Origin of the sequence: Massilia agri (genome assembly GCF_024753255.1) — a bacterium.
Taxonomy (GTDB): Bacteria; Pseudomonadota; Gammaproteobacteria; order Burkholderiales; family Burkholderiaceae_D; genus Telluria; species Telluria agri.
Window position 1 is genome coordinate 1 of record NZ_JANUHA010000007.1, and the last position, 56,335, is coordinate 56,335.

The 56,335-nt window shown below is 65.3% G+C and carries 57 protein-coding genes (1 of these 57 cut by a window edge); 33 read left to right on the forward strand and 24 right to left on the reverse strand.

Annotation, left to right across the window (positions count from 1 at the left end; all coding sequences use genetic code 11):
* Nucleotides 1-12: 12 nt before the first annotated feature.
* Nucleotides 13-972, reverse strand: coding sequence for an alginate lyase family protein (locus NX780_RS11680; protein WP_258828037.1), 960 nt, complete (start codon nt 970-972; stop codon nt 13-15).
* Between the two features lie 292 nt (nt 973-1,264).
* On the opposite strand from NX780_RS11680, the gene NX780_RS11685 reads away from it, so the two are divergent.
* Nucleotides 1,265-2,722, forward strand: coding sequence for a sensor domain-containing diguanylate cyclase (locus NX780_RS11685; protein ID WP_258828038.1), 1,458 nt, complete (start codon nt 1,265-1,267; stop codon nt 2,720-2,722).
* A 47-nt stretch (nt 2,723-2,769) separates the two neighbouring features.
* Here NX780_RS11685 and NX780_RS11690 read toward each other — a convergent pair whose 3' ends face one another.
* From NX780_RS11690 to NX780_RS11710, 6 genes are all read right to left on the reverse strand, one after another.
* Nucleotides 2,770-3,171 carry a YXWGXW repeat-containing protein gene (locus NX780_RS11690; RefSeq protein ID WP_258828039.1) on the reverse strand — a complete coding sequence of 134 codons (402 nt, stop codon included), beginning with the start codon at nt 3,169-3,171 and terminating at the stop codon, nt 2,770-2,772.
* Between the two features lie 174 nt (nt 3,172-3,345).
* Nucleotides 3,346-3,690, reverse strand: a complete 345-nt coding sequence (locus NX780_RS11695; protein ID WP_258828040.1) for an energy transducer TonB — start codon at nt 3,688-3,690, stop codon at nt 3,346-3,348.
* 74 nt (nt 3,691-3,764) lie between these two features.
* Entirely contained in the window at nt 3,765-5,552 is a 1,788-nt protein-coding gene (locus NX780_RS11700) for a methyl-accepting chemotaxis protein (protein WP_258828041.1), read from the reverse strand.
* Nucleotides 5,553-5,896: 344 nt separating this feature from the next.
* Nucleotides 5,897-6,889: a tRNA dihydrouridine(20/20a) synthase DusA gene (dusA, locus tag NX780_RS11705; protein WP_258828042.1), complete on the reverse strand. Its 993-nt coding sequence runs from the start codon at nt 6,887-6,889 to the stop codon at nt 5,897-5,899.
* A gap of 82 nt (nt 6,890-6,971) precedes the next feature.
* Nucleotides 6,972-7,217 carry a response regulator gene (locus tag NX780_RS25320; RefSeq protein ID WP_370663602.1) on the reverse strand — a complete coding sequence of 82 codons (246 nt, stop codon included), beginning with the start codon at nt 7,215-7,217 and terminating at the stop codon, nt 6,972-6,974.
* Nucleotides 7,218-7,422: 205 nt separating this feature from the next.
* Nucleotides 7,423-9,570 (reverse strand): hybrid sensor histidine kinase/response regulator, encoded by a 2,148-nt coding sequence (locus tag NX780_RS11710; RefSeq protein WP_258828043.1) that lies wholly within the window; start codon nt 9,568-9,570, stop codon nt 7,423-7,425.
* Between the two features lie 375 nt (nt 9,571-9,945).
* On the opposite strand from NX780_RS11710, the gene NX780_RS11715 reads away from it, so the two are divergent.
* On the forward strand, nt 9,946-10,743 hold the full coding sequence (locus NX780_RS11715) for an FkbM family methyltransferase (RefSeq protein WP_258828044.1): 798 nt from the start codon (nt 9,946-9,948) through the stop codon (nt 10,741-10,743).
* A 66-nt stretch (nt 10,744-10,809) separates the two neighbouring features.
* On the opposite strand, the gene NX780_RS11720 is transcribed toward NX780_RS11715, so the two are convergent.
* A complete protein-coding gene (locus tag NX780_RS11720; RefSeq protein WP_258828045.1) occupies nt 10,810-13,023 on the reverse strand; it encodes a tetratricopeptide repeat protein in 2,214 nt (737 codons plus the stop codon).
* Nucleotides 13,024-13,316: 293 nt separating this feature from the next.
* Here NX780_RS11720 and NX780_RS11725 point away from each other — a divergent pair, with 293 nt between their 5' ends.
* Both NX780_RS11725 and NX780_RS11730 read left to right on the forward strand, forming a co-directional pair.
* A complete protein-coding gene (locus tag NX780_RS11725; RefSeq protein ID WP_258828046.1) occupies nt 13,317-14,189 on the forward strand; it encodes a flagellin N-terminal helical domain-containing protein in 873 nt (290 codons plus the stop codon).
* A gap of 82 nt (nt 14,190-14,271) precedes the next feature.
* A complete protein-coding gene (locus NX780_RS11730) occupies nt 14,272-15,126 on the forward strand; it encodes a hypothetical protein (protein WP_258828047.1) in 855 nt (284 codons plus the stop codon).
* A 64-nt stretch (nt 15,127-15,190) separates the two neighbouring features.
* Here the strand turns inward: NX780_RS11730 and NX780_RS11735 are convergent, their stop codons facing one another.
* The 7 genes from NX780_RS11735 to NX780_RS11765 are packed head-to-tail and all read right to left on the reverse strand — an operon-like array spanning nt 15,191 to nt 21,509.
* Nucleotides 15,191-17,293: a flagellar biosynthesis protein FlhA gene (locus NX780_RS11735; RefSeq protein WP_258828048.1), complete on the reverse strand. Its 2,103-nt coding sequence runs from the start codon at nt 17,291-17,293 to the stop codon at nt 15,191-15,193.
* Nucleotides 17,290-18,429 carry a flagellar type III secretion system protein FlhB gene (flhB, locus tag NX780_RS11740; protein WP_258828049.1) on the reverse strand — a complete coding sequence of 380 codons (1,140 nt, stop codon included), beginning with the start codon at nt 18,427-18,429 and terminating at the stop codon, nt 17,290-17,292. Before flhB ends, NX780_RS11735 begins: the two co-directional genes overlap by 4 nt.
* Nucleotides 18,419-19,204 (reverse strand): flagellar biosynthetic protein FliR, encoded by a 786-nt coding sequence (gene fliR, locus NX780_RS11745; RefSeq protein WP_258828050.1) that lies wholly within the window; start codon nt 19,202-19,204, stop codon nt 18,419-18,421. The genes flhB and fliR overlap by 11 nt, the downstream gene beginning before the upstream one ends.
* Before the next feature lie 16 nt (nt 19,205-19,220).
* Nucleotides 19,221-19,490 (reverse strand): flagellar biosynthesis protein FliQ, encoded by a 270-nt coding sequence (fliQ, locus tag NX780_RS11750; protein WP_258828051.1) that lies wholly within the window; start codon nt 19,488-19,490, stop codon nt 19,221-19,223.
* Nucleotides 19,491-19,512: 22 nt separating this feature from the next.
* Nucleotides 19,513-20,289 carry a flagellar type III secretion system pore protein FliP gene (fliP, locus tag NX780_RS11755; protein WP_370663603.1) on the reverse strand — a complete coding sequence of 259 codons (777 nt, stop codon included), beginning with the start codon at nt 20,287-20,289 and terminating at the stop codon, nt 19,513-19,515.
* Complete coding sequence (locus NX780_RS11760) at nt 20,286-20,639, reverse strand: FliM/FliN family flagellar motor switch protein (protein WP_258828052.1); 354 nt, start codon at nt 20,637-20,639, stop codon at nt 20,286-20,288. The genes fliP and NX780_RS11760 overlap by 4 nt, the downstream gene beginning before the upstream one ends.
* Complete coding sequence (locus tag NX780_RS11765) at nt 20,640-21,509, reverse strand: FliM/FliN family flagellar motor switch protein (RefSeq protein ID WP_258828053.1); 870 nt, start codon at nt 21,507-21,509, stop codon at nt 20,640-20,642.
* A 338-nt stretch (nt 21,510-21,847) separates the two neighbouring features.
* On the opposite strand from NX780_RS11765, the gene fliE reads away from it, so the two are divergent.
* The 17 genes from fliE to NX780_RS11850 all read left to right on the forward strand — a co-directional run bounded on the left by fliE (nt 21,848) and on the right by NX780_RS11850 (nt 35,305).
* Complete coding sequence (fliE, locus tag NX780_RS11770) at nt 21,848-22,195, forward strand: flagellar hook-basal body complex protein FliE (RefSeq protein ID WP_258828054.1); 348 nt, start codon at nt 21,848-21,850, stop codon at nt 22,193-22,195.
* Between the two features lie 69 nt (nt 22,196-22,264).
* Entirely contained in the window at nt 22,265-23,998 is a 1,734-nt protein-coding gene (gene fliF, locus NX780_RS11775) for a flagellar basal-body MS-ring/collar protein FliF (RefSeq protein ID WP_258828055.1), read from the forward strand.
* The gene (locus tag NX780_RS11780; RefSeq protein ID WP_258828056.1) at nt 23,982-25,004 is read left to right on the forward strand and encodes a FliG C-terminal domain-containing protein; all 1,023 of its coding nucleotides are present in this window, start codon (nt 23,982-23,984) and stop codon (nt 25,002-25,004) included. The genes fliF and NX780_RS11780 overlap by 17 nt, the downstream gene beginning before the upstream one ends.
* Nucleotides 25,001-25,687, forward strand: coding sequence for a flagellar assembly protein FliH (gene fliH / locus NX780_RS11785; RefSeq protein WP_258828057.1), 687 nt, complete (start codon nt 25,001-25,003; stop codon nt 25,685-25,687). The genes NX780_RS11780 and fliH overlap by 4 nt, the downstream gene beginning before the upstream one ends.
* A complete protein-coding gene (fliI, locus tag NX780_RS11790) occupies nt 25,684-27,000 on the forward strand; it encodes a flagellar protein export ATPase FliI (RefSeq protein ID WP_370663604.1) in 1,317 nt (438 codons plus the stop codon). Before fliH ends, fliI begins: the two co-directional genes overlap by 4 nt.
* Nucleotides 26,997-27,440 carry a flagellar FliJ family protein gene (locus NX780_RS11795; protein ID WP_307732793.1) on the forward strand — a complete coding sequence of 148 codons (444 nt, stop codon included), beginning with the start codon at nt 26,997-26,999 and terminating at the stop codon, nt 27,438-27,440. The genes fliI and NX780_RS11795 overlap by 4 nt, the downstream gene beginning before the upstream one ends.
* A 26-nt stretch (nt 27,441-27,466) precedes the next feature.
* The gene (gene fliD, locus NX780_RS11800) at nt 27,467-28,831 is read left to right on the forward strand and encodes a flagellar filament capping protein FliD (RefSeq protein WP_258828058.1); all 1,365 of its coding nucleotides are present in this window, start codon (nt 27,467-27,469) and stop codon (nt 28,829-28,831) included.
* A 17-nt stretch (nt 28,832-28,848) separates the two neighbouring features.
* Nucleotides 28,849-29,238: a flagellar export chaperone FliS gene (gene fliS / locus NX780_RS11805; RefSeq protein ID WP_258828059.1), complete on the forward strand. Its 390-nt coding sequence runs from the start codon at nt 28,849-28,851 to the stop codon at nt 29,236-29,238.
* Nucleotides 29,231-29,545, forward strand: a complete 315-nt coding sequence (locus NX780_RS11810; RefSeq protein WP_258828060.1) for a hypothetical protein — start codon at nt 29,231-29,233, stop codon at nt 29,543-29,545. Before fliS ends, NX780_RS11810 begins: the two co-directional genes overlap by 8 nt.
* Before the next feature lie 8 nt (nt 29,546-29,553).
* On the forward strand, nt 29,554-30,702 hold the full coding sequence (locus NX780_RS11815; protein ID WP_258828061.1) for a flagellar hook-length control protein FliK: 1,149 nt from the start codon (nt 29,554-29,556) through the stop codon (nt 30,700-30,702).
* Between the two features lie 10 nt (nt 30,703-30,712).
* A complete protein-coding gene (locus NX780_RS11820) occupies nt 30,713-31,186 on the forward strand; it encodes a flagellar basal body-associated FliL family protein (RefSeq protein WP_258828062.1) in 474 nt (157 codons plus the stop codon).
* A gap of 22 nt (nt 31,187-31,208) precedes the next feature.
* Nucleotides 31,209-31,949 carry a FliA/WhiG family RNA polymerase sigma factor gene (locus NX780_RS11825; RefSeq protein ID WP_258828063.1) on the forward strand — a complete coding sequence of 247 codons (741 nt, stop codon included), beginning with the start codon at nt 31,209-31,211 and terminating at the stop codon, nt 31,947-31,949.
* A 22-nt stretch (nt 31,950-31,971) separates the two neighbouring features.
* Complete coding sequence (gene motA / locus NX780_RS11830) at nt 31,972-32,883, forward strand: flagellar motor stator protein MotA (protein ID WP_258828064.1); 912 nt, start codon at nt 31,972-31,974, stop codon at nt 32,881-32,883.
* Nucleotides 32,884-32,885: 2 nt separating this feature from the next.
* Nucleotides 32,886-33,827 (forward strand): flagellar motor protein MotB, encoded by a 942-nt coding sequence (locus NX780_RS11835; protein ID WP_258828065.1) that lies wholly within the window; start codon nt 32,886-32,888, stop codon nt 33,825-33,827.
* 2 nt (nt 33,828-33,829) lie between these two features.
* Nucleotides 33,830-34,132 (forward strand): flagellar biosynthesis anti-sigma factor FlgM, encoded by a 303-nt coding sequence (flgM, locus tag NX780_RS11840; RefSeq protein WP_258828066.1) that lies wholly within the window; start codon nt 33,830-33,832, stop codon nt 34,130-34,132.
* Between the two features lie 5 nt (nt 34,133-34,137).
* Nucleotides 34,138-34,557 carry a flagellar export chaperone FlgN gene (gene flgN, locus NX780_RS11845; RefSeq protein WP_258828067.1) on the forward strand — a complete coding sequence of 140 codons (420 nt, stop codon included), beginning with the start codon at nt 34,138-34,140 and terminating at the stop codon, nt 34,555-34,557.
* Complete coding sequence (locus NX780_RS11850; RefSeq protein ID WP_258828068.1) at nt 34,544-35,305, forward strand: glycoside hydrolase family 73 protein; 762 nt, start codon at nt 34,544-34,546, stop codon at nt 35,303-35,305. The genes flgN and NX780_RS11850 overlap by 14 nt, the downstream gene beginning before the upstream one ends.
* On the opposite strand, the gene flgA is transcribed toward NX780_RS11850, so the two are convergent.
* The gene (gene flgA, locus NX780_RS11855; protein WP_258828069.1) at nt 35,306-35,890 is read right to left on the reverse strand and encodes a flagellar basal body P-ring formation chaperone FlgA; all 585 of its coding nucleotides are present in this window, start codon (nt 35,888-35,890) and stop codon (nt 35,306-35,308) included.
* A 207-nt stretch (nt 35,891-36,097) separates the two neighbouring features.
* On the opposite strand from flgA, the gene flgB reads away from it, so the two are divergent.
* The 12 genes from flgB to NX780_RS11915 all read left to right on the forward strand — a co-directional run bounded on the left by flgB (nt 36,098) and on the right by NX780_RS11915 (nt 45,872).
* Nucleotides 36,098-36,457, forward strand: coding sequence for a flagellar basal body rod protein FlgB (gene flgB / locus NX780_RS11860; protein WP_258828070.1), 360 nt, complete (start codon nt 36,098-36,100; stop codon nt 36,455-36,457).
* Between the two features lie 15 nt (nt 36,458-36,472).
* The gene (gene flgC / locus NX780_RS11865) at nt 36,473-36,877 is read left to right on the forward strand and encodes a flagellar basal body rod protein FlgC (RefSeq protein WP_258828071.1); all 405 of its coding nucleotides are present in this window, start codon (nt 36,473-36,475) and stop codon (nt 36,875-36,877) included.
* Between the two features lie 4 nt (nt 36,878-36,881).
* Nucleotides 36,882-37,574 carry a flagellar hook capping FlgD N-terminal domain-containing protein gene (locus tag NX780_RS11870; protein ID WP_258828072.1) on the forward strand — a complete coding sequence of 231 codons (693 nt, stop codon included), beginning with the start codon at nt 36,882-36,884 and terminating at the stop codon, nt 37,572-37,574.
* Between the two features lie 11 nt (nt 37,575-37,585).
* A complete protein-coding gene (locus tag NX780_RS11875) occupies nt 37,586-38,779 on the forward strand; it encodes a flagellar hook-basal body complex protein (protein ID WP_258828073.1) in 1,194 nt (397 codons plus the stop codon).
* 16 nt (nt 38,780-38,795) lie between these two features.
* Complete coding sequence (locus NX780_RS11880; protein ID WP_258828074.1) at nt 38,796-39,524, forward strand: flagellar basal body rod protein FlgF; 729 nt, start codon at nt 38,796-38,798, stop codon at nt 39,522-39,524.
* A gap of 22 nt (nt 39,525-39,546) precedes the next feature.
* The gene (gene flgG, locus NX780_RS11885; RefSeq protein ID WP_258828075.1) at nt 39,547-40,332 is read left to right on the forward strand and encodes a flagellar basal-body rod protein FlgG; all 786 of its coding nucleotides are present in this window, start codon (nt 39,547-39,549) and stop codon (nt 40,330-40,332) included.
* Between the two features lie 4 nt (nt 40,333-40,336).
* Nucleotides 40,337-40,987, forward strand: coding sequence for a flagellar basal body L-ring protein FlgH (gene flgH, locus NX780_RS11890; RefSeq protein WP_258828076.1), 651 nt, complete (start codon nt 40,337-40,339; stop codon nt 40,985-40,987).
* A 64-nt stretch (nt 40,988-41,051) separates the two neighbouring features.
* Nucleotides 41,052-42,125, forward strand: a complete 1,074-nt coding sequence (locus NX780_RS11895) for a flagellar basal body P-ring protein FlgI (protein ID WP_258828222.1) — start codon at nt 41,052-41,054, stop codon at nt 42,123-42,125.
* The gene (locus NX780_RS11900; RefSeq protein ID WP_258828077.1) at nt 42,125-42,460 is read left to right on the forward strand and encodes a rod-binding protein; all 336 of its coding nucleotides are present in this window, start codon (nt 42,125-42,127) and stop codon (nt 42,458-42,460) included. The genes NX780_RS11895 and NX780_RS11900 overlap by 1 nt, the downstream gene beginning before the upstream one ends.
* Nucleotides 42,461-42,555: 95 nt before the next feature.
* Nucleotides 42,556-43,923, forward strand: coding sequence for a flagellar hook-associated protein FlgK (flgK, locus tag NX780_RS11905; RefSeq protein ID WP_307732796.1), 1,368 nt, complete (start codon nt 42,556-42,558; stop codon nt 43,921-43,923).
* A gap of 11 nt (nt 43,924-43,934) precedes the next feature.
* On the forward strand, nt 43,935-44,846 hold the full coding sequence (gene flgL, locus NX780_RS11910; protein ID WP_258828079.1) for a flagellar hook-associated protein FlgL: 912 nt from the start codon (nt 43,935-43,937) through the stop codon (nt 44,844-44,846).
* A 9-nt stretch (nt 44,847-44,855) separates the two neighbouring features.
* Nucleotides 44,856-45,872: a hypothetical protein gene (locus NX780_RS11915; RefSeq protein WP_258828080.1), complete on the forward strand. Its 1,017-nt coding sequence runs from the start codon at nt 44,856-44,858 to the stop codon at nt 45,870-45,872.
* 67 nt (nt 45,873-45,939) lie between these two features.
* On the opposite strand, the gene NX780_RS11920 is transcribed toward NX780_RS11915, so the two are convergent.
* The 8 genes from NX780_RS11920 to rimP form a co-directional block, all read right to left on the reverse strand.
* On the reverse strand, nt 45,940-46,458 hold the full coding sequence (locus NX780_RS11920) for a porin family protein (RefSeq protein WP_258828081.1): 519 nt from the start codon (nt 46,456-46,458) through the stop codon (nt 45,940-45,942).
* 256 nt (nt 46,459-46,714) lie between these two features.
* On the reverse strand, nt 46,715-48,553 hold the full coding sequence (gene typA, locus NX780_RS11925) for a translational GTPase TypA (RefSeq protein ID WP_258828082.1): 1,839 nt from the start codon (nt 48,551-48,553) through the stop codon (nt 46,715-46,717).
* 304 nt (nt 48,554-48,857) lie between these two features.
* The gene (locus tag NX780_RS11930) at nt 48,858-49,883 is read right to left on the reverse strand and encodes a S41 family peptidase (RefSeq protein ID WP_258828083.1); all 1,026 of its coding nucleotides are present in this window, start codon (nt 49,881-49,883) and stop codon (nt 48,858-48,860) included.
* A 143-nt stretch (nt 49,884-50,026) separates the two neighbouring features.
* Entirely contained in the window at nt 50,027-50,944 is a 918-nt protein-coding gene (gene truB / locus NX780_RS11935) for a tRNA pseudouridine(55) synthase TruB (RefSeq protein ID WP_258828084.1), read from the reverse strand.
* Entirely contained in the window at nt 50,941-51,348 is a 408-nt protein-coding gene (gene rbfA, locus NX780_RS11940) for a 30S ribosome-binding factor RbfA (RefSeq protein WP_258828085.1), read from the reverse strand. Before rbfA ends, truB begins: the two co-directional genes overlap by 4 nt.
* 109 nt (nt 51,349-51,457) lie before the next feature.
* The gene (gene infB, locus NX780_RS11945; RefSeq protein ID WP_258828086.1) at nt 51,458-54,316 is read right to left on the reverse strand and encodes a translation initiation factor IF-2; all 2,859 of its coding nucleotides are present in this window, start codon (nt 54,314-54,316) and stop codon (nt 51,458-51,460) included.
* A gap of 46 nt (nt 54,317-54,362) precedes the next feature.
* A complete protein-coding gene (nusA, locus tag NX780_RS11950; protein ID WP_258828087.1) occupies nt 54,363-55,928 on the reverse strand; it encodes a transcription termination factor NusA in 1,566 nt (521 codons plus the stop codon).
* Nucleotides 55,925-56,335: the 3' portion of a ribosome maturation factor RimP gene (rimP, locus tag NX780_RS11955; RefSeq protein WP_258828088.1), read on the reverse strand. Its footprint extends 78 nt past the window's final position; the window shows 411 of its 489 coding nt (coding positions 79-489); the start codon falls outside the window, past its right edge — the gene reads right to left on this strand; it ends in the stop codon at nt 55,925-55,927. The genes nusA and rimP overlap by 4 nt, the downstream gene beginning before the upstream one ends.

The following is a 56,335-nucleotide window of genomic DNA, read 5'->3' on the forward strand; positions in this document are numbered from 1 at the left end:
AAGCCGTGCACCCTACGAACCGCGGACGTGTTCGACCGGGTTAGGCAAGCTGCGATCCCCACCCATGCGCGCATCCCAGTTGTTGGCGGGCGGCGGCTCCGTCGACAGCGGCTGGGTGGCATGGCGGTCGTAGATCGCGATCCACCCCGGCATGCGCGAAGGCTTCTCCTGGCTGACGCCGGTCATCTGCTGAAGCGTCGACGGATCGGCCACGTTGGCGCTTGAAAAACGCACCAGCCGATCGAGCTTCGGATGCTGCAGGTCGAGGATCGAGGCCACCATCACGAGCGGCGCGGCGGCATACAGGTGGTAGCTGAGCGCCTTGCCCGCGCGCGCCACCTCGAGCGGCAAGGAGCCGTCCGCCTGGATCTGGCCCATCGCGTGATCGAACATCGTGCGTCCCCAGGCCAGGTAGCGCGCCTCGCCCGTCACGGCGCCGGTGGCGGTGATGGCCAGGCCTTCCCAGTAATAGTGGTTGTTGCGCACGCCCTTGTGCGCGTCCGAATGGGCGATGGTGAGATCGGCGAGCCGGCGCAGCCAGGCCTCGATCGCCTGGCGCTGGGCCGGTGTCGCCGCGGCCTGCACGCGCGCATAGCTCAGGGCGAGGCCGGACAAGGTCCATTTGCGCGTGTACCACGACTGGTTCGTCGTCATGGTGCCGAGCATGCCGCCGCCATCGGCCCAGGCCTGGAGCCAGCCGAGGGCGCACTGCGCATCCGCCGGCTTGCGCTCGCGCTGCCAGGCATTGGCGGCGCGCGCGACGCCGTCCAGGTACTCGTTGACGGGTTTGACCGCGGCCTCGTTGCGGGCCTTGAGCACCGGGTCGACGATGGAATTGTGCTTGTCGCTGTAGTAGCGGTTGGCGTCGATGTCGCGCACCACGGGCGGCGGCGCCTCGCAGGCGGACGCCGTGCCGTGGACCAGCGTGGATAGGATCAAGGCGGCCAGCGCCGGGCAGATGGTGTCTTGCATCGGGTCTCCTCGCACTTTTGGAAAACGTTTAACCTATTGTAAGCAAGGTCGTGTCGCAAGTAAACAAGGACCATTCGGGAGTGAGCTGCTCGACTTTTTCATGTGGCATGGATATGCTCGAAGCTCACGCAAACGCGGCGCCCCGGCGGCCTTACTGATGCCCGACAAGCAAAATGTCCCTACTCCGATCAACCGCCTGACGGCGGCAAAACGCCCTGCGGTTCGCTTAGCGATCAGGGTCTTGGTCCTCTTCTGCGCACTGTTGATCGGTGCCCAGGCCTGGAGTATCTGGATGGCACGCGAGACTCGTCTTGCAGAGAATGCCGCATCGACATCGAACATGGCCGGCGCCCTTGCCGCACAGGCGGAAAGTACCGTCAGGATCGTCGATACGGTGCTGGCCGGCGTGGTTGAACGGGTCGAGCACGACGGGCTTGCCTCCTCTTCTTCCGACCGCCTGCGCCTGCACCTGCGCAATATGGTGAGCGAAGTCAGCGAACTCCACGGGCTCTTCGTCTATGGGCCGGACGGAACCTGGCTGGTCAGCTCTCTCGATCGGCCGATCGCCGGCAACAACGCCGATCGCGAGTACTTCCAGTATCACCTCAAGCACAAGGACCGCCGTGTACATGTCGGCAAACCGATCCGCAGCCGTTCGACCGGCGTGTGGATCCTGCCGATCTCGCGCCGCATCGACAATCCCGACGGCAGCTTTGCCGGGGTGGCCCTCGGCACAATCAAGATCACCTTTTTCGCCGACCTCTACGACAGCTTCGACGTCGGCCGGGACGGCGTCGTGCTGCTCATGCTCGACGATGCGACCCTGGTCTACCGCCGTCCCTTTACTGAAAAGCTGATCGGCACCAGTCTCGCAGGCGGACCGATCTTCCAGATGTACAGGGACCAGAGGCCGGTGGGCACGGCGATCCTGCGCTCGAAAGTGGACGGCGTGGTACGCATGTACAGCTACCGCCACCTGGACCGGCTGCCGCTGATCGTGGCGACGGCCCGTTCCAAGCACGAGATCCTCGACGAATGGCAGCAGTCGACGATGCTGCTGGCGGGCGGCACCTTGCTCGTCGTGGTGATCCTGGGAGGCATCGGCTCGCGCCTGGTGCGCCAGATCATGATCCGCGACCAGCTGGAAGCCGAACTGCGCATCGCCGAAGAACACCTGCAGGAGCGTAACCAGGAGCTGACCGTGCTGGCGACCAACGATGGTCTGACCGGCATCGCCAACCGCCGCCATTTCGACGATACGCTGGCGCGCGAGATGAACCGCGCGGCGCGCACCAGCGTGCCTGTATCGCTGATCTTGCTGGATGTGGATTTCTTCAAGAAGTACAACGACCGCTACGGCCACGTGGCCGGCGACGACTGCTTGCGCCAGGTGGCCCACACGCTGCGCAAGAATCTCGGCCGCCCGAGCGACCTGGCAGCGCGCTACGGCGGCGAGGAGTTCGCCGTGATCCTGCCCGGGACCGGCGAAGTGGGGGCGCGCTACGTGGCCGAGCGGTTGCGCCTCGCGATACTCGACCTGAACCTGCCCCATGCCGACAACCAGGGCGGGTTGGTCACGATCAGCGCCGGGGTGCGCACCTACCATCCCGACGCCGGCGACGTCCAGGAGCCGGGCGACCTGCTCACCCAGGCCGATGCCCTGCTCTATCAGGCGAAGGCGAGCGGGCGCAACCGCGTGTGCGGCGACCTCGACGGCACGGATCCGACACAAGCCGCCTTCGCGGGATAAAAAAACCGCCTGCGATGCAGGCGGTTCCTCTTGTGCCTCAAACCATCTTAGTAACGGTTTGGGTTGTTCGGACGGGCGTCATGGCGGTTCGGGACGCCGTCGCCGTCACGGTCGCGGCGCGCCATGCGGTGGTCTGCGCGGACCCAGCCGCCGCGCTCCAGGTACCAGCCGTTGCGGTCCTGGCGCCATTCCGGACGGTGGTAGACGTAGCCCGCACGCACTTTCTCGTAGTGACCGCGCTCCCACACATAGCGGCGGCCGTTCCAGCTCCAGTAACCCGGCACCCATTCGTAGCCGCGGCGGGCGGCGGGGATCGATTCATGACGCAGCGGCGGCGGCGCCTTGTGCACCACGATCACTTCGGTGCGGCCCTGGGCCTGCGCCTGGACCGGCGCGAAAGCGGCAGTGCTGATCAGGACAGCTGCGGTGGCGGCAAGAATGCTTTTCATGGTGTTTCTCCTTTCGGTTGGTGTTGGACACACTATAGCCAGCCACAACCGCACATGGGAGAAATGAAAAACCTGCTTACAAGGGATACATTCCGCACTGGAAATGTAACTGCCGTATTCCAGAAAGCAAAACAGCCGGCGCAGGGCCGGCTGTTTCGAAGGGAAGGAAACCTATTAGTCCAGTTTCCAGGCGTAGTCGACCTTGGCCCAGGTCTGGGCCGGTGCGCCGTCCTTGGTGCCCGGCTTGAACTTGCATGCGGTCAGGCCTTTCAGCGCTGCGCGGTCCAGGTTCTTGAAACCGCTCGACTTTTCCAGCTTCGACTCGGTCACGGTGCCATCGGCGCTCACCAGGAACGATGCCGAGGTGGTGCCCTGCTCTTCGTTCATCAGCGACGCTTTCGGGTACTCGACCGCGCACTTCTTCGGATCGAAAGTGGCCGGCACTTCGGCGGCGAAGGTAGCGCCGGCGGCGGTGGCGAGGGTCATTGCTGCGATCAGTTTCACGGTCAGGTTTTTCATAATTTCCCCAATAAGGTTTTGATAAAGGTTGGCAGTCTCACTGCATGCCGGCCTTGATGCCGGCTATTTCTCTCTTAGAATTCTTCCCACTCGTCGCTGGCGACGGTGGCGGCCTTCTTCGGCTTGGCCGCGGGTGCTGCGTCTTCCTGCGCCGGAGCTGCCGGTGCTGCTGCGGCTGGCTTCTTCGCGGCCGGCTTTTTCAGGGCCGGGGCCGGACGCTTGGCGGCTGCGGGACGCACCACCACGGCGGTGCTGGTCGCTGCAGGCGCCGAGGTGTCGGCCTGGTACTGCTCGCCCTCGGTCAGCTTGAAGATGCTGACGACACGGGCCAGTTCGCTCGCCTGGTCTTGCAGGCTCTGCGCTGCCGCAGCGGCCTCTTCCACCAGGGCGGCATTTTGCTGGGTCATGCTGTCCATCTCGATGATCGACATGTTGACCTGTTCGATACCTGCGCTCTGCTCGGCGCTGGCGTTGGCGATCTCGCTCATGATGTCGGTCACGCGGCGCACGCTGGCCACCACTTCGTCCATCGTCACGCCGGCCTGGCCGACCAGCTTGCTGCCACGCTCGACCTTCTCGACGGAGTCGCCGATCAGGGTCTTGATTTCTTTCGCTGCCGCAGCCGAACGCTGGGCCAGGTTACGCACTTCCGATGCCACCACCGCGAAGCCACGGCCCTGTTCACCGGCACGCGCCGCTTCCACCGCGGCGTTCAGCGCCAGGATGTTGGTCTGGAAGGCGATGCCGTCGATGACGCCGATGATGTCCGAGATCTTGCTGGCCGAGGTGTTGATCTCGCCCATGGTGCCGACTACTTGCGACACCACTTCGCCACCCTTGCGGGCCACGTCCGATGCGGTCGCCGCCAGGGCGTTCGCTTCACGGGCGTTGTCGGCGTTCTGCTTCACGGTCGAGGTCAGTTCTTCCATCGCCGAGGCGGTCTTTTCCAGCGAGCTGGCCTGCAGTTCGGTACGCGAGGACAGGTCGATGTTACCGGCGGCGATTTCACGCGAGGCAGTGCCGATGGTTTCGGTGCCGCGGCGCACTTGCTCAACGATACCGACCAGGCTGTTGCGCATTTCTTTCATCTCGACCAGCAGGCTGCCACGGTCCGACGATTCGGTTTCGATGGCGATCGACAGGTCGCCGTGGGCGATGCTGCCGGCGATCTGGGCGGTGTAAGCCGGTTCGCCACCAAGCTGCTTGCGCAGGCTGCGGGCGATCAGCCAGGCCATCACGACACCGATGGCGACGGCGACCAGCAGCAGGACGATCATGAAGTTACGGGCGTTCTGGAAGGCGGTCTCGGCGTCGGCCTTGCTCTGGGCGTTCTGTTTTTCCTCAAGGATGGCCAGCTGGTCCAGCGCGTCCATCCACTTCTTCTGCACCGGACGCACTTCGCGGATCATCACGCGGGTAGCGTCCATGGCGTTATTCGCCAGGTACAGCTCCGAGGCCTTGGCGATTGCCGGCATGGCGGCAGCTTCGGATTCCTTGATCTGGGTCAGCAGCGCTTTTTCCTTGTCGCTGGCGTGGGCCGCGAAGATCGACGACAGCTTCTTCTGCGCATCGTCGTACTTCTTGGTCTGTTCCTTGAACTTGACCATTTCCGGCTCCATGTCGGCCGGGTCGGTCATCAGGGTCAGGACGCGCAGCGAAGCGACGCGCTCGCTGACGTTGTTGCGCATATCGATCACGAGGCCGGTCGAGACATTGCTGACGCTGACCACACGGTCAAGGCGGTCCTGGATCTGCGACATGCGCACGATGCCCAACACCGTGACTGCAACCAGCAGCGCCAGCACCAGCGCAAAGCCGAGTGCGAGGCGGGTACCGACCTTCAAGTTATTCAAAAAAGCCATGCTCGTGTTCTTCCCTGTATCTATTGATCGAAATTCGCCCGGATTCTGGCGCCGTGCGACGCGTATGCCGTAATTGTTTGTGATTTACGACTATTTCCGACAGGATAAATCAAAAATTCTGACCGGAAAGTCGGAAATCGACTGCAGCATCCGAACTGTTTCAGCTCAACAACAGTGTTGATGTTCAACAAGGCAGATTATGCTTGTAGTCTTTCCATAGAGCAAGCTTGATACACGGCATCGGTATAGAAATTGCAATTGTTTGTATCTATTTGCCGACAAGAAACAAAAAAGGCGCACCGAAGTGCGCCTTTTGCAGGAAACATAGTTGTTCGGAATCTAATTTATGCGGCCACCGGCATACGTGAAGCCGCCTCGAGCAACAGCGCCGGGTCGCCAGCAGCGAGACGTTTCGGGTCCGACAGCATCTGGCGGAAGGCGCGTGCTCCCGGCAGGCCGGTCATGATGCCCAGCATGTGGCGTGTGATGCTGTTGAGTTTCAGGCCGTATCCGCCGTACAGGCGCAATTGTTCCGCAATATAGGGAATCATCGCTTCCAGCACCTGCACCCGGGTTTTCAGGGGCGCAGTCGTGTCGCCATAGAAGCGGCGGTCCCAGTCCGCCATCACCCAGGGGTTGTGGTAGGCCTCGCGGCCCAGCATCACGCCGTCGACGTGCTCCAGGTGCAGGGCGATCTCGTCGTCGGTTTTCACTCCGCCGTTGATGATGATCTCGAGCTCGGGGAAATCGCGCTTGAGCTGGTAGGCCACTTCATAGCGCAGCGGCGGGATCTCGCGGTTTTCCTTCGGCGACAGGCCCTTGAGCACGGCGTTGCGGGCGTGGACGATGAAGGTGCTGCAGCCGGCATCGGCGATGGTGCCGATGAAGTCGCGCACGAAACCGTATTCCTCGTTGTAGTCGATGCCGATGCGGTGTTTCACGGTGACGTCGACCGAGACCGCGTCGCGCATGGCCTTCACGCAGTCCGCCACCAGCTGCGGCTCCTGCATCAGGCAGGCCCCGAAGGCGCCCTTCTGCACCCGCTCCGAAGGACAGCCGCAATTCAGGTTGATCTCGTCGTATCCCCACTGCTCGCCCAGTTTCGCGCTTTTCGCCAGGTCGTGCGGGTCGCTGCCGCCCAGCTGCAGCGCCACCGGATGCTCGCTCCCGTCAAAGCGCAGGTGGCGCTCGACGTCGCCGTAGACCAGGGCGCCGGTGGTCACCATCTCTGTATACAGCCAGGCATGTCGGGTGATGTGGCGATGGAAGACGCGGCAATGGCGGTCGGTCCAGTCCATCATGGGGGCAATACTGAGCGTTCTTTTACTGTATTTCATATTTCTGCTAATTTTCGTGGCCGGCATTCAAGGACACCTTGGCGCCCCGAGCGCGATACCTGCGAGATATCGCAGCACGAGGCTAGTGACTGAACGAACGCAACAGCCGTATGAGCTCATCAGGCTGATAGGGAGCGGGGATATATGCATCCGCGCCGCTCGCGTAGCCGCTTGCCATGTCGGCACTCGTAATGAACGCCGCGGAAGTCCGGATGACCCGCCAGTCACGCGTCGCCGGATTGTCCTTGATTCGCCGGCAGACGTCCCGACCATCGATATCCGGGAGCCGGACGTCGAGTATCAACGCCGGACCGTACATCTCGACCATCTGGAGGGCTTGCGGCCATTGCAGGCTTCGCGGACCGTGAAGCCGGCATTCCTCAGGAGTCGTGTTTTCGCATAGCGGGCTGCCTCGTAATCTTCGACATTCAGGATAAAGGCAGAGGACACGTCGGCTCCTTGGAAGGGATGCTATTGTAACCTGCGGTGGCCGGGCGGGTGCTGGCGCCCGCCGTTTTGCCGGCGCCGCGCCGCTATTGCGGGGTCTTCCAGGCCCGAAGGCTCGACAAGACGGTCAATAACTCTGCCGGCTCCACCGGCTTCGCGACGTGCATCTGGAATCCCGCCGTGAGCGCGCGCATCCTGTCCTGTACGCGGGCATACGCGGTCAGCGCCACTGCGGGAACGCCGGAGCGGCCCAGTTCGCGTTCGCGCTTGCGCAGTTCCGCGATGAACTCGTATCCGTTCATTTCTGGCATGCCGATATCGCTCACGACGACGTCCGGCCGGATGCCATCGAACAGCGTCAATGCTTCGTTCGCATTAGAAGCGGTCTCGACTAGTGCATGGGCGCTCAGCAAGACGGATGCGAGCATATTGCGCGCGTCATCATCGTCTTCGACCAGGAGAATGGTTGCGCCTCTCAGCCCGAACTCTTCGGTATTGTCCGGAAGCGGGGGCCCGGGATCCGCGTCCAACGTCGTCCCGGATGCGGCATGCGCGCCCTTGACTGCCGCCAGTGGCAGCGTCACCGTGAACGTCGAGCCCTTGCCCAGGCCCGGGCTCGACGCCTGTACGTAGCCGCCATGCAGCTCGACCAGTTTCTTGACGATGGCGAGACCCAGTCCGAGGCCGCCCTGTTTGCGGGTGGACGTCGGGTCGACCTGCGTGAAGGTATCGAAGATTGTTGGCAAGTGTTCAGCTGGAATGCCGGCGCCGTTGTCGCTGACGAGGATCTGGACGTTGGACTCGACTTTCTTCAGCGCGAGCTGCACCTCGCCCCCTTTCGGCGTGAACTTGACCGCATTCGATACCAGGTTCCACACGATCTGCTGGAGCCGTTCCGGGTCGCCCGTGATCGGCCCGGCCGAGGGGTCCAGCACCGACCGCAGGCTGATGTTCTTTGCCTGGGCCGCGGGCCGCAGGGCCTCGAGCGCCGCATCGACCGACAACTGGGGCGAAAACAGCTGGACGTTCAGGCGCAGCTTGCCATTGACGATGCGGGAGATATCGAGAAGATCTTCGACGATCTGAGCCTGGCTGCGTGCATTCCTTTCGATCGTGGCAATTGCGCGCTCCTGCATGGCCGGGTCCAGCTTGCCGGAGGTCAGCATTTGCGCCCAACCCAATATCGAGGTCAGCGGCGTGCGGAGTTCATGAGAAACGGTAGCGAGGAACTGATCCTTGGCCTCGTTGGCCCGGGCTGCTTCTTCGTACAGCTTCTGCTTTTCAAGCGCATCGAGCTCGGCACGGCGCCGCGCGAACAGCGCTTCCTGATACAGGGAAGCCTTGTTCAGGCCGATCGCCGCCTGGGCTGCGAGCGTTTCCACGAGACGTTCATGGCTTTCCGTGAAGCGGTCGGGCTCTTCGTGACCGAAGAAGAGCCCGCCTACGACTTCGCCGTTGCCCAGGCTGACAGGTACGGCGAGATAGGAGCGTACCGGCAGGTGGCCGGGCGGCATGCCGTGATGGGGTCCCATCTTGCCGTAACGCGGATCGGAACGGATGTCGCCGCTGCGAATCGCCCCCTCGCCGCGGAACGTCGGGCCGAACAGATGGGTTGCCCGGGGCAGCGGAAACTGGCTGAAGTGCTCTTTCGGCACGCCCGCGATCGTATACAAGGTATAGCTTTCGCCCCCCTCGTCCCGGACGTTGTAGAAGAATGCGCCGAACTGGGCGCCGGTCAGCCGTGTCGCCGCTTCCGTGACCGCTTCCACGATCTTTTCATGGCTCAGTTCCTGGAGGATCAGCGAGCCGATCGCGTGCAACGCTTCCCGTTCACGTTCCTGCTGAAGCCGGGGACGGGCATCCTGCACCTCGATCACCGTCCCCACCACCTTCCCGTCGCGGCGCACGGGGCTGGCGGTGAAGTAGACCGGATAGAAGGAACCATCGCGGTGTACGAAGACTTCCTCACCCTGTTCCTGCAAATTGGCGGGAGCTGCGCGGTCGATCGGGCAATCTTCGAGCGGATAATGCGAGCCATCCGGCCGGGTGTGGTGAACGAAATTGTGCAGGGCCGAGCCTTGCACTTCCTCCAGACGGTAGCCGGTAAGCTCCTCTGCCGCAGGATTCATGTAGACGCAACATTGTCGTTCGTCCATAACGAACAGTGCGACCGTCGCGTTATCGCAAACGTCCTGCAAGTGGGAGAGGAGGATGGGGCGAATTGGTGCGGACACGGAGCAGCTTTTCCGGTTGAGCGGCAATTATACATACGCACTCCCGCCGCCCCGGTTCCGTTCACGCTCTGCTGTTCACAGCGTTTGCCAGGCGCGGCAGGCGGACGGTAAAGGTACTGCCCATCCCCACGCCCGCACTGGCTGCCGTGATCGAGCCGCCATGCAGCTCCCTCATGGTCGGGGCGGCGCCCCGGCGTCGAACGGATATTCTGCCGATCTCGTTGCGGGCCCGGCAAATACAATGTGGCGCAGAACGTCTCTCTGGACTAAGCTGCTGAATACGCATACTCTTATGTTATATTTCTCTGTATCAATATTCCGTGCGCAGACACTGTTCTGACATCCTTCTTCTTCCTGACCGCATCCATTTCGCCCATGAAAAAAACCGTCCTGCGCCCGACCGCCTTCGTTCTGGTGTCGACCAACCACGGCAGCATGCTGGTGAACCGTCACGATTACCGCACCGTACCGGGCGGCGCCTATGGCGTCGGCTACCAGCTGATGGAGACCTCGTCCTTCGATCATGAGGAAGTGGATATCGCGATGCAGCTGCTCGAATCGCGCCGCAAGAATTTCGGCGACGGCGTGATGGCGATCGACTGCGGCGCCAACATCGGCGTCCACACGATCGAATGGTCCCGCCTGATGTTCGGCTGGGGCAATGTGATCGCCTTCGAGGCGCAGGAACGGGTGTTCTATGCACTGGCCGGCAACCTCACCCTGAACAACTGCTTCAATGCCCGCGCCATCTGGGCCGCAGTCGGCGCCGAAGAAGGCTCGATCCGGGTACCGATGCCGAATTACCTGGCGCCGGCAAGTTTCGGCAGCCTGGAGATCAAAAAGAGCGCGACGAACGAGTTCATCGGCCAGCACATCGATTACTCAGACAGCAAGACCCAGCCGACCCAGATGCGCAGCATCGACAGTTTCGGCCTGCAGCGCCTCGACTTCATCAAGATCGACATCGAAGGCATGGAAATGGATGCGCTGATGGGGGCGCGCGAGACCATCGCCCGTTGCAGGCCGCAACTGATGATCGAGAAGATCAAGTCCAACGAGACCGAGATCACGGACTTCCTGAAGCAACGCGGCTACACCATCTTCCCGCTCGGGATCAACCTGCTGGCGGTGCACGAATCCGACCCGGTTGGCAAGGAAATCAGCGTCGGCTGATCCCCGCCCCCAAAAAATGACTGGCGCCCGCAGGACGGGCGCTATTCTTTACCGCTCTGCCTTTTTCTATGACGCTTGCCCGATCAGCGCAAGCAGGCCGCTGCGCACCTCTTCCCGCACGGCGCTCCAGTCGTTCAGGGCCTGCTGGCGCATCAGACGCACACTCGGATACCAGGGGCTGTCGCGGCGCTCGCGCATCCAGCGCCAGTCGGCGACCCGCGGCAACAGGATCCAGACCGGGCGCCCGAGCGCTCCGGCCAGGTGGGCCACGCTGGTGTCGACCGACACCACCAGGTCGACCTCGTCGCACAGGGCCGCGGTATCGGTGAAGTCGTGCAGCAGCTCGGAGAAGCAGCGCACGTCGGGACGCGCGACCATCGCCTCGCGGTCGGCATCGCGGATGTCCTTCATCAGCGAGACGTAGTCCGGTCCTTCCGGCAGCATGGCCGCGAATTCGGAGAAAGCGATGCTGCGGCTGGCGTCGTTGCCGTGCGTGGGATTGCCGCTCCACACCAGGCCGACCCGCGGCGCGCGGCGTGGGCCCAGGACGTCGGCCCACTGCGCGCGCCTGGCCGGATCGCTTTCCAGGTAACGCGGGAAGGCGGGGATCGTATCGACCTCCATCTCCAGCGCGAGCGGGATGCTCATCATGGGGCACCAGTAGTCGGCAGGCGGCAATGCGGCGCCGCGCGGCAGCACCTCGCTCACGCCTTCAAGCGTGCCGAGCAGGCCGACCAGGGCGCGCTGGACCTCGAGGACCACGGTCGCGCCGCGCGCCGCCAGCATGGGCGCGAAGCGGGCGCACTGCAGGGTATCGCCCAGGCCCTGTTCGGAACCAAGGACGATGGTCTTGCCCGCCAACGGCTGGCCGCGCCACAAGGGCAGCTTGAAATCGCGCTGGTCGATCGAGTTCTCGAAATGCACGGTCTTCCAGCGCCATTCGTGGTCGATCCAGCCCTGCTTGAAGTGGCCATGCTCCAGCTGCAGCAGGCTGCGGTTCCAGTAGGCGCCCGCCAGTTCCGGGTTGCGCTCGATCGCCGCGTTGTAGTCGGCAAGCGCACGCTCGTAGCGGCCGCAGGCGGCGTGCACGGTGCCCCGGTTCAGGTAGGGCTCGGCGCGCGCCGGATCCAGGGCGATGGCCTGGGCATAGCCGGCTTCGGCGTCCTCGTAACGCTTCATGTCCAGGTAAACATTGGCCCGGTTCTGGTGGGCCGTGTTCAGGTTCGGCGCAAGTTCGAGGGCGCGCTCGTGGGCCTCGAGCGCCTCGTCGAGGCGCTTCATGTCCTTCAGGATGGTGCCGCGCAGGTCGTGCGCGTGGGCGTCGTCCGGTTTCAGGCGCACCGCCATGTCGGCGCTGGCCAGGCCGGTCGCATAGTGCTTCAGCGAGCGCAGCACCGCTGCGCAGCCCTTGTAGGCCTCCTGGTAATCCTGCTTCAGCGCGAGCGCCCGTTGGGAGTCGGCCAGGGCGTCGTCGTAGCGCTTGAGGTGCTGCAGGACGGTCGACCGGTTGTGGTAGGCGCGCGCCAGCTGGGGATCGATGTCGATGGCGCGTCCGTAGCTGGCGAGCGCGGCGTCGTGCTCGCCGCGCGCGTGCTCGGCCACGCCGCGGTTGAACCACGCGTCGGCCGAGTGCGGATCGACGTGCAGCGCGGCGTCGAAGCAGCTGATCGCCTCGCCATAGCGCGCCAGGTCCTTGAGCGCATTGCCGCGGTTGTTCAGCAGGTCGACGTTGTGCGGGGCCAGCCCCAGCGCGCGCTCGTAGCTGTCCAGCGCTTCCTGGGCCCGCCCGAGGGCGCGCAGCACGGTGCCGCGGTTGTTGAGGGCCTCGATGTCCTCGGGATGGGCGGACAGCGCCAGGTCGTAGGCCTCGAGCGCTTCCTGGTGGCGTTCCATCGCCTGCAGCGCATTGGCGCGATTGTAGTGCAGGTCCGGGTGGTCGAAACCGAGCTCGAGCGCGCGACCATAGCTGGCGAGCGCCTGCTCGTGCTGGCCCATCTCTTTATAGGCATTGCCCAGGTCGAGGTGGGCGGGGGCGACGTCGGGATTGATGGCCAGCGCCGAACGCAGGAAGCCGGCGCCGCCGTCGTAGTTGCCGGTCTGGATCGCGATGATCCCGACATGGTGCAAGGCGCCGAAGTGGCGCGGCGCCAGGCGCAGGGTCTTCTCGTAGCAGTGCATCGCCTGTTCGATCCGGTTCTCGCGATGGAAAGCGAGTCCGTCCGCAAACATGGCATTTGCCTGGTCCTGGACCTGCCCGGCCTGGGTGGAGGAAGGAATCATGGGATGCATCCTGTTCTAGATAGTGGTGAGCCGGCTGCCTCGGCAGCCGTGGTGACGCTATATAGTATACGGGCAGCTAGTTTCCGCGTGGCAAAGAATCGCCGCAAGATTTGACATTCTTGTTGTGCGTGCCCGACATGTGGTCAAAGGGACAAAAGAGATGGTCCAGAAAAAATATTTAAAGAAATTTCCGTGCGGCATTTAATGAACTGCGGAAACTGGTCGCCTTGTACTTGTGAGAGCGCGAGATACCGCTGCTCCAATTGAATCCAACCATTATCAGGAGCGTTATCATGCTGAGCCTTCACACCAACGTTGCAACCCTCGCAGCACAGAATTCCCTGAGCAAGACCCAGAGCTCGCTGTCGACCTCGATGACCCGCCTGTCGACCGGCTTCCGCATCAACTCGGCAATGGACGACGCCGCAGGCCTGCAGATCGCAACCCGCCTGAAAGCACAGACCAGCGGCATGGCCGTGGCAATGCGCAATACCCAGAACTCGACCTCCATGCTGCAGACCGCTGAAGGCGCGCTGGACGAAGTCAACAACATGCTGGTCCGCATGAAAGACCTGGCAACCCAGTCGGCCGACGCATCGTCGAACACCGACGACAAGAAAGCCATGCAGGCTGAATACGACAATCTGGGTAAAGAAATCCAGAACATCATGACGAACACCAAGTTCGGCGGCCAGACCCTGCTGAAAGCCGGCACCGTCGCTTCGGCCATGACCTTCCAGATCGGCTCGGACAGCTCGGAAACCATGTCGCTGAACCTGAGCGCAGACATGGGCGCAACCGGCGCCGTCTTCACCGCCCTGGGCAGCGCCTCGATCTATGCCGGCGCCACCGCCAGCACCGCGACCGCCGGTACCGAACTGACCGGCGCGGCCACCGCCACCATCAACCTGCTGTCGACCGCGATCGACAAGGTCAGCTCGGTGCGTTCGAGCCTGGGTGCAACCGCCAACCGCCTCGACCACGTGTACAACAACCTGGCCAACATCAGCTCGAACACCAAGGCCGCAACCGGCCGCATCATGGACGTCGACTTCGCGACCGAAAGCGCGAACATGACTTCCAAGCAGATGCTGATGCAAGCCAGCACCGCAATGCTGAAGCAGACCAACAGCATGTCCTCGATGGTCATGTCGCTCCTGCAGTAATTTTTCCTCCTGGGCACAAGCTCAGGTAGTATCAAGGGGCCGGCCGGCAACGGTCGGCCCCTTTATCTTTTGGTAGACCGTCATGGCCAGCATTCCGTCCATCGTTCCCCTCCTCCCGCCGGCCACGCCGCCGCTGAACGTCGGCGCGGTGGCCGCCGCCGCGCCGGTGGCGCTGGCGCCCTTCGACGCGGGAGACCCGCCCCTCCCCAGTTCCCAGCTGCTGCCGCAGGCGCCCGCTGCCGTCACGCCGGAGTCAAGCGGGGAAAGCGCCGCCATGCGTCCCGACCAGGTTTTCCTGGCGCGCCAGATGAGCTACCCGGCGGCCGACGGCCAGCGTCTGGCGGCATCCTGGCGTTCGATGGTGCGCAGCTATGGCGACCAGCTGGCCGACCGCGCGCTGCGCATGCACGTCGGCCAGCTGCCGCCCGCGGTGCTGGCGGCCAGTCAGGAGGGACGCATCCTGCGCCAGCCGGATGGTTCCCTGCCGCCGGACGCCTGGCGCTTCACCGTGCATGCGGGCGGCGCGCGCGACCAGCACCTGGATGTCATCCAGGACGAGGCCGACGGCCCATCCGGACGGCGCCGCCATGCGCGCGCGGCCCTGCGGCTGGAGCTGGAACTGGACGACGGAACGAAGGTGGTGCTGCAGGTCGAGCCGATCCCCGGCGGGCTGGCGCTGGAATTGTGCGCCCCCGATGCGCCCTCGCTTGCGCGCCTCAAGGCGCTGCAGCCGGTGCTGGAAGACGCCGTGGAACGCGCGGGCCTGAAGGTGCTGCGCTGGCGCTACCGCGACCGGCTGCCGCTGGCGCCCTCGCATGCGCGCCTGCAGGCGGGCGACGTGGTGCAGGTCCTGACCTTGCCGGTGTTCCGCGCGGTAGCCGAGCTGGCGCTGGCGCTGCCACGCGAAGGCGCGAAAGACGGCCCCGAAGTGAAATAGGATTTCAAAAACGAAGCCCCGCTGAAATATTCTTTCAGCGGGGCTTTTTCTATTTCAAACGCGTTTAACCGACCGTGCCGACGATGGAGACGTCGCGGTTCTCCGGAATCTCGTTATACGAGAGCACGTGCAGGCCCGGCGCGAACAGGCGCGCGTAACGCGCCAGCAGCGGGCGCACCTGCGGCAGCACCAGCAGCAGCGGCGGCGTGTGCTGGCCCTTCATCTGCTCGCGCGCGACCGGCATATTGATCTGCAGCTGGGACAGCAGCTGCGGGTCGATCGGGTAGTTATCGAGCGCCACCTTGCCGCCGCCGTTCTGGCGCGCCTGGTTGAGCGACCCGAGCAGCATGTTCTCGAGTTCGGCCGACAGGTTAAAGGCCGGCATGTCCTTCTTCTTGCCGAACAGGCCGGACACGATCTGGCGCCGCAGCGCGCAGCGCACCTCGGCCGCCAGCAGGATCGGGTCCTTGGTGGTCTCCGAACTGTCCAGCAAGGTGGTGGCGATCACCACGATGTCCTTCAGCGACACGCCCTCCTGCAGCAGCACGCGGAACACGCGCAGCAGCTGGGTGTGGGACAGCGCCTTTTCCAGCGCGCCCGCGAGCTTGGGCGACAGGGCCGTGAGGCGCTCGATGATGGCCGGCACGTCTTCGTGGCGGAACAGCTCGTGCAGGTATTCGCGCACCACCTTCGAGGCATGGGTCGCGATCGCGCTCGGCACCTCGACCACCTGGTAGCCCAGGCCCAGGGCGTGGCCCTTCTGGTCCGGGGTGATCCAGGTGATCGCCATGCCGTAGGCCGGCTCGATGCCCGGGATGCCATCGAGTTCGCCGTAGACGTTGGGCGACGGGATCGCCATCAGGTGATCCGGCATCACCTCGGCCTCGGCCACCACGGTGCCCGACAGGCTGATCGCGTACTGGGACGGGCGCAGGGCCAGGTCGTCGCGCACCGAGATGGCCGGCAGCAGCATGCCCATCTGCTCGGACAGGCTCTGGCGCACGCCCTTGATGCGTTTGGTCAGCGGCTCGCCCTGGGCCTTGTCCAGCATGCCGACCAGCTTGTAGCCCACCGCCACCGCCACCGGCTGCACCACCGGCAGCGCCTGCCAGTCGAGTTCCGGCGCGCGCTCGTCGCGCAGCGCCGCTTCGATCGCGGCGACGCCCGCATCGTCGGGGGCCTTGACGCGCTTGGTGAGCTTCCAGCCGACGTAGCCGACCACGCCCGCGAAAATGAAGAAGGTCAGGGTCGGCATGCCCGGCACCAGGCCGAGGATGACCATCACGCCTGCGGCCGCGAACAGGACGGTCGGCTGGGCCAGCAGCTGGCCGCCGACCTGGTGTTCGAGGTCGCCCGACTCGCCGATGCGGGTCACCAGGATCGCGGCCGCGGCCGACAGCAGCAGCGCCGGGATCTGGGCCACCAGGCCGTCACCGATGGTGAGAAGCGCATAGACCTTGAAGGCCTCGCCCAGCGGCAGGCCGTGCATCAGGGCGCCGATCGCGATGCCGCCCACCAGGTTGATGATGAGGATGAGGATCGAGGCGATGGCGTCGCCGCGCACGAACTTCGAAGCGCCGTCCATGGCGCCGTAGAAGTCGGCTTCGGCCGCCACGTCCTTGCGGCGCTGGGTCGCCTTGTCCTGGTTGATCAGGCCCGCGTTCAGGTCGGCGTCGATCGCCATCTGCTTGCCGGGCAGCGCATCCAGGGTGAAGCGCGCCGACACTTCCGAGATACGTTCCGCGCCCTTGGTCACCACGATGAAGTTGATGATCATGAGGATCACGAACACCACCAGGCCGACCACGAAGTTGCCGCCGATGACGACGTTGGCGAAGGATTCGATCACATGGCCGGCCGCGTCCGGACCGTTATGGCCATTGAGCAGCACCACGCGGGTCGAGGCCACGTTCAGCGCCAGGCGCATCAGGGTGGTGCCGAGGATCACGGTCGGGAAGACCGAGAAGTCGAGCGGCCGCTTGGCCGAGACCGAGACCAGGATCACGATCAGCGCCAGCACGATGTTGAACGTGAACAGCACGTCCAGCAGCACCGGCGGCAGCGGCAGCATGATCATGGCCAGGAGCGCGATCAGGAAGACCGGCGCCGCGAACTTCTGGCGTTTCAGCTCCGCGATGAAAGCGTTGAAATTGGCAAAAGGACTCATGCAGAAACCTCACTCAAATGCGATGGAACGACGACTTCATTGGGGAACCGCGGGGGCGCGTTGCGCCGGCCGGCACGGAAAGCGTTCAGTTGTAATACGTAGTTCAATACCTGTGACACGGCCTGGTAGAGCTGCGCCGGAATCTGCTGCTGGACCTGGCTGGTGTTGTAGATCGCGCGCGCCAGCGGCGGCAAGGTCAGGGTCTCGACCTTGTGTTCGAGCGCCACGCGCTTGATGTATAGGGCCATCTCGTCCACGCCCTTGGCCACGACGAAAGGCGCCTCGGCGCGCTTGGTGTCGTACTTCAGCGCCACCGCGTAGTGCTCGGGGTTGACGATCACCACGTCGGCGGTCGGCACGCTCTTTCTCACGCTGCGCTGGGCCAGCTGGTTCTGCAGCTGGCGGATGCGCTGCTTCACCTCCGGCCGGCCTTCGCTGCTCTTGTGTTCCTCCTTGACTTCCTGCTTGCTCATCTTCTGGTTCTTGTTGAACATGAAGGACTGCACCGGCACGTCGATCAGGGCAAAGGCGATGAACACCGCCACCATGGCCATCAGGCCGTCCAGCATCAGGTTCGCGCCGCCCGCCAGCGCATCGCTCAGGGGCAGGCGCTGCAGCTCGAGGTAGGCCTTGTAGCTCGAGGTGCACACGTGGTACAGCACCAGGCCGAGCACGATGGCCTTGGCGGTGCTGGTCGCGAAACCGACCCAATGCTGCTGTCCGAACAGCTTGCCCAGGTTGCTGACAGGGCTCAGGCGGCTGAACTTCGGCGCCAGGTTCTTGCTCGAGGCCACCAGGCCGCCCGGGAAGACACCGGCCGCGATGATCGCCACCGGCACCACCGCAAGCGGCAGCAGCATCTTCGCCATCAGCAGCAGCGCCGTCATGAATACCGTCGACATCGCATGTTCCATCGCGCCCGCCTCGCCAAGCGGCACGAACACCATGCGGAACAGGGTGCGGAAGGATTCCAGGTAGCCCGGCAGCAGCATGGCGAACAGCTTGAGGCTCACCAGGATGCCCACCGCCGTCGCGAGATCGCGCGAACGCGCGACCTGGCCCTCGTCGCGCGCCTTCTTGAGCTTCTGCGCTGAGGGCTTTTCTGTCTTGTCGCCACCGGTGCCACTATCGGCCATGCGCCATCCTCATCTGCTCTTGCAGCATCTCCAGGATCTGGTTGACCATCGCGACGTAGTGATCGGGCACGAAGCGCACCACCTGCACCAGCATCAGGAGACCGAACACCGTCACCAGCGAGAAGCCCAGCGAAAACAGGTTCAAACTCGGCGCGACCCGGTTCAGGAAACCGAACCCGATCTGCACCACCATTGTCGAAAACACGATCGGCAGCGCCAGCAGCACCGCCGCGGAAAACACCCAGGCCAGGTTCAGCGCGATCGCCTCGAGCAGCATCGGCGCGAAGCCTGCGCCCACCCGCCAGGCCCTGAAGCTCTGCCCCACCACACCCATCAGCACCAGGTGGCCGTCGATCCCGAAGAACACCAGGATCGCCAGCAGCGACAGCAGGCTGGAGACCACGTCCGACATCTGGCCGTTCACCGGGTCGTTCATCTGGGCCATCGAGAAGCCGACCTGGCTCGAGGTCAGGAAGCCCAGCATGCTGATGACGGCCATGGTGAACTGCAGGGCCAGGCCGAGCACGCCGCCGATCACGGCCTGCTCCATCATCGCTACGACGCCCGCCAGCGAGAAGGCATCGGGCATGGCGCCGCCGCTCGCCTGGGTCATCGGCAGCATCACGAAGCTGAGGGCCACCGCAAGCAGCGCGCGCAGCGGCATCGGCACCGAGCCCTCGCCCAGCACCGGGGCGGTGCTGAGCAGCGCCATGATGCGGCAGAAGGGCCACCACAGCGCATTAATCAGGGGCAGCAGGAAGCTGACCAGCTCCATCGGTTCGCGCTGCGCCCTAGGTCGCGAGCGTGGCCGCGCGCTGGAACACCGACACGCAGTAATCCATCAGCGTGGTCGTCATCCAGTGGCCGGCGACGATCACCGCCAACAGGGTCACCACAAGGCGCGGCAGGAAGCTCAGGGTCTGTTCGTTGATCTGGGTAGCGGCCTGGAACAGGGCCACGATCAGGCCCATGAGCAGGCCGGGCACCACCAGCACCAGGACCAGCAGCATCACGATCTGCAGGGCTTCGACCACCAGGTCGACAGCGACGTCGGGACTCATGTCTTTATCCGTTATCTCTATTCTAGAAGCCGTGGATGCTGCCGACCAGGGTATTCACGGTCAGGGTCCAGCCGTCCACCAGGACGAACAGCAGCAGCTTGAAGGGCAAGGAGATCACCAGTGGCGACAGCATCATCATCCCCATCGCCATCAGCACCGAAGACACCACCAGGTCGATGATGAGAAAAGGGATGAACAGCATCGCCCCGATCTGGAAGGCGGTCTTCAGCTCGGACAGCACGAATGCCGCCAGCTTGACGGTGAAGCCGCGCTGCTCCGGCGCCAGGTTGGCCGGCTCCCCCGCCAGGTGGCCGACCTGGGCAAGTGCGGTCTTGCTGGTCTGGGCCAGCATGAAGCGCGACACCGGCACCTCGGCGATCTTCAAGGCCTGCTCCAGGCCGATCTTGTCGCGGTCGTAAGGCAGGAAGGCGTCGCGCCACACGGCCTCGCCCACCGGGCGCATGACCAGGATGGTGAGGATCAGGGCGATGCCGGTGATGATCCGGTTCGGCAGGCCCTGCTGCAGGCCGAGGGCCTGGCGCAGCAGCGACAGCACGATCACGAAGCGGGTGAAGCTGGTCATCATCATGACCATCACGGGCAGCAGCCCAAGCAGGGTCATGAGGACCAGGATCTGCGACTTGACGGTCATGCCCTGGGTCGAGCCGGGGATCACGCCGGGCAGCACGCTCGCGCCTTCCTGGGCGGCCGCGGGCAGCGCCAGCAGCAGCAAGGGAAGCAGCGGCATGGCGCGGCGCAGAGGTGCAGCCACCCCGGCACCGCGGGTAAACAACATCATTTGGCCAGCGCGTCCAGGTTCAGGCCATCGAGGTCGATGACCTTCAGGCCGTACTGTTCGCCGGCGACGACGACTTCGGCGCGGCCGATCGGTGCGCCGTTGACCTTGATGACCAGCGGTTCGCCGGCCAGCGCGTCGAGCGGCACCACCGAGGACGGGCCGATCGACATCAGCTCCTGCAGCGAGATGCGGGCAGAACCCACTTCCAGGGTCAGGGTCACCGGGATGCGGCGCATCATGGCCGGCAGCGTTCTACCCGCGGGCTTGCCCGCGCTTGCTGCAGCGGCATCCACGCCATCGAGGTCGTCGATGATCACGTCGCCCAGTTGCTCGTTCAGGTTCATGTCCATTTATTCAGCGTCTTCGAAAGAGGTTAAACAAAGCTTGCCTTTGTGTTCGGCCACATTGGCGGTGAACAGGCGCGATTCGTCCAGCAGCACGTCGGCGCGCCCGACCGACACGGGAATGATATCGCCGGTCTTCAGCGCGAACAGCGCTTCGAGCGTCATCTCCCTGCTGGCCAGGCGCCCTTCCAGTTTTACCGACAGGCCGGTGGCGAGGGGTTCATTGGCGCGCTGGGTGCGCACGCTGCTGCGTTCTTCCTTCAGGCCCTGCAGCACGTGCGACATCAGGCCCTGGTCGAGCGCGATCCAGGCGTGGCTGAGCGGCTCGCCCGGCGCCACCTGCAGGTCGAGGCGGATGACCCAGCCGGCCTTGCCCGGCGCGCTGGCCGGCACCGGCGCTTCGAGCACGGCTTGTGGCGTTTCTTCCACGCCGGCGCCGTGCAGGCCTTCCAGCACGCGCTGGTAGAGCTGATCGACCAGCTGGCCGGTGAGGGTTGCGGCCAGGCGTTCCTCGGTGGCGGTAATACGTTCCAGGGCCGGGTCGCGCGCCTGGGCGGCGCCCGGGTTCTTCTTGCGGCCATACCGGCTGTCCAGCAAGCCGAGCAGCAGGCCGCGCTCGAAGGCGACGGCGGCGGTGCCCAGCGGCCCACTCACCGCCTGCCAGCGCAGGCTGTCTTCTTCTGGCGCGCGCTCGAAGGCCAGGTGCGCCAGGCGCCAGGCGCCCCAGTAGCGGCGCCCGCCCGGCCCGCCCATCGCCGAGCCCAGGGCTTCGGCAAAGCGGCGCGCGAATTTCGGCAGCAAATGTACAGGGCGTCCCAGCAGGCTGGGATCGAGCACCTGGTAATTGGCAGCGCTTTTGCGATCGAGTGGATTCATCGGGATTGTTTATTGGTCACTAGGAAACGGCGGATGACTTTTTTTCATTCCTCAAGGAAACTATTATACATGGAGATTTGCTGCCGAGACTTTGACATTCGCCTTTGATTTCCTACTTGCCGTACGGTAAGATCATGGTTCTCGCATCGCAGCAACCGGCCTCTTCCCAGTAGGTACAAGGGGAAAACTCAGTAAAAGGGTCAAGAATAAAACGGCCGTTCGTTGAACAGGATTTAACAATCGAAGCCTCTGAACAGGCTTTCCGTCGACAAAAAAAGACACATTTTGTCGCCCCCGCACAACACGCGGTTTCACGACCACACAGCATTGGAATGATCATGGGAACTGAACTTGCCGGTCTGATCAAAGCCGACCTTGCAGCACTGACAAACGAAGCCAATCGCCTCGCCATCGCGCCCGCCGCCGGCCATTCGGCCCAGGGCGCATTTAACAATTCGCAGGGCGCGTTCTCGTTTACCCAGTCGATGAAAGACGCCATCGCCAGTGTGGACAATGAAGACCGCGCCGCCGGCGAGCGCATGGCCGCCGTCGACGCCGGCAAGAGCGACGACCTGGTCGGCGCCATGCTGGCTTCCCAGCAGGCCAGCCTGTCCTTCTCCATGTTGATGCAGGTACGCAACAAAGTCATGGGCGCGATGGACGAGCTGCTCAAGCTTCCGGTGTAACGATTCCTCTCCCCTATTGGCGACCCGGCTCTTTCTTAATGCAGAGACGCTTTTCCTAGAGACCAACCCGTGATTTCAACCCTCAAGACCGCTGTCGGCGACAAACTGGCTCTCCCGAGCCTGCCCCCGGCGTTGCGTAATAACATCAGTCTGCTGCTCGGCCTCGCCGTCGCCATCACGGCCGCGGTCATGCTCTACCTGTGGCAGGACCAGGCCAGCTACAAGCCGGTGTTCGGCGCGCGCGAGAAAGTCGCCGCCAGCGACATGATGAGCGTGCTCGAAGCCGAAGCCATCCCCTACCGCGTCCATCCGGAGAGCGGCCAGGTGATGGTCCCGGCCGGCGACCTGGGCAAGGTGCGCATGCTGCTGGCCGCCAAGGGCGTGACTGCCCAGCTGCCGGCCGGCCTGGAGCTGATGGACCGCAACGACCCGCTGGGCGTGTCGACCTTCGTGCAGGACGTGCGCTTCCGCCGCGGTCTGGAAGGCGAACTGGCGCAGAGCATCCTGACCATGGACGCGATCGCCTCGGCGCGCGTGCACCTGGCCATCGCCAAGTCGAGCTCCTTCGTGGCCGGCGCCGGCGACCAGTCCTCGGCCTCGGTCGTGGTCGCGGTCAAGCCGGGCCGCTCGCTGTCGAACGAGCAGATCGCCGCGATCGTCAACATGGTCTCGAGCAGCGTCGCCAACCTGGCGCCCGCACGTGTCTCGCTGGTCGACCAGGCCGGCAACTACCTGTCCTCGCGCGTCGACCTGTCCGAAGGCTTCGACGGCCAGGTGCAGGGCGACAGCGCCTCCAAGCGCTACACCGACGAAGTGCGCAAGAACGTCAACGAACTCCTCGGCCCGGTGCTGGGCGCGAACAACTTCAAGCTCTCCGTCACCGCCGACGTCGACAACGACAAGATCGAAGAAACCCAGGAAAAGTACGGCGAAGCCCCGAAGGTCACCAGCGAAGCCATGCGCGAAGAGATGGAGCGCAATCGCATGGCCCTGGGCGTGCCGGGCACCCTGTCGAACCGTCCGCCGCAGGCCGCCGACCCGGCTGCCGCCGCGGCCCCGGGCGCCGACCCGGCCGCCGCAGGTGCTCCCAAAGGCGACGACGGCAGCGCGCGCAAGAACGCCACCACCCGCCAGTACGCCTACGACCGCGCGATCACCCAGATCAAGCGCTCGCGCGGCCGCCTCAAGAAGCTGTCGGTGGCGGTGGTGCTGAACAACGCGGTCGCCGCCAACCCGAAGGTCGGCTATACCCCGGCCGAACTGGCCAATATCGAGAAGATCCTGAAGGGCGGCCTGGGCATCGACGCCAACCGCGGCGACGTGCTGACCGTCTCCAGCCTGAGCTTCCCGGCTGCACCCGTAGCCCAGGAATGGTGGCAGGAACGCGACAACGTGGTCGACATGACGAGCTACGGCATTTATGCTCTCGGTGCGCTGCTCGCCTACTTCCTGCTGGTCCGCCCGCTGCTGCGCGCGGTGACCACGCGCCTGGCGCCGCAGCCGCCGCTGGTGCCCAATGCGCCGGCCCTGCCGGGCGCACCGGGTGGCGCAGCCGCCATGCCGGCCGGCTCCCCGGCCGCGCTGCCGGCAGGCAGCCCCGCCGCCCTGGGGGCACCGGCGACCGCCGGTGCCGCGGAACCGATGCCGGTTGTCCCGCTGCTCGAGAACTACGACCTCCCGCCGCCCGGTTCGGCCGTGGACGTCATGGTCGATCACCTGAAAGTCCTGGCCGGCAAAGAGCCTGAGCGCGTTGCCGAAGTCGTCAAACAATGGGTACAGAAAAAACATGGCCGAACTGAATAACGCGGACAACGCCGACGGCGTCCTCACCCCGGTCGAGCAGGCCGCCATCGTGCTGCTCTCGATCGGCGAAGAAGGCGCGGCCGCCGTGCTGCGCTGCCTCGAGCGCGAAGAGCTGCTGGAGCTGACCCAGGTCATGTCGCGCATGAGCGGCATCAAGGTCGACTCGGTCAAGTCGGCCGTCCAGAACTTCTTCGACGACTACCGCGAGCAAAGCGGCCTGCACGCCGCCTCGCGCAGCTACCTCAAGCGCTCGCTCGACCTGGCGCTGGGCAGCGACATCGCCAACAGCGTGCTGAACACGATCTATGGCGACGCGATCCGTCCGATGATGGCGCGCCTGCAGTACGCCTCGCCCAAGTGGCTGGCCGAATTCATCTCGAACGAGCACGTGCAGATGCAGGCCGTGTTCCTGGCCTTCCTGCCGCCCGCCCTGGCTTCGCAGATCCTGGAAGCGCTGCCGGAAGACGGCCGCGAACTAGTGCTGCTGAACATGGCGCGCCTGGACGAGATCGACCGCGACGTGCTGCACGAGCTGGAAGAACTGGTGAACCGCTGCCTGGCCGCCCTGGACACCCAGAGCGCCAGCGTGGAAGGCGTGCGCCAGGTCGCCGAGATCCTCAACCGCCTGCAGGACAACCGTGCCGGCATGGTCGAGCTGCTGCGCGCCCACGATCCGGAAGTCGTGTCGCAGATCGAGATGTCGATGTACGACTTCTTCATCCTGTCGCGCCAGACCGAACAGGTCATCACCCGCCTGCTCGACGAAGTGCCGATGGAGCAGTGGGCGATCGCCCTCAAGGGCGCCGAACCTGCGCTGCGCGACGCCATCCTCAGCGCGATGCCGAAACGCCAGGCCCAAAGCTTCGAAGACCTCATGCGCCGTTCCGGCCCGGTGCCGATGTCGCGCATCGAGCAGACCCGCCGCGAGATCATGGCCACCGTCAAGGAACTGGCCGACGCCGGCGAGATCGATATCGCCCTGTTCGCCGAGGCGACCGCCGAATGAAGCAGTTCCGGCCCTATCACTTCCCTCCGCTGCACCAGTTCACGAGCGCCCTGCCCAAGGGTACGGGAACCGGCGGCGGAGCCGGCTCGCCTGAAGAATGGCAGGCCGCGCTGGCCGACGGCTATCGCCAGGGCCAGCGCGAAGGCTACGAGGCCGGCCTCGACCAGGGCCGTGCCGACGGTTTCCCGGTCGGCCAGTCCGAAGGCCTGCAGCGCGGCGTCGAAGAAGGCCGCGCCATGGCAATGGAAGGGTTGGAGCAGCTGGCCAAGCCGGTCGACGCCATGCTGAAAAGCCTGAAGAAGCTGAAGACCGATATGCGCGCCGCGCAGCGCAAGGAAGTCGTGGACCTGGTCGGCAAGATCGCCCGCCAGGTGATCCGCGCCGAACTCGCGCTGCAGCCGGTGCAGCTGCTGGCCCTCGTCGAGGAAGCCCTCGCCGTGATGCCGCCGTCGCGCGACCAGGTCGAAGTGTTCCTGAATCCGGAAGAACTGCGCCGCGTGCTCGAACTCGATCCGAAGCGCGCCAAGAAGTGGACCCTGCTGCCCGACCCGGCGCTCGAGCCGGGCGAGTGCCGCGTGCGCTCGGGCGATCATGAAGTCGACGCCGGCTGCCAGGGCCGCCTGACGGCGGTGATGGACCAGGTGCGAGACCAGCTGCTTGGCGACGAGGAGGAAGAAGAGTGACCGCGATCGCCCAACGCCTGCGCGCCGTCGAACTCGGCGCGGTGCCGGTGGCCCTGCCCACCGGGCGCCTGGTCGGCGCCCAGGGCCTGCTGCTCGAGTCCGTCGGCTGCCGCCTGCACACGGGCCAGCGCTGCCGCATCGAGACCGTCGATGGCGGCTGGCTGGACGCGCAGGTGGTGGGCTTCAAGGAAAAGGTCTCCTACCTGATGCCTTTCAAGAAGGCGACGGGCCTGGTGACCGGCGCACGCGTGCTGCCGGTACAGGAAAAGACCGAGCTGATGATCGGCGCCTCCTGGATGGGCCGCATGGTCAACGGCATGGGCGAGCCGATCGACGGCCTGGGCAAGCTCGGTGGCGACCAGCCGCTGTCGACCACGCCGCCCAAGGTCAACCCGCTGAGGAAGGCTCCGGTGGAAGAGCCGCTGGACGTGGGCGTGCGCGCGATCAATTCGATGCTCACCATCGGCAAGGGCCAGCGCGTCGGCCTGATGGCCGGTTCCGGCGTCGGTAAGTCGGTGCTGCTGGGCCTGATCACGCGCCAGACTGTGGCCGACGTGATCGTGGTCGGCCTGATCGGCGAACGTAACCGCGAGGTGCGCGAATTCGTCGAGAAGTCGCTCGGCCCGGAAGGCCTGAAGCGCGCCGTCCTCGTGGTGGCGCCGGCCGACGAATCGCCGCTGATGCGCGTGATGGCGACGGAGCTGTGCCACTCGATCGCGGCCCACTTCCGCGACCGCGGCCAGAACGTGCTGCTGCTGTGCGACTCGCTGACCCGCTATGCGATGGCGCTGCGCGAAGTCGCGCTCTCGCTGGGCGAGCCGCCGGCCACGCGCGGCTATCCGCCCTCGGTGTTCTCGAACCTGCCGCAGCTGGTGGAATCGGCCGGCAACGGCGAGAACGCCAGGGGCAGCATGAGCGCGATCTACACCGTGCTGGCCGAAGGCGACGACCAGCAGGACCCGGTGGTCGATTCGGCGCGCGCGATCCTGGACGGCCACATCGTCCTGACCCGCGAGCTGGCCGAGCGCGGCCACTACCCGGCCATCGACGTGGCCCAGTCGATCTCGCGCTGCATGGCGCAGGTGGTGCCGCAGGAGCACCAGCTGGCCGCGCGCAAGCTCAAGGCGGCGCTGGCCAAGCACGCCCGCGTGCGCGACCTGATCCCGCTGGGCGCCTATGTGCCGGGCGCGGATCCGGAAACCGACAAGGCGGTGCGCCTGCATCCGCACATCGAAGCCTTCCTGTGCCAGGGCACGCGTGAAGAGGCGCCGATGGACGGCTGTGTCGAACAACTGAAAGCGATGATGGCATGAGCATGAAACGCGAACAGACCATCGCCAGCCTCGGCACCCTGGTGCAACTGCGCTCGCTCGACGTCGACCGCCTGCAGGCCGACCTGGCCAGCCAGGAAGCGACCCGCGTGCGCTACCAGAACAACCTGGCGAGGCTTAGCGAGCTGGCGACAAGCAGCGGCGCGACCGGGGCTCTGCCCCCGGCGCTGGCGCTGAACTGCGGCGCGTACAAACAGAACGTGATGGCGATGGCGGACCTGCACCGGACCGACCTGGCGCTGCACGAAGCGAACATGGCGGTGGCGCAGCGCAAGCTGAGTGACGCCTGGACGAAACGCGAACTGCTGGGCAAGGTGCTCGAGCAGCAGGAGAGCGCGTTGTCGAAGGAACAGGACCGAATCGTGCGCAAGCGCGAGGACGACATTGCCACCCAATCCTGGATGGCGGGACGGGCCGTTTGAAGGCCGTGTAACGAGGAGAAGAAACGATGGCGATCAACAGCCCCACTTATGATCCGGTATCGACCGCGACCGCGCTCGCGGAAAAGTACGTCTCCGGTCAACAGGAAGTCCTGAAGGCCCGCAGCACCCGCGCCAATGCGACCGAGAAGGCGCTCACCGACCTGAATTCGGCCCTGAACACCTTCCAGAACGCCCTGGCTTCCATGGCCGCGCCGAACAAGACCCTGTACGCGCAGTCCGCCGTGCTCGGTGACACCAGCATTGGCACCGCCACCGCCACCGCGAAGGCCGCCGCCGGCAGCTACGCCTTCTACGTCCAGAGCCTGGCGGCCGCCGGCCAGGTTTCCTACTCCAACCTCACCGAGGACAGCGGCGTGAGCGGCATCCTCAAAGTGAATGTGGGCGGGACCACGATCAACGTCGACCTCGCGGCCGCCAACACCGACGGTGGCGCGACGCCGCTGACCCCGCGCGAGATCGCCGCCGCCATCAATGCCGACAGCGAGAACGCTTCGCTGGTGAGCGCCTCGGTCATTACCACCGCGCCCGGCAAGTACGAACTGGTGCTGACCGCCAAGCAGAGCGGCGCGACCAACGGCGTCACGATCGATGCCAGCGGACTGACGGGCTCTTCCCTGACTGGCAAGACCGCCAACGTGCTGGTGCAGGAATCCGACGCGGTGATCCGGATCGGATCGGCGACCGGCCCGGAGATCCGCCAGTCGAGCAATGTGTTCACCGGCATCGACGGCGTGACCGTCACCTTCAACAAGGTGACCACCGCCCCGGTCACGCTGACCGTCGGACCGGATTCCAGTGCGACCAGCGCCAACGTGCAGGGCTTCATCGACGCCTACAACAAGCTCAAGAGTGTGCTGGACGCGATGCTGGCCCCGGCCAATGCGTCCAAGGGCACCGCCGCCGGCGCATTCGCGGGCGATGCCGGCGTGGCCTCGCTGCGTGACCGACTGGTCAGCCTTCTGCGCCAGGGCAGCGGCGACAGCCTGGCCAACTACGGCATCATCGCCAATCGCCAGGGCACGCTGTCGCTCGACACCACGCGCCTGAACAAGGCGCTGGCCCTGGACCCGAACGGCCTCGACAACCTGATCGGCAAGGCCACGACGGGCTCGCCGACCGGCATCGCCGGCGCCATCGATACCTACGTGAAGGGCTGGACCAGCGGTATCAAGGGCCAGATCAAGACCCGCCAGGAAGCCAATTCCAGGCTGCAGACGGAACTGAGCAGCCGCCAGGACCTGATCGACCAGCAGTACGACGCGGCCTATCGCCGCTATCTCATGCAGTTCAGCCGGCTGCAGGAGATCCAGAGTCAGATGTCGAGCAACAGCTCACTGTTCGACGCTCTGTTCAGCAACGACAAAGACTAGACGGAATCCAGACAATCATGTCCTACCAAGAAGCCTACGGCGGGTATCACGCCGTCAACCTCGACGCCCAGACCTCGCGCGCCTCGCCGGTCGAGCTGGTGTTGTTGCTCACCGACGGCCTGCTCGACGAGCTGGCGCGCGCCCGCGCCCACATCGCCGCCAGGCGCTTCGAAGCCAAGGCGGCGAGTATCGACAAATGCGTCGAGATCATCAACGGCCTGTCCAGCTCCCTGGACTTCGAGCAGGGCGGCGAGACCGTCGCCAACCTGGCGCGCATCTACGATTTCTGCGCCCAGCATCTGCTCGGCGCCGGCATCAAGATGGAACCCGCCATGGTCGATGAAGTCATCCGCATCCTGAGCACCATCCGCGACGGCTGGAAAGGCGTACAGGAGCGCAATGGATAGGAGCGGCGTCATCGACCGCCTCGCCGGCGAGCTGGAACAGGCCGCAGCACAGCGCGACTGGGAGCTGCTCGGACGCGCCGTGCGCGATCTCGCGCCCCGGCTGCAGCGCCTGGCCACGACCTGCGCCTGGAGCGACGGCGAGCGCGCCGCCCTGGCGCGCCTGCGCGGCGCTCATGACGGCGCCGCCGCGCGGGTCGCTCTGGCCGGCAGCGAGCTGCAGGCGCAACTGGCCGCCATGCGCGACAACAAGGAAGGCTGGATGGCCTATGCCCTCGCAGGCGAACCCGAAACCGGTAACACCCAATGAATATCACCATGAATAGCGCGATGAGCGTCACCCTGCCCGCGTCAAACGACCCGGCGGCGAATACCGCCGCGCCCGCGGACGGCCTGCCCCTGGACCCGGCGCTGGCCGGCGTCCAGGCGGCCGCCAATCCGCTGGCCTTCCTCCAATTCCTGCAGCTGGACGCAGCTGTCCCGGCAGTCGATGCCGCCGCGCCGCAGGTCGCCGAGGCGCAGGCCGAAGCACAGCCGCAAGCTGCCGCTGCCGGCCAGGAGCCTGTCGCACCCGAGGCGGCGCCGGAAGCCGTCGTGGACCAGACCCTGCTCGCCGCATTGAGCATGCCGCTGATGCCGTCGATGATGGCGATGCCGGCCGCCTTGCCCGCCGCCGTGCGCGCCGGCGCCGGCATGCAGGAGCAGCCGCGCGCGGCCGACGTTGCGCCGGTCGCCGCCGCGGCCGCCGCGCCGGTCGAGCTGCCGCTGGCCGCGCTGGCCCGCCCGACCGCTCCGGCCGAGCAGCTGCAGCAGGCCGCCCTGCCGGCGCAGGCGGGCGAAGCCGCTCAGCCTGCGCGCGCCGCAGCCCCGCAAGCGCCTGTCGCCACGGCCGCCGCTGCCAGCCAACCGGCGCCAGCCCAGGCCGAGACCGCGGGCAGCCAGGTCCAGGCCGCGAACACGAGCGCCTTCGGCGTCGCCGCTCCCCAGCCTGGCGCAGCGCCGCGCGAGTCCTCCACCTTGACCCTGTCCGGTCCGCCGACGGCATGGCGCCAGACCCTGCAGGAAGCGCTGGGCGATCGCCTGAACCTCCAGATCGGCAAGAACGCCGAGCAGGCCGTGATCCGCCTCGAGCCGCCGATGCTGGGCCGGGTCGAGATCTCGATCCGCCACGCCGCCGGCAGCCTGGAAGTGAACATCACCGCCACCCACGGCGAGGTGCTGCGCCAGCTGAACACGGTCAGTGAAAACCTGCGCAACGACCTGGCCGGCCGCCAGTACAGCGACGTCTCGGTGAACGTGAGCCAGGCGCCGCGCGCCCAGGCCATGGCCCAGTCCGGCGCTGGTTTCAACGCCGATGCCCAGGGCCGTGGACGCCAGCAGGAGCAGCAACAGGAGAAGCAGCCCGGCGCCGCGCTGCTTGACGCCCATCAACCCAACGCCGCTTTCTCGCTGAGCGGACGCGCATAACCCGTCGACCATGAACAGCAAAGTCAAACTCATCGCCGCTTTTGCCGCCGTCGCCATCCTCGCCGCCGGTGCGGCCGGCGGCGCGATGTGGTACCTCGCTCCTGCGCAGCATGGCGCCGGCACGGCCGACGCCGAGGCGCCGAAGAAGGCCGAAGCGGAAAAGAAGCCGACCAAGTACGTCACCCTCGACAAGGTGATCGTGATGCTGCGCCGCGCGCCGAACGAGGCCGCGGCCCATTACCTGTCGGTGGACCTGGTGCTGGCCACCACGGCCGAGCAGGAAAAGGAAGCCAAGGAACACCTGCCGCTGCTGCGCAGCATCGTGCTGTCCTCGCTGTCGCCGCTCTCGCTCGCCGAAGCGAACGCGATGACGGTGGACCAGTTCGCTGCCACGCTGAACAAGACCTTCGATGCCAACTATGCCAAGGAAAACCACATCAAGCCGTTTTCCGAAGTCATGATCGGCAAGCTGATCATCGAGTAATCACACGCACGCGGAGACCTTCGTGGCCTATCTAGCCGATTACGCCGATTCGAGCGCCGGCACCCTGTATGGGGAAGCGCCCGCCAACGCGGGCATGACCCCCGGCGAGGAGCAGCGTCACCTGGTGGCCTATGCGCCGCTGGTCAAGCGCATCGTGCGCCAGCTGAACTCGCAGGTGTCCGGCGCCGTATCGCGCGAGGACATGGAGCAGATCGGCCTGATGGGCCTGCTCGAAGCGCTGCGCCGCTACGGCACCCCCGACAACGGCTTCGGCAGCTACGCCAGCCTGCGGGTGCGCGGCGCCATCCTCGACGAGCTGCGGCGCCAGGACTGGCGTCCGCGCACGGTGCGCCAGGACAGCCACCGCGTGCGCGACGAACTGCGCGCGCTGACCCGCAAGCTGGGCCGCGAGCCGACCGAGAAAGAAGCCGCCGCCGCCCTGGGCGTGACGGCCGAGGAATTCCGCCAGCACGTGCTGGACGACTGCGCCGAAGAGATGCTCAGCTTCGACGAGGTGCTGCAGGAAGCGACCGACCATGCGCACAGCGCCCCGAGCCCGGAAGAGTCTTTCCTGGTGCGGCGCAGCCTGGAACAGGTGCTTGGCAGCCTGAACGAAAAAGAACAGCGCGTGATCCAGATGATCTACGAGTTCGAGCTGAGCTACAAGGAAATCGCCGCCGTGCTCGACCTGTCCGACGCACGCGTCTGCCAGTTGAATAAAAGCGCGCTGGCAAAAATGAAGGCTGCGCTGCAGCGCACCTAATATCAAGAGAGAGGCTTACGTCATGCAGCAATTACTCGGTATCGCCATCGTGCTCGGGTGCGTCTTCGGGGGCTTCACCCTGATGGGCGGCACTTTTTCCGCGATCTTCCACCCGACCGAGCTCCTGATCATCGGTGGCGCCGCGGTCGGCGCCCTGGTGCTGGGCAACCCCAAGCACGTGCTGGGCGAGATGGCCCACCAGCTCAAGAAAGTCGCAGCGCGCAAGAAACACGACTCGGAATTCCAGCGCCAGCTGCTGCTCCTGATGTACGAACTGCTGCAGACCGCCGCCGGCGGCCTGAAGGCCCTGGACGCCCACGTCGAAGCGCCGTCGGAAAGCCCGATGTTCCAGCGCTACCCGCGCATCCTGGACGAGCCCAAGCTGCTGGCTTTCATCGTCGACAACTTCCGCCTCATGGCCATGGGCAAGATCAACGCCCACGAGCTGGAAGGCGTGCTGGAGCAGGAACTGGAAGCCATCCACGAAGAACTGACCCAACCGGCGAAGTCGCTGCAGAAGATCGCGGAAGCGATGCCGGGCTTCGGCATCCTGGCCGCGGTGCTGGGCATCGTGATGGCCATGTTCTCGGTCTCGGGCGGGGCGGACTCGGGCGAGATCGCCGAGAAGATCGGCGCGGCCATGGTCGGCACCTTCATCGGCATCTTCTTCTGCTACGGCCTGCTGGAACCGCTGGCCAACCTGATGAAGCAGTCGGTCAATTCCGAAGCCTCGACCATGGAAACCGTGAAGGTGGTGCTGTGCACCCACGTAGCCGGCAAGCCTGCCCTGCTGGCGATCGACGCCGGGCGCCGCTTGATTCAATTGAACACCAAACCGAGCTTCGCCCAGCTGGAACAGTGGATCAATGCCATGGGCGGCGAAGACGAATCGCAGAACAAGCGGCGTCGCGGCACTGACCGCATGGCGGGTTGATCGTGTCGAATCCTAAAGACAAGCACCACGAAGCAACCATCGTCAAGCGCGGCGGCGGCAAGCACGCGCATGACGAGCACGGCGGCGCCTGGAAGGTCGCCTTCGCCGACTTCTGCCTCGCTTTGATGGCACTCTTTCTCGTTTTGTGGCTGATTGCCTCACGAGAACAACAGAACCTCAAGAAAATCGTGCGCGACGCGACCGACAGCGGTATGCTCGAGGGGATGGGCCACAAGCCGGCTATCGCGGCCGAGCCGAGCGGCAGCATGATCGAGCGCTTCCAGCTGCCGACTGCCGGCGGCAAGGGCAGCAACGATCCGGGCGCGCCGAGCCAGCCGCGGGTGGCCTACGAGTCGCCGTCCGAACTGACGGCGCTGTCGAAAGCGCTGGGCGAAATGAGCCAGGAGGCCGGCCTTGCCGCCAACCTGGACACGGTGATCACGCCATACGGCCTGCGCGTGATGCTGCACGATACCGACCGCCAGGGCATGTTCATGCGCGGCAGCGCCCTGCCCACCGGCCGCTTCGTGAAACTGCTGCGCAAGATGGGACCGCTGTTCGCCCAGATGGAAAACCAGATGCTGATCGTCGGCCACACCGACTCCTCCCGTTTCGCCGGCTCCGACAAGGGCGGCTACTCGAACTGGGCGCTGTCGACCGACCGCGCGCTGTCCGCCCGCGCCGAGCTGCTGGGCGGCGGCATGCGCGGCGAGACCGTGCTGCAAGTGGTCGGCATGGCGGAACGCGCACCGATCGACGCGAACGAGCCGCTGGCGGGCGTGAACCGCCGCATCGAGCTCCTGATCCTGACGACCAAGCAGTCGCGCGCGGTGGCGGGCATGTTCGGCAAGCCCGGCTCCGCCCCACCGCCCGGCAAGGAAACTTCCGTCGGCATGCCTGACGCGGACGAACTCGACAAGCTGCGTGGCCAATTGCCGAACTAATCATGACCGTTCAATCGAAATCCCGAGGTACCCGCATGAAGATCTCCGGCGCATCCGCACCAGTCTCGACCGTGAGCATCGGCGCCCAGACCGTCACGGTCCAGGCACCCGCCGCGGCGGCAAGCACCGCGCCCGCCCTGCAATCCGAAGTGCTGCAGCCGGCCGCCAGGGCCCTGGCCGCGATGCCGGACTTCGATGCCGGCCGCGTGGCCGAGCTGCGCGAGCTGCTCGCCAAGGGCGAGCTGCCTTTCGATGCGGGCCGCCTGGCCGGCCTGATCGAGCGCTTCCACGGAGGCCGAGGATGAGCCGCATGACCCGCCAGCAAGCGCAGGCGGCATTGGCAGACGGCGTCCAGGCCGACGTGCGCGACAGCGCCGAAGTGCTGGCCCTGCTCGAGCGCCAGTTCGAAGCCGCCCTGCGCCACCGCAGCAGCGAGCTGACCCAGCTGGCCGAACTGCTCACGCCCCTGCTCGACGCCATGGAAGCGCGGCGCCAGCAGCGCGTCTCGCTGGTGCGCGCCCTGCTGGGCAACAGCGGCACCATGACCCAGTACATCGGAACCCTGACGGGCCAGGCCCAGGCCGCCTTCAGCGCGGCCTGGTCCGACCTGGAGCGCACCGTCCAGGCCTGCAAGGAAGCGACCACCCGCAACGGCAGCCTGCTGGCCGAACAGTACACCGTGATGCAGCGCGTGCTGCACGGAGAGGATGGCATCTATGCGCCACGCTGACTTCACCATGCCCTCCATGGCGCCCACCGCGCCGACCGCCGCGACGCGGCCTACCGCGGCCATCGGCGGCGGCAGCGGTTTCGGCAGCGGTTTCGGCAGCATGCTGAGCGAAGTGCAGGGAGAGGTCGCCGCCTATATCCAGAACGGCGACGGCGACGCCGGCAGCGGCGCCGCGGCCTTGAGCGCCGAAGGCGCGATGTGGCGCGCGCGCGCCAACGGTTTGATCAGCGGCGAGACCGAGGTCGACCCGGCAGCCGGAATGGGCGGCGGCGGCGCCACCACGCCGGAACAACAGGCCTTCCTGGAGAGCATTGCGCCTTTCGCCCAGGAAGCCGCCGCGCAGCTCGGCGTGGCGCCGGAACTGGTGTCCGCCCACGCCGCCCTGGAGTCGGGGTGGGGAAAGCAGCCCCTGAAGAACGGCAGCGGCGCCAGCAGCCACAACCTGTTCGGCATCAAGGCCGGCTCGCGCTGGGAAGGCGCCGTGAACGAATCGGCGACCACGGAATACGTGGGCGGCGCCGCGATCAAGACGCGCGAGCGCTTCCGTTCCTACCCGGATGCGGGCGCGGCCTTCCGCGACTACGCCCAGATGCTGATCGAGAACCCGCGCTACAAGGGCGCCCTGAACGTGGGCAGCGATGCCCAGGCATTCGCACGCGGCCTGGCGCGCGGCGGCTATGCCACCGACCCGGCCTACGCCAGCAAGCTGGCGAAGCTGGCCACCAGGCTGCAGGGTTCCGACAACTAATCAGCGGCGGTTCGGCTGCGGCAGGTCGAGCGGTTCGACCGTGCCGGCGCCGGCCACGCGCATGCGCACCACCTGCCCGCTCGTCGCGTTCCGCACCCGCACCACGGCGCCGTTCGCGCCGGCATCCAGCGCCTCGCCGGCCATGCTGACTTCGATGCCCTCGATGCGCGCCACCATCTGCACCTGGTCGCCGCGCTTGACCATCAGCGGCGCCGTGAGCTGGCCGGAACGCAGGATCTCGCCGGCGCGCAGGCTGCGCCGGCTGGTCTGGCCGACCGCCAGCTCGGGCGCGCCGATCGCGTCGCCGACCAGGGTGACGTCGCGGCGCTCGAGGGTGACGTGTTCGTCGCCGATCGTCTCGTTCGGCCTGATCGGCGCCGCGGCCACGGCCACCACCGCCGAGACGCGGGCGCGCACCACGAAGTCCTGGCGCCAGCCCTGCGCGCCTTTGGCCGCGGGACAGCGGGCCAGGAAGCGCATGCGGGCGAACTGGCGGGTGTCGAGGGCCTCGACCTCGACCGGCACGGCACAGGGCGGCGCCGGACGCGCACTGAGCACATTCAGCTCGACTTGCGGCTCTGACAAGCCGCTGCTTAGCAGCTGTTTGTCGATTTGTCCACGAGCGGCTTGTTCTATCGCCAAGGAAATAGGTTGAGCGGCCTCGCTTGTGGCACAGAAAAGACAGGTTACAATGGCGATGGTTGCCGTACGGAAAGCAATCATTGTTAAATAGAGGGTCGAGAAGCACCCATTTTATCGAAACATCCGCAGTTCACCGACAGAGGATCGAGAATGACGATTAATTTCAAGGACGCCCTCGGCCTGCACGCCGACGCGCTGCAGCTGCGCGCAGAACGCACGCGCGTGCTGGCTGCCAATATCGCCAACGAGAGCACGCCCGGTTATACCGCGCGCGACATCGACTTCGCCTCGGCGCTGCAGGAGCAGATCGATGCGGAAGCGGGTGAGCCGACCATCTCCAGCGACGGCCCGCTGTACCGCGTGCCCTTCCACCCGAGCGCCGACGGCAACACCGTCGAGATCGGCGTCGAACAGGCCGCGTTCTCGCAGAACGCTTCCGACTTCCAGACCAGCCTCACCTTCATCAACATGAAGCTGCGCGGCCTGGCCAAGGCCATCAACGGCCAATAATTCTAGGACCACGCCATGGGCTTCAAAGACATTTCAAATATCGCCGGCTCGGCGATGGCGGCGCAGACCGTGCGCCTGAACACGATCGCCAGCAACCTGGCCAATGCCAATGCCGTGGCCGGCTCGGAAACCGAGGGCTACCGCGCACGCAAGCCGGTGTTCGCCTCGGTCATGGGCGAGGACGGCGGCGCGCGCGTGCAGGTGCTGGACGTGGTCCAGTCGAGCGAGCCGCTGCGCAAGATGTACGAGCCGGACAACCCCGTGGCGGACGCCGACGGCATGGTCTACTACGCCAACGTCAACGAAGTGGCCGAGATGGCGGACATGATGGCCGCCTCGCGCGCTTTCGAAACCAATGTCGAGGTGATGGGCCGCATCAAGAACATGCAGGCATCCCTGCTGAAGCTGGGCGAGGGCTGATTCCATGGCAAGCACGACCAACGCCACCAACGCTTTCGGCTTCCCGACCTCGAACGCATCGAGCGACGCTGTCGCCACCAATGGCACCGGCGTCGCCACCAGCGACAACAAGGACATGTTCACCAAGCTGCTGGTGGCCCAGATCCGCAACCAGGACCCGCTCGCTCCCTCGGACCCGAGCCAGTTCGTGAACCAGCTTTCCCAGCTCTCGCAGACCGAGGCGCTCGAGAACCTGGCCAAGACCACCAGCGCCAGCGCCAGCGTGCTGCAGAGCATCCAGGTGCTGGCCATGGGCGCCCAGGTCGGCAACGACGTCTCGGTCGAGACCAGCCGCGTGCGCCTGGGCGGCGACAAGATCTCCGGCAATATCCAGCTATCCGGCAGCAGCACCGCGACCAGCCTGGTCCTGACCGACGTCGGCGGCAAGGAAACCCGCATCGCCCTGCCCTCCCACGGCGCCGGCGCCCTGCCCTTCACCATCGACCCGGACGCCCTGGGTCTGGCGCCGGGCAACTACAGCATCCGTGCCGAAGCATCCGACGGCAGCAAACCGGCGGTCGAAGTCACGGCCCGCCTCGAAAGCGTGCGCATGGCCGCCTCCGGCGGCGTCGTGCTGCAGGTCGCCGGCATCGGCGAAGTCGACCCATTCGCCGTGACTGGCTTCAACGGCAAGGCGCAGGCCCTGGCCGCTAACTGAAAGGAATTTTCATGAGCTTCAATATCGCACTGTCGGGCATCCAGGCCATCAACGAGCAGCTGGAAGCCGTCTCGAACAACATCGCCAACGCCGGCACCTACGGCTTCAAGAGCAGCCGCGCCAACTTCGCCTCGGTCTATGCCGGCGATAGCGCCAACGGCGTCGAAGTGGCGTCGCTGACCCAGAACATCGCCCAGAACGGCGGCCTGATCAATACCGGCCGCAGCATGGACGCCATGATCCAGGGCCGCGGCTTCTTCACCAGCCGCGACGCCCAGGGCGTGATGCAGTACACCCGCGTCGGCATCTTCTCGGCCAACAAGGACGGCTATCTGGTCGACACCGCAGGCCGCATGGTGCAGGGCTACGGCCCGTCCGCCGGCGGCGCCCAGGGCGTGATGGGCGACATCAAGATCCCGACCGGCCAGATCCCGGCCGTCGCGACCACCAGGATCGATTATGTCGGTAACCTGTCCCACGGCTATACCACGCCGGCCGTCAGCCCGCTCGACCCGGCCAACGACAAGAGCTACAACTACGTGAAGCAGTCGGTGGTCTACGATTCCGTCGGCAACCAGCACACCCTGACGCAGTATTTCGTCAAGGCCGCCACTCCCGCCAACACCATGAACGTGCACTACGCCGTCGACGGCGCTGCCCCGATGACGACGCCGGTCAGGACGCTCACCTTCAATACCAAGGGCGAACTGCCGGCTGGCACGACCCAGGCCATCAGCATCCCGGCTGCCGGCGGCGTGGACGCGATGAACTTCACGATCTCCTACGACGGCACCACCCACGTGGCCGGCGAATCGACCAACACCACCAACCGCAGCAACGGCTATGCCTCGGGCAGCTTCGTCGGCGTGGAACTGGCGGAAGACGGCTCGGTCGTCGCCAAGTACAGCAACGAACAGCGCCAGGTGGTCGGCACCCTGGCCATCGCCACCTTCCCGGACGAAGGCAGCCTGGCCCCGACCAGCGACACCAGCTGGGTCGCCAACAACACCTCCGGCGCGCCGCTGTACAGCGCCCCGGGCGTCGGCCTGGCCGGCAAGCTGTCGACCGGCACCCTGGAAGGCTCGAACGTCGACATCACCTCGGAACTCGTGGGCCTGATGACCTCGCAGCGCAACTACCAGGCGAACTCGAAGGTCATCACCACCGAAAACCAGATGATGCAGGCCCTGATGCAGGCCCTGTAAGGCCCGGCTCACCATCATGGATAAACTGATCTTCACGGCAGTCAGCGGCGCCGAGCGCACCTTGCGCTCGCAGCAGGTGCACGCCAACAACCTGGCCAACGCCGACACCGCGGGCTTCCGCGCCAACCTCGAGGTGGCCGCCACCCAGGCCATGCAGAACGGCTACGGCTACGACAGCATGCACCTGGCCAAGACCGAGGCCGATACCATCTCGACCCGCGCCGGCGCGGTGCGCGAGACCGGCCGCCCGCTCGACGTCGCCATCAGCGGCGCCGGCTACCTGGCGGTGCAGTACGGCGCGGGCGAAGCCTATACCCGTGCCGGCGCGATCGACATCGACGCCAATGGCGCCCTGTCGGTGAACGGCCATCCCCTGATGGGCGAAGGCGGCCCGATCACCCTGCCGCCGCACCAGGCGGTGGAGATCGGCGCAGATGGCACCATCTCGGTGCTGACCGAAGGCGCCACCCTGATGCAGCCGATCGACAAGCTGCGCCTGGTGAATGCCGAAGGCGTGGAACTGACCAAGAACGAGGCCGGCCTGATCGTCTCGCGCGACGGCAACCCGCTCGAGGCGGATCCGAACGTCGCCGTGCGCGGCCGCGCCCTCGAAGGCAGCAATGTGTCGGCGATCGAAGAAATGGTCGCCGTGATGAGCCTGAACCGCAGCTTCGAGATGCAGATGAAAATGTTCAAGGCCAGCGACAGCATGAACGAGGCCGGCAACCGCCTCATCGGCGCATAAGCCACATACTTAAGGAATAATCATGAATCCAGCAATGTGGATCAGCAAGACCGGCGTGCAGGCACAGGATGCCAAGCTGCAGGCGATCGCCAACAACCTGGCCAACGTCAACACCGTCGGCTTCAAGCGCGACCGCGTCGTGTTCGAAGACCTGTTCTACCAGGTCGACGCCCAGCCGGGCGCCCAGAGCGCGGACAACATCGTCTCGAACGGCGTCCAGCTCGGTAACGGCACCCGCGTGGTCGGCACCCAGAAGGTCTTCACCAACGGCAATATGCAGACCACCAGCCAGGCGCTGGACGTCGCCATCAACGGCGCCGGCTTCCTGCAGGTGCGCCGCCCGAACGGCGAACCGGCCTTCACCCGCGCCGGCCAGCTGCAGGTCGACGCCAACGGCACCCTGACCAATGCCCAGGGCCTGCCGATCGTGCCGCAGATCACCGTGCCGCAGAACGCCACCGCCATCACCATCGGCGAAAACGGCATGGTCTCGGCCACCGTCGCCGGTTCCACCACCCCGACCGAACTCGGCCAGCTGACCTTGACCAGCTTCGTGAATCCGGCCGGCCTGCTGGCCCTGGGCGAGAACCTGTTCAGCGAAACCGCCGCTTCCGGCACCGCCAACGAAGGCCGTCCGGGCGACGGCGCCCTCGGCAAGCTCAAACAGGGCGCGCTGGAAGGCTCGAACGTGCAGGTGGTCGAGGAGATGGTCGACATGATCGCCGCCCAGCGCACCTACGAGATGAACACCAAGGTGCTGTCGGCGGCCGACAATATGCTCCAGTACCTGGCACAGGCTGCTCGCTAATCCGATGAAATATGTTACCGCGGCGCTCTGCGCCATTCTCCTCGCCGGCTGCGCTTCCGCGCCGCCGCGCCAGGTCTCGAACGACGACGACTTCGTGCCGATGGCGCGCAGCACGTCGCGCGGCGTCTCGGGCGGCGTCTTCACGGGTGAAACCGTGTCGCTGACCTCGGACAGCCGTGCCTACCGCGTGGGCGACGCGGTCACCGTAATCCTGCAAGAAACCACCCAGGCCAGCAAGCGCGCCGGCACCAGCTTCTCCAAGGGCTCCTCGGTCGGCGTGTCGCCGATCGCCGCCCTCGGCAAGACTTTCGGCAAGACCGCGATCGACATCTCGGCCGACCGCAGCTTCGAAGGCGACGCCACCAGCACCCAGCAGAACGCCCTCTCGGGCGCGCTGACCGTGATCGTGCAGGAAGTGCTGCCGAATGGCCTCCTGCGCGTGGCCGGCGAGAAGAACCTGACCCTGAACCAGGGCGAGGAATTCGTGCGCCTGAAGGGTTTTGTCCGCGCCCAGGACATCGACAACGACAACCAGGTGTCCTCGCTGCGGGTGGCCAATGCCCGCATCGCCTATTCGGGCAAGGGCGCCCTGGCCGAGAGCAATCAGCCAGGCTGGCTGACCCGCTTCTTTACCGGCCCCCTGATGCCGTTCTGAGGACACGATGATCCATTCTCTACGCGCATCGCGCGCTCTTCGCACCGTGGTGTGCGCGCTGCTGATGGCGGCCACCGCCCTCCCCGGCGTAGCCTCCGCCGCCCAGGCGCTGCGCAACCTGGTCAGCGTCGAAGGCGTGCGCGAAAACCCGCTGGTGGGCTACGGCCTGGTCGTCGGCCTGAACGGCAGCGGCGACTCGACCCAGGTGAAGTACGCCAGCCAGTCGGTCGTCAACATGCTCAAGCAGTTCGGCGTGCGCCTGCCGGAAGGCGAGGACGCCAAGAACAAGAACGTGGCCGCCGTCATGGTCTCGGCCGTGTTTCCGCCGGGCTACCGCCGCGGCCAGGCGATCGACGTCACCGTCTCGTCGCTGGGCGACGCGAAAAGCCTGCGCGGCGGCACACTGCTGCTGACCCAACTGCGCGCGGCCGACAATGAAGTCTATGCGCTGGCCCAGGGCAACCTGGTGGTCGGCGGCCTGAACGCCACCGGCAAGAGCGGCTCCTCGGTGACGGTCAACACCCCGACCACCGGCCGCATCCCGAACGGCGCCATGATCGAGCGCGAGATCCCGACCGATTTCGCCACCCGCCCGCAAGTGATGCTGCGCCTGCGCCAGCCGCACTTCGAGACCGCCACCAATGTGGTCAACGCGATCAACGCGAAATACGGCCCGATCGCCACCACCGCGGACGGCACCAGCGTCGAAGTCATCGCCCCGGAAAATCCGACCGAGCGCGTAGCCTTCATGGCGAAATTGAACAACCTGCAGGTCAATGCCGGCACCGAGGTGCCCAAAGTCGTCTTCAACTCGCGCACCGGGACGGTGGTCATTGCCGACGGCCTGCGCGTGAAGGCGGCCGCCGTCACCCACGGCTCGCTGAAAGTGATCATCTCGGAGAGCTCGCGCGTCTCCCAGCCCGGCCCCTTCTCGCGCGGCCAGACCGCGGTGACGCCGGAATCGAAGCTGTCGGTGGACCAGGGCTCGGGCCAGATGTTCAACTGGCCGGCCGGCGCCAAGCTGCAAACCATCATCGACGTGGTCAACAGCCTGGGCGCCTCGCCCGACGACATCATGGCGATCCTGCAGGCGCTGGACCAGGCCGGCGCCATCGAAGGCGAACTGGTGGTGATCTGATGAAAATCGAACAGAACCAGCCCCTGCCGCTGCAGCCCGGGCCCGATGCGCCTGTCGCGCCTGCCGCCGACCAGCCGGACCCTGCTTATGTCGCGAAAGCCACCAAGGCTGCCGTCGAGTTCGAGCGCTTCTTCATCTCGAACATGCTCAAGGAGATGCGCTCCTCCACGCGCGCCATGGCCGCCGAGGACAGCGTCTTCAACAACCGCGTCAACCAGGATATGCAGGACATGGCCGACGACCTGCTCGCCGGGAACATGGCCGGCAACCGGGCCTTCGGCATCGCCGACGCCATCCTGCGCCAACTGGTGCCTGGCGCCAAGCACGGCAAATAAGCCGGAAAAAGCCGGACAATAAAATTTAATAAGCAGCAATAAACGGTCGCCTTTACAAGGTAACCCTGCTTCGAGGAAGGACCTGCAACATGCCCATGATCAATAACGCACTGTCTGGAGCGCTTGCCGCCCAGGTGGCGCTCAGCGCCAGCAGCCAGAACATTGCCAACCTGCAGACCAAGGGCTATACGCGCCAGTCGGCCCTGCTCACGGCAATCGGCCCTGGTGCGGATCCTCGCGGCGTCGGCAATGGCGTGCAGGTGAGCTCGTTGCTGCGCTTCTCGGACGGCTACAAGAGCCAGGCCATGTGGCGCGCGGCGTCGGAACTCGGCTCCTATGCGCAGACCCAGCCCTACCTGAGCCAGCTTGAAAGCGTGATGGGCGACAAGACCGCCAGCCTGTCGGCGGGCATCGACGAATTCTTCGGCGCATTGAACGCCGTTGCCGGCGACCCCGGCTCGAGCCCCCTGTACCAGCAGGTGCTCGACTCTGCCGGACTGATGGCAGAACGGTTCAACGGCCTGAACAATGTATTCAACGCCCAGCTGCAGTCGCTTCGTACCCAGCGCAGCGCGATCGTCGATTCGGCCAACGCCCAGATCTCGGCCATCGCGCGCCTGAACCAGCAGATCAGCCAGGCCCAGGCCACCGGGCAGAACGCATCGATCATGATCGACGCGCGCGACCAGGCCATCGACGAGCTCGCCAGCAAGATGGCCCTCGACGTCACGGACAATGCCGACGGTACCCGCGACGTTGCGCTCAAGACCGGCCAGGCCCTGGTGCTGGGTGGCCTGTACGGTACGCTGAAGGCCGCGCCGACGGCGACCAGCGCGCAGGAATTCACGCTCACCTTCGCCAACACCACCTATGTGCTCGACCCTGCCAAGCTCGGCGGCCAGCTCGGCGGCCTGGGTAAGTACGAAGCGGAAAAGCTCTTGCCGTTGCAAAACGACATCGCCGATATCGCGCAACAGCTCGCCAACAAGATCAATACCCAGCTCGGCCTTGGTTACAAGCAGGATGGCAGCGCGGGCACCCCGCTGTTCGTGTTCACGCCAGGCAGCAATGCCGACATGCTGAAAGTGAGCAGCGGCTTCCTGGTCAAGGACCTGGCCTTCTCGGGCGACGGCGCCCCCGGCGACACCGGCAACCTGCAGAAGCTGGTGACCATCAAGTCCCAGCCGGTCACCGTCGGTTCGATCGGCTCGGTGCTGCTAAGCGACGCCGACGTCCAGCTGGTCGGCAAGCTCGGCGTGGACAGCCAGCTCAACAAGGCCTCGCTGAAGACGAGCCAGACCGTGCGCACCCAGGCGGTGGACGACTGGCAGTCGACCAGCGGCGTCAACCAGGACGAGGAAGCGGTCAACCTCGTTGAATTCCAGAACATGTATCAGGCGAACATGAAAGTCATTTCGGTCGCCAACCAGCTCTTCGACGCCACGCTGGCGATGATGGGCTAAAGGATAGCGCCATGCGTATCGCCACCACCCAATACCAGTCGACCATGAACCAGTCGCTCCAGATCAACCAGGAGCGCCTTTCCTATATTACCCGGCAACTGGCGGAGAACAAGCGCATCCTCGTGCCCTCGGACGACCCGGTTGACAATGTGCGCCTCGGACGCCTGTCGCGCGAAGAAGCCACGGTGCAGCAATACCGCGACAATATTGCGGCGGTTCAGGTCCGCCTGAACCGCTCGGAAGGCTACCTGTCCAATATGACGCAGGAAATGATCGTGGGACGCGACACGATCGTCTGGGCATCCGAGGGCAGCAATGCGCCCGGCGACCTGAAGGCCATGGTCAGCCCCCTGCAATCGCTGCGCGACAGTCTGTTCTATGCCGCCAACACCATCGACGAAGAAGGCAACTACATCTTCTCCGGCACCCTCACCAAGACTGCGCCGATGCGGTACGACGCCACCGCCCCGCTTGGTTCGCGCTACACTTACGCCGGGAATACGAATTCGCAGGAAGTGGTGGTCGGCAACGGCATCACCCAGGCGGGCAATGAAAACCTGAAGGGCCTGGAGAAGCTGCTCAACCAGCTCGAAGAGAGCATCGTCACGCTCGGGACGCCTGGCGCATCGGCGAACGATCCAGCGGTGCGCGCGGTGCTCACGGCGAACCTGGATGGTTTCGACGAGACGATGAACCTGGTGACCAGCAAGATCGCCACCCTGGGCGGCTCCGGCAACGTCATGAAGACGCTGGACGCCAACCATGCCAACATCAGCCTGTCTAACAAGTCGGCGATCATCGACATCGGCGCGCTCGACGTCGGCGAGGCGGCGACCGCCCTCAGCGGCTACTCCACCGCACTGCAAGCCACTTACAAAGCTTATAGCCGCATCAACAACATGTCCCTGTTCTCGGTCCTGTAATCGTTCGCCATGGAAGCAGCTCTTCGTCCAAGCAACCCGGCCACTGCCGCAGTAGCCAACCCGGCCGCCGCCGGCGCCACCGCTGCGGCGGCACGCGCCACCGCGGTTCGTCCGGCCGACCCTGACAGCCGCGTCGTCACCCCGGTCACACCATCCGGCGCACCGCTTCAGCGTGGCATCCGGTGGGATACCAGCCTGCAAGGCGACGTCGCGCGTGCACAACAGGCGCTCGACTACCTGCAACGCGTCGCCTCCCAGCTCGAAGCCCTGAAAGCGGACCTGAGCGCCAAGATCGCCGGCCGCCGCGACCCGGCGCGCCAGATCGAGGCGCGCGCCCAGCAGCTCAGCAGCGCGCTGGCCTCGCGCGGCAAGCAGGGCGGCGGGGGCATCGACAACCAGCTTGACTTCCGCAGCGCCGAGCCGGCGCGCACCCGCTTCCGCATCCGCGGCTTCGACGTCGCCACCCTGCAGGCGAGCGGCCAGCAGACCTATGCCTTTTCGGTCGGCAGCGCCGGCGGCCCGAACCTGACGGCCACCATCGAACCGGACATGACGCCGGAAGAGATCGCGGGACGCCTGAATCGCACGCTCACGCCGGTCAAGGTGCAGGTGTCGCTCGACAGCGAACAGCAACTGGTGTTCAGCGCACCGGAAAGCGAGTGGGCCGGCATCAAGGACGCGATCGCGATTTCCGGCCGCGGCCGCGTGGACACGGCCGAAGAGCCTCCCGTCATTGCCCCTGAAGAATGGAATATCGGTAACCCGGATGCACTGCGCGAGAGCCTGCGCGAAGTGATGCAGGCCCTGGCACGGGTGCGCCGCTCGCAGGACGCCGCCAGTGCGGCGCTCAGCGCAGCCATGGCGCGCACGGCGCAGCCGGCGATTCCGGAAGCCGAACTGCTGGCCATCACCGGCGACTTCGCCGCCACCGCCGCGAGCCACGACTACCAGTCGCTGCTGGCAATCACCTCGGCGCTCGTCGGCGTGAGCCGCGACCGGGTCCAGGCGCTGCTCGGCCTGCGCTGATCTTTTCCAAATAAAAAAACCCTCCCACGCCAGGCGTCGGAGGGTTTTTTTGTCGGCTTTTAAATGATCAGAAGCCGTACTTCACACCGGCGCTCCACACGTTCGCGCGGGCGCCAAAGTCTTTGGTCTTGCCGTAGCGCTCGTATTCCGCCACCAGCGCGGTATTCTGGTTCAGCTTGTATTCGACGCCCAGCGCGCCATAGCCGCTGGTGTCGTCGTTCTTGAAGCGCTGGCCGAGGTTGTTCGTCATCTTGCGCTCGTTATGCGACACGCCCACCTTGCCATACACGCCGACCTGCTCGTTCACCGGAACGGTGTACTTGGCGGCCACGTAAGTGCCGTAGCCTTCGGTGCTGCCGCGCGGGCCGACATCGGTCTTGTGATGGTTCGTCCAGCCTGCTTCAACGCCGAGCTGCTCATTGAATTTGTAACCGCCGAACAGTTTGCCGTCAGCCTTGTTCGAATCCAGGGTGGAGTTCTTCGAGGTCGCCGCAGCCGCGCCGACATAGGCCTTGCCAGTGTCCTGGGCTTGAGCTGCGCCGGCGACAGCGGCGGTAGCGATCAGTGCAATCATCAGCTTTTTCATACGAATTCCTTTCAAAGTGCATCAACTGTGTCGCAATTCACAACGAATCGCGTTGTAGTCACAATAGCATCCAGCCACGGCCGAGCCCAAGGGTGTGGGCTGTAAGAACTGTAACAAGATGAAAAATGAAGACCAGATCGGCACTTATGTTCGCTGGATGACCGACGATATCGATCCGGCCCTCCGCGCCATCTGTTTCCGGGCGTAAAAAAACCCGCTGCAAGCAGCGGGTTCTTCTTCATGCCCGAAAAGGCGATTACGCGCCTTCGCGGCTCGCCTTCTTGCGCTCGTGCTCTTTCAGGAAGCGCTTACGCAGGCGGATCGATTTCGGGGTGATCTCGACCAGTTCGTCGTCCTCGATGAACTCGACGGCGTATTCGAGCGACATCTGGATCGGCGGCACCAGGCGCACGGCTTCATCGGTACCCGACGAACGCACGTTGGTCAGCTGCTTGCCCTTGATCGGGTTCACGACCAGGTCGTTGTCGCGCGAGTGGATACCGATGATCATGCCTTCGTACACCGGGGTGTTGTGCTCGACAAACATGCGACCGCGGTCCTGCAGCTTCCAGATCGCGTACGCGACGGCGGCGCCGTCGTCCTGCGAGATCAGCACGCCGTTGCGGCGGCCGGCCAGGTCACCCTTGGTGTTGTCGACAGGCAGATATTCGTGGAACACGTGACTCATCAGGCCGGTGCCGCGGGTCAAGGTCATGAACTCGCCCTGGAAGCCGATCAGGCCACGGGCCGGGATCAGGTATTCCAGACGGACACGGCCTTTGCCGTCCGATTCCATGTTCTGCAGGTCGCCACGGCGGCGGCCCAGCTCTTCCATCACACCGCCCTGGTTCACTTCTTCCACGTCGACGGTCAGGTTCTCGTACGGTTCGCACTTGACGCCGTCAACTTCCTTGAACACCACGCGCGGACGCGACACCGCCAGTTCGAAGCCTTCGCGGCGCATGTTTTCCAGCAGGATGGTCAGGTGCAGCTCGCCGCGGCCCGACACTTCGAAGATGGTGTCGTCGTCGGTCGGCATCACGCGCAGCGCCACGTTCGATTTCAGTTCGCGCTCGAGGCGCTCGCGCAGTTGGCGGCTGGTGACGAACTTGCCTTCGCGGCCGGCCAGCGGCGAGGTGTTGACCATGAAGTTCATGGTCAGGGTCGGCTCGTCGACGGTCAGCATCGGCAGCGCTTCCGGGGTATCCACAGCGGTCACGGTCACGCCGATGCCGATGTCTTCGATACCGTTGATCAGGACGATGTCGCCGGCGACGGCCTCGTCGACCTGCACGCGCTCCAGGCCCTTGAAGTTCAGCACCTGGTTGATGCGGCCCTTGATCGGATTCTTGTCGTCCTGGCCGTTCACGACCAGCACGTCCATGCCCGGCTTGACGCGGCCGCGGTTGATGCGGCCGATGCCGATCTTGCCGACGTAGGACGAGTAGTCCAGCGAGGTGATCTGCATCTGCAGCGGACCGTCCGGGTTGTCGTCACGCACCGGCACGTATTTCAGGATGGCGTCGAACAAGGGCTTCATGTCGCCGCCGCGCACGCTTTCGTCCATGCCGGCATAGCCGTTCAGGCCCGAGGCGTAGACGATCGGGAAGTCCAGCTGTTCGTCGGTGGCGCCCAGCTTGTCGAACAGTTCGAAGGTCTGGTTGATCGCCCAGTCGGCGCGCGCGCCCGGACGGTCGATCTTGTTGACGACGACGATCGGCTTCAGGCCCAGGGCCAGCGCCTTGCGGGTCACGAAGCGGGTCTGCGGCATCGGACCTTCCTGGGCGTCGACCAGCAGCAGCACCGAATCCACCATCGACAGCACGCGCTCGACCTCACCGCCGAAGTCGGCGTGGCCCGGGGTGTCGACGATGTTGATGTGGGTACCTTCGTACTCGACCGCGCAGTTCTTCGACAGAATCGTGATGCCGCGTTCTTTTTCGAGGTCGTTCGAATCCATCACGCGGGTGTCCACCGCCTGGTTTTCACGGAAGGTGCCCGACTGGCGCAGCAGCTGGTCGACCAGGGTGGTCTTGCCGTGGTCAACGTGGGCGATGATTGCAATATTACGAATTGCGCGTTTGGTGTCTGACATGTGTAGTTTCAACAGTGAATGTTGCGTGATGGATGGAGGCGGTGACGATTCGAGAGCATTACCGGTTTCCGTAACCCGCTACTATAGCATGGTTATGGCCCTTGCTGCGGCGCAGCGACGGGGAATGCACCTGAATTTTCGACGATGAGCCGCCGTCGAGGATAGCCGCAAGGTATTGCAGGAGGATGACGGTCCCGGGCGCCGCTGGGCAGCATGAGGCTGCCGCTCCGGGTACGAAGGGCGATATGGCGGTGTTTCCGGGGATTTCAAGGCTTGTGCACACAGGCCTTGCGGTAGAAGTCTTTCAGCTCTTCTCAAGGGCGTCGATCTGCCTGGCCAGGCTCGCGCGCAGCGTCTCGTCCTTCGCCTTGTCGCGCAGGGTTTCCAGCGCGGCGCGGTGGGCGACACCCAGCGCCGCCTTCTCGTCGACCGCGACATGCGGCGCTACCCCCACGCCTTCCCAGCTGCCGCCATCGACCGGGCTGACCGATTCGCCGATCGGGATCGACAGCAGGTAATCATTGCGCAGCGGCAGCATCATATTCGGGTTGCCGCCACCGCGCGTGGTGGCGCCGACCAGGGTCGCGCGCTTCAGGCTCTTCATCGAATAGGCAAAGGCTTCGCCGGCGGAGAAAGTGCGGCCCGAGGTCAGCAGCCAGACCGGCTTGCCGAGGTAGCGCTGGCCGCGGATGTCGGCGAAGCTCCTGGCCTGAACCTTGCGGTTGCCGCGGTAGCGCAGCTCCATCACTGTGAAGGGTTTTTCGAAGAAATAACTGGCCAGCAGCTGCATCGCTTCCCCGCCGCCACGGTGGCCACGCAGGTCGATGATGAGCGCATCGGTATTGGCCACGAAGCCCATGGCGGCGCCGAAGGCTTCCTTCGCCTGCCCGGCATCGTCGTGGAAGTGGAAGATGTCGATGTAGCCGACGTTCCCCGGCAGGATCTCCACCTTGCGCAGCCCATAGTTGTCGCGACGCTCCTGCTCGCGCTTGGCCGCCGTGCTCGTGAATGCGGCTGGACGCAAACTGCGCACGTTCGGCTGGTGGCGCAGGCTCATGTGCTTGTCCTTGCTGATTTCCTGGAAGTGGCTGGTGAGCAGTTTGACGAACTCTTCTTCGGAGCCCGCGCCAGCGTAGGCGCCGGCCTGCTGGTGCTTGCGCACGTTCTGTTCGATGGCCGGGTAGCGTTCCGGATGGACGTATTCCGCCTTGATGCGCGCCAGCGTTTCCTCGATCACGAGCTCGCGTTCGCTCCTCGCGGCGCCGTAGAGGGGAGAACTGCTCAACAGGGAGACGGCCAGCAGGGCCGCGCGGAAGAATGGATGTCGCATGATGGTCTCCGAAATAGTGGTGAGACCATCATTGCAAGAGCCGTGCCACAGCTTTGCCCCAGGAAAACACTTCATCGGGAGCGTCCGCGGACGCGGGCGCCGCCGTCCACGGCGGGGCACGGACAGCGGCGGCTCGACAAGAACTACTGCGCGGCCGCGATCAGGCGTTCCGGCGCCAGGATGGCATATTCCTGCAGGTTGGCGGTGCCGAGCAGCTTGCCCTCATGGTATACCCGGACGCGGCCCAGGCTGGTGGGCACCACCACCTCCTCCTTGCCCAGCGCGAGGCGCTGGCCGTTGAGGAAGCGCTTGGCCAGGTCCGGGGTGAGCTCGACCGAGGGGAAGCTCGACAGCAGTGCATCGACCGGCGCCAGCAGGGACATGGGGTCCGGATGCGCCTGCAGGTCGTCCAGCGTGATCATGCGCTCGGTCGACAGGCTGCCCACCTGCACCCGGCGCAGCGCGTTGAGGTGGGCGCCGCAACCGAGGGCCGCGCCAATGTCCTCGCCCAGCACGCGCACATAGGTGCCCTTGCTGCAGGTGACGAGGATTTTCAGCATGGGCGCCGTATAGTCGATCAGGGACAGGCCATGGATCGTCACCGGGCGCGCTTCGCGCTCGAGCGTGATGCCTTCGCGCGCGTATTCATAGAGCGCCTTGCCGTCGCGCTTGAGCGCGGAATACATGGGCGGGACCTGGAAGATGGGGCCGCGGAAGCGCGCCAGCGCCGCCTCGATCTGCTCGCGCGTGACATCGACCTCGCGCTCCTCGATCACTTCCCCTTCCGTGTCGCCCGTGGTCGTCATGATGCCGAGGTGGACGGTCGCCTCGTAGGTCTTGTCCGCTTCCAGCAGGTCCTGCGAGAACTTGGTCGCCTCGCCGAAGCACAGCGGCAGCAGGCCGGTGGCGAAGGGGTCGAGCGTGCCCGTATGGCCGGCCTTCTTCGCGTTGAACACGCGCTTGGCCTTCATCAGCGCGTCGTTCGAGGACAGGCCGACCGGTTTATCCAGCAGGAGGACGCCGTCGACCAGGTCGCGCGGCTTCTTGATCGCGCGGTTCACTCGGAATCCGAATCGTCGTCTTTGCCGAAGTCGGCCGCACGGACCGCGTTGGCCTGGTCGATCAGGGCCGACATCGCCAGGCCCCGGGTGGTCGAGGTGTCGTGCACGAAGTGCAGCTGGGGCAGCGTGTGGATGTGCAGGCGCTTGCCCAGCAGGTTGCGCAGGTAGCCGGCCGCCTTCGACAGGCCTTCCAGGGTCTGCTTGACCTCTTCCGGGCTGTCCTTGAGCAGGGTGAAGTACACCTTGGCGTGGGCATAGTCCGGGGTCAGCTTCACTTCGCTGATGGTGACCATGCCGACGCGCGGGTCCTTGAGTTCGAAGGCGATCAGTTCCGACAGGTCTTTCTGGATCTGGTCGGCCACGCGCAGGCCGCGCTGGCGAATGCTTTTACTGTGTTTTGCCATGATCTTGCTGGTGTTGTTCTTGTGTGAGTGCCGCTTAAAAAACGAGGGCCAGGCCCCCGCGGCTTTCGCCGCGAAGCGTCCTGGCCCCATCGTACTCCCAAGCGGGAAATTACAGCGTACGCGCCACTTCGGTGACTTCGAACACTTCCAGGACGTCGCCGACCTGGATGTCGTTCATGTTCTTCAGCGACAGGCCGCACTCGAGGCCGGCACGGACTTCCTTCGCATCGTCCTTGAAGCGCTTGAGCGAGTCGATCTCGCCGGTCCACACGACGATGTTGTTGCGCAGCAGGCGAACCGAGGAGGTACGCTTGACCACGCCGTCGGTGACCAGGCAGCCCGCGATCGCGCCGACCTTCGACACCAGGATGACCTGGCGAATCTCGACCTGGCCGGTGATGGTCTCGCGCTTCTCCGGCGCCAGCATGCCCGACAGTGCCGTCTTGATCTCGTCGATCGCATCGTAAATGATGCTGTAGTAACGGATGTCGACGCCGTTGGCTTCGGCCAGCTTGCGCGCCTGGCCATCGGCACGGGCGTTGAAGCCGATGATGACCGCTTTCGAGGCCACCGCCAGGTTGACGTCCGATTCGGTGATGCCGCCGACCGCCGCGTGGACGATCTGGACGCGCACTTCCGAGGTCGACAGCTTCTGCAGCGAGCCCACCAGTGCTTCCTGCGAACCCTGCACGTCGGTCTTGACGATGAGCGGCAGGTTCTTGACTTCGCCTTCGGCCATCTGGTCGAACATGTTCTCCAGCTTGGCGGCCTGCTGCTTCGCCAGTTTGACGTCGCGGAACTTGCCTTGACGGAACAGGGCGATTTCGCGCGCCTTGCGCTCGTCGGCCATCACCATCACTTCTTCACCGGCGCTCGGCACCTCGGTCAGGCCCTGGATCTCGACCGGGATCGACGGACCGGCTTCGGTCACCGACTTGCCGTTCTCGTCCAGCATCGCACGGACGCGGCCGAAGGAGGAACCCGCCAGCACGACGTCACCGCGCTTCAGGGTACCCGACTGCACCAGGATGGTGGCGACCGGGCCGCGGCCCTTGTCCAGGCGCGCTTCGACCACCAGGCCGCGCGCCGGCGCATCGCTCGGCGCGGTCAGTTCCAGCACCTCGGCCTGCAGCAGCACCTGTTCCAGCAGGTCGTCGATACCGGTACCGACTTTCGCGGACACCGGCACGAACGGCGAATCGCCGCCGTATTCTTCCGGCACCACGCCCTCGCCCACCAGTTCCTGGGTGACGCGGTCGGTGTTGGCGCCCGGTTTGTCGATCTTGTTGATCGCGACGACCAGCGGCACGCCGGCGGCCTTCGCGTGGGCGATCGCTTCCTTGGTCTGCGGCATCACGCCGTCGTCCGCCGCCACCACCAGGATGACGATGTCGGTCGCTTTCGCACCGCGGGCACGCATTGCCGTGAAGGCTTCGTGACCCGGGGTATCCAGGAAAGTGATCATGCCGCGCGGAGTATCCACGTGGTATGCACCGATGTGCTGGGTAATGCCGCCGGCTTCGCCCGCGGCAACCTTGGCGCGGCGGATGTAGTCCAGCAGCGAGGTCTTGCCGTGGTCGACGTGGCCCATGACGGTCACGACCGGCGCGCGCGGCTTGGCCTCGAACTCGGTATGCTCGCCCTGGTCGGCCAGGATGGCTTCCGGATCGTCGACGGCGGCGGCGAAGGCCTTGTGGCCCATCTCTTCCACCAGGATCATCGCGGTTTCCTGGTCCAGCACCTGGTTGATGGTGCACATCTGGCCCAGCTTCATCAGCTGCTTGATGACCTCGGAAGCCTTCACCGACATCTTGTGCGCCAGTTCGGCGACGGTGATGGTTTCCGGCACGTGCACGTCCTTGACGATGGCTTCGGTCGGCGCCTGGAAGTTCGATTCGCGGTCCTCGTTGTGCGAGGAGCGACGACCGCCGCTGCGGCCGCCACTGCGCCAGCCGTCACGGCCGCCGGCAGGCGCGCCAGGACCGCCACGCCCCTTGCCGCCGCCTGGTGCGCCACGCTTCTTGGCGTCGTCCGACCAGGTCGAGGACACGTTCGCCGATTTGATCGACTTTTTGTCGCCCGGCTTCTTGTCGCCCGGTTTCGCTTCGCCCGGCTTCTTGTCGGCGGACGCCGCCGGCTTGTGCAGGGTGCCGGCCGGTGCTGCGGGAGCAGCCGGTTTCGGCGCCGGTTCCGGCGCCTTGATCACGCGGCGCGGCTGGCTCATCATGAGCTTGATCTGGGCCACTTCGTCGGCCACGGCCTTGCGTGCGCGCTCGGTGGCGGCAGCGCGCTCGGCGGCTTCCTTGGCGGCTTCCTCGGCGCGCTTCTTGGCTTCCGCGGCGGCGGCCTGGGCGGCCTCTTCGGCAGCGGCATTGGCCGGGGTCGCAGGCGCCTGGGCGCTTGCCGCGGCCTTCGCGGCGGCGGCAGCCTCGGCGGCGTCACGCTTGGCCTTCTCGGCCGCGTCACGCTTGGCCTGCTCTTCGGCGGCCCTGGCTTGTGCAGCCTCTTCCGCTTCGAGCTTGGCCAGGCGCTCCTGCTTTTCACGCAGGTCCGCTTCCTGGCGGGCGATCAGCTCGGCCTGGCGGCGCGCCTCTTCGTCGCGGCGTGCCTGTTCGGCGGCGTCGATGACCGGAGCGGCCTCCGCCTTCGGGGTGGTGACCAGGTCGTCGCGCTGCACGAAGGTGCGCTTCTTGCGGACTTCGACCTGGATGGTACGCGATTTGCCGCTCGAGTCAGCCTGCTTGATCTCGGTGGTTTCCTTGCGGGTCACCGTGATCTTCTTCTTCTCACCGGTTTCGGCTGCGCCGTGGGTACGGCGCAGGTGGTTCAGCAGCTTGTCCTTATCATCTTTCGACAAGGGATCTGACGTCGAACTTTTCTCGACGCCGGCCGAGCGCAGCTGTGTCAGCAGCAGGTCTGCAGGCATCTTCAGTTCGGTGGCAAATTGGGCTACGTTGTTACTCGCCATTCAGTCCTCTTTTCTATGTGTCGCTGAGATGATAAAGATTTGCAAATTACGCCTTGGCCGTTTCTGCCAGGCTCCAGGCTTTCGCCTGCAACGCCTTGGCGCGGTCATCGTATTTGCTGTCGACCAGCTTCATCTCTTCGTCGGTCACATCACTAAATTCGTTCTTGATCAGGTCGCGGGCACGGTCCGACGACAGCGCCAGGATGGCGCCGAATTCGTCATAGGCGAGTGCCGCGAAGGCTTCGACCGTCTTGATGCCAGCCAGGCCGAGCTTGCCGGCGGTGGTGCGGTCCATGCCTTCCAGGTTCACGAGGGCTTCTTCCATCCCTTCGAGGCCTTCTTCGGAAGCGATCGCTTCGGTCACCAACGCGTCACGGGCGCGGGTGCGCAGTTCGTTGACGGTGTCTTCGTCGAACGACTCGATTTCCAGCATTTCGGAGATCGGGACGTAAGCGATTTCTTCAAGGCTCGAGAAACCTTCATCGACGAGGATGTCGGCCACTTCCTGGTCGACGTCCAGTTTTTCCATGAACAGCACGCGGATCGCGGCGGTTTCCTGGGCCACCTTGTTGGCCGATTCCTCGGCCGTCATGATGTTGATCTTCCAGCCGGTCAGCTCGGACGCCAGGCGCACGTTCTGGCCCGAACGACCGATCGCGATCGCCAGGTTCTCTTCATCGACCACCACGTCCATGGCGTGCTTGTCTTCGTCGACCATGATCGAGGAGACATTGGCCGGTGCTAGGGCGCCGATCACGAACTGGGCCGGATCGTCCGACCACAGCACGATGTCCACGCGCTCGCCGCCCAGCTCGCCGGTAACCGCTTGCACGCGCGAACCGCGCATGCCGACGCAGGTGCCGATCGGGTCGATGCGCTTGTCGGCGGTGAACACCGCGATCTTGGCGCGCACGCCGGCGTCACGGGCAGCCGATTTGATCTGCAGGAGGCCCTGCTCGATTTCCGGCACTTCCAGCTCGAACAGCTTCATGATGAATTCCGGCGCGGTACGCGACAGGATCACCTGCGGGCCGCGCATATTGCGGTCCACACGCAGGATGTAGGCGCGGACGCGGTCGCCGATGCGCAGGTTTTCCTTCGGGATCATCTGGTCGCGCGGCAGGCGCGCTTCGATCTTGCCCGATTCCACGATGGCATCGCCGCGCTCCATGCGCTTGATGGTGCCGGTGACCAGCGAGTCGCCGCGCTCGAGGAAGTCCTGCAGGATCTGCTCGCGCTCGGCATCGCGCACGCGCTGCAGCACGACCTGCTTGGTGTCCTGGGCGAAGCGGCGGCCGAACTCGACCGATTCGATCGGGTCTTCGATATATTCGTCGACTTCGATGTCCGGAATCTGTTCCTTGGCTTCGAAGTGCAGGATTTCCTGGTCGGGCAGCTGCAGGCCGGCCTCGTCCGGCACGACGTGCCAGCGGCGGAAGGTTTCGAACTCGCCGCTGTCGCGGTCGATGCTCACGCGGATGTCGACATCGCCTTCATAGCGCTTTTTCGTGGCTTGCGCGAGCGCGAACTCGAGCGCTCCGAAGACCACTTCCTTATCGACGTTCTTTTCGCGCGCGAGCGCATCAACCAGTAACAAAATTTCGCGACTCATGCTTTGCGACTCCTAAAATCCACCTGTGGCACAAGGCGTGCCTTATCCAATTCGGCCAGCGTAAATTCCAACAACGCCGAACCATCTTTATTGTCAAATTCCAGACCGACCTTCTCGCCCTCGACGCCGCGCAGGATACCGGTGAAGGTTTTCCGGTTCGCGGTGCCCGGCATGGCGACGCGCAGCTTGACCGTGCACTCGTGGCCGGCGAAGCGCGCAAAGTCGGCCAGGGTCCGTACCGGGCGATCGAGGCCCGGCGAAGAGATTTCCAGCCGTTCGTAATCCACATTCTCGACGGTGAGCACGTGCGACAACTGGTGGCTCACCGTGGCGCAGTCCTCGACCGTGATCGGGCCTTTTTCATCGGCGTCGGCTGCCGGGAAATCGATATAGACACGCAGGATCCC

Coding starts and splice junctions, on each gene's coding strand:
- NX780_RS11680 (WP_258828037.1), bottom strand. CDS start 972: ATGCAAGACACCATCTGCCCGGCGCTGGCCGCCTTGATCCTATCCACG.
- NX780_RS11685 (WP_258828038.1), top strand. CDS start 1,265: ATGGCACGCGAGACTCGTCTTGCAGAGAATGCCGCATCGACATCGAAC.
- NX780_RS11690 (WP_258828039.1), bottom strand. CDS start 3,171: ATGAAAAGCATTCTTGCCGCCACCGCAGCTGTCCTGATCAGCACTGCC.
- NX780_RS11695 (WP_258828040.1), bottom strand. CDS start 3,690: ATGAAAAACCTGACCGTGAAACTGATCGCAGCAATGACCCTCGCCACC.
- NX780_RS11700 (WP_258828041.1), bottom strand. CDS start 5,552: ATGGCTTTTTTGAATAACTTGAAGGTCGGTACCCGCCTCGCACTCGGC.
- dusA (WP_258828042.1), bottom strand. CDS start 6,889: ATGAAATACAGTAAAAGAACGCTCAGTATTGCCCCCATGATGGACTGG.
- NX780_RS25320 (WP_370663602.1), bottom strand. CDS start 7,217: ATGGTCGAGATGTACGGTCCGGCGTTGATACTCGACGTCCGGCTCCCG.
- NX780_RS11715 (WP_258828044.1), top strand. CDS start 9,946: ATGAAAAAAACCGTCCTGCGCCCGACCGCCTTCGTTCTGGTGTCGACC.
- NX780_RS11720 (WP_258828045.1), bottom strand. CDS start 13,023: ATGATTCCTTCCTCCACCCAGGCCGGGCAGGTCCAGGACCAGGCAAAT.
- NX780_RS11725 (WP_258828046.1), top strand. CDS start 13,317: ATGCTGAGCCTTCACACCAACGTTGCAACCCTCGCAGCACAGAATTCC.
- NX780_RS11730 (WP_258828047.1), top strand. CDS start 14,272: ATGGCCAGCATTCCGTCCATCGTTCCCCTCCTCCCGCCGGCCACGCCG.
- NX780_RS11735 (WP_258828048.1), bottom strand. CDS start 17,293: ATGAGTCCTTTTGCCAATTTCAACGCTTTCATCGCGGAGCTGAAACGC.
- flhB (WP_258828049.1), bottom strand. CDS start 18,429: ATGGCCGATAGTGGCACCGGTGGCGACAAGACAGAAAAGCCCTCAGCG.
- fliR (WP_258828050.1), bottom strand. CDS start 19,204: ATGGAGCTGGTCAGCTTCCTGCTGCCCCTGATTAATGCGCTGTGGTGG.
- fliQ (WP_258828051.1), bottom strand. CDS start 19,490: ATGAGTCCCGACGTCGCTGTCGACCTGGTGGTCGAAGCCCTGCAGATC.
- fliP (WP_370663603.1), bottom strand. CDS start 20,289: ATGATGTTGTTTACCCGCGGTGCCGGGGTGGCTGCACCTCTGCGCCGC.
- NX780_RS11760 (WP_258828052.1), bottom strand. CDS start 20,639: ATGGACATGAACCTGAACGAGCAACTGGGCGACGTGATCATCGACGAC.
- NX780_RS11765 (WP_258828053.1), bottom strand. CDS start 21,509: ATGAATCCACTCGATCGCAAAAGCGCTGCCAATTACCAGGTGCTCGAT.
- fliE (WP_258828054.1), top strand. CDS start 21,848: ATGGGAACTGAACTTGCCGGTCTGATCAAAGCCGACCTTGCAGCACTG.
- NX780_RS11780 (WP_258828056.1), top strand. CDS start 23,982: ATGGCCGAACTGAATAACGCGGACAACGCCGACGGCGTCCTCACCCCG.
- fliH (WP_258828057.1), top strand. CDS start 25,001: ATGAAGCAGTTCCGGCCCTATCACTTCCCTCCGCTGCACCAGTTCACG.
- NX780_RS11795 (WP_307732793.1), top strand. CDS start 26,997: ATGAGCATGAAACGCGAACAGACCATCGCCAGCCTCGGCACCCTGGTG.
- fliD (WP_258828058.1), top strand. CDS start 27,467: ATGGCGATCAACAGCCCCACTTATGATCCGGTATCGACCGCGACCGCG.
- fliS (WP_258828059.1), top strand. CDS start 28,849: ATGTCCTACCAAGAAGCCTACGGCGGGTATCACGCCGTCAACCTCGAC.
- NX780_RS11810 (WP_258828060.1), top strand. CDS start 29,231: ATGGATAGGAGCGGCGTCATCGACCGCCTCGCCGGCGAGCTGGAACAG.
- NX780_RS11815 (WP_258828061.1), top strand. CDS start 29,554: ATGAATAGCGCGATGAGCGTCACCCTGCCCGCGTCAAACGACCCGGCG.
- NX780_RS11820 (WP_258828062.1), top strand. CDS start 30,713: ATGAACAGCAAAGTCAAACTCATCGCCGCTTTTGCCGCCGTCGCCATC.
- motA (WP_258828064.1), top strand. CDS start 31,972: ATGCAGCAATTACTCGGTATCGCCATCGTGCTCGGGTGCGTCTTCGGG.
- flgM (WP_258828066.1), top strand. CDS start 33,830: ATGACCGTTCAATCGAAATCCCGAGGTACCCGCATGAAGATCTCCGGC.
- flgN (WP_258828067.1), top strand. CDS start 34,138: ATGACCCGCCAGCAAGCGCAGGCGGCATTGGCAGACGGCGTCCAGGCC.
- NX780_RS11850 (WP_258828068.1), top strand. CDS start 34,544: ATGCGCCACGCTGACTTCACCATGCCCTCCATGGCGCCCACCGCGCCG.
- flgB (WP_258828070.1), top strand. CDS start 36,098: ATGACGATTAATTTCAAGGACGCCCTCGGCCTGCACGCCGACGCGCTG.
- flgC (WP_258828071.1), top strand. CDS start 36,473: ATGGGCTTCAAAGACATTTCAAATATCGCCGGCTCGGCGATGGCGGCG.
- NX780_RS11870 (WP_258828072.1), top strand. CDS start 36,882: ATGGCAAGCACGACCAACGCCACCAACGCTTTCGGCTTCCCGACCTCG.
- NX780_RS11875 (WP_258828073.1), top strand. CDS start 37,586: ATGAGCTTCAATATCGCACTGTCGGGCATCCAGGCCATCAACGAGCAG.
- NX780_RS11880 (WP_258828074.1), top strand. CDS start 38,796: ATGGATAAACTGATCTTCACGGCAGTCAGCGGCGCCGAGCGCACCTTG.
- flgG (WP_258828075.1), top strand. CDS start 39,547: ATGAATCCAGCAATGTGGATCAGCAAGACCGGCGTGCAGGCACAGGAT.
- flgH (WP_258828076.1), top strand. CDS start 40,337: ATGAAATATGTTACCGCGGCGCTCTGCGCCATTCTCCTCGCCGGCTGC.
- NX780_RS11895 (WP_258828222.1), top strand. CDS start 41,052: ATGGCGGCCACCGCCCTCCCCGGCGTAGCCTCCGCCGCCCAGGCGCTG.
- NX780_RS11900 (WP_258828077.1), top strand. CDS start 42,125: ATGAAAATCGAACAGAACCAGCCCCTGCCGCTGCAGCCCGGGCCCGAT.
- flgK (WP_307732796.1), top strand. CDS start 42,556: ATGATCAATAACGCACTGTCTGGAGCGCTTGCCGCCCAGGTGGCGCTC.
- flgL (WP_258828079.1), top strand. CDS start 43,935: ATGCGTATCGCCACCACCCAATACCAGTCGACCATGAACCAGTCGCTC.
- NX780_RS11915 (WP_258828080.1), top strand. CDS start 44,856: ATGGAAGCAGCTCTTCGTCCAAGCAACCCGGCCACTGCCGCAGTAGCC.
- NX780_RS11920 (WP_258828081.1), bottom strand. CDS start 46,458: ATGAAAAAGCTGATGATTGCACTGATCGCTACCGCCGCTGTCGCCGGC.
- typA (WP_258828082.1), bottom strand. CDS start 48,553: ATGTCAGACACCAAACGCGCAATTCGTAATATTGCAATCATCGCCCAC.
- NX780_RS11930 (WP_258828083.1), bottom strand. CDS start 49,883: ATGCGACATCCATTCTTCCGCGCGGCCCTGCTGGCCGTCTCCCTGTTG.
- rbfA (WP_258828085.1), bottom strand. CDS start 51,348: ATGGCAAAACACAGTAAAAGCATTCGCCAGCGCGGCCTGCGCGTGGCC.
- infB (WP_258828086.1), bottom strand. CDS start 54,316: ATGGCGAGTAACAACGTAGCCCAATTTGCCACCGAACTGAAGATGCCT.
- nusA (WP_258828087.1), bottom strand. CDS start 55,928: ATGAGTCGCGAAATTTTGTTACTGGTTGATGCGCTCGCGCGCGAAAAG.